At 55.0% G+C, this 41,572-nt stretch carries 39 protein-coding genes, 1 tRNA gene and 2 rRNA genes; 25 read left to right on the forward strand and 17 right to left on the reverse strand.

The window, feature by feature from the left end; translation table 11 throughout:
- The first annotated feature begins 167 nt into the window (after positions 1-167).
- The 3 genes from rrf (CWM57_RS26050) to rrf (CWM57_RS26060) all read left to right on the forward strand — a co-directional run bounded on the left by rrf (CWM57_RS26050) (position 168) and on the right by rrf (CWM57_RS26060) (position 527).
- Positions 168-283: ribosomal RNA gene (gene rrf / locus CWM57_RS26050) — 5S ribosomal RNA — on the forward strand.
- Positions 284-297: 14 nt separating this feature from the next.
- A tRNA-Thr gene (locus CWM57_RS26055) sits at positions 298-373 on the forward strand.
- Between the two features lie 38 nt (positions 374-411).
- Positions 412-527, forward strand: a 5S ribosomal RNA gene (gene rrf, locus CWM57_RS26060).
- A 438-nt stretch (positions 528-965) separates the two neighbouring features.
- On the opposite strand, the gene CWM57_RS26065 is transcribed toward rrf (CWM57_RS26060), so the two are convergent.
- The 3 genes from CWM57_RS26065 to CWM57_RS26075 form a co-directional block, all read right to left on the reverse strand.
- Positions 966-1,187, reverse strand: a complete 222-nt coding sequence (locus CWM57_RS26065; RefSeq protein WP_023298285.1) for a hypothetical protein — start codon at positions 1,185-1,187, stop codon at positions 966-968.
- Between the two features lie 277 nt (positions 1,188-1,464).
- Positions 1,465-4,575 (reverse strand): efflux RND transporter permease subunit, encoded by a 3,111-nt coding sequence (locus tag CWM57_RS26070; protein WP_008806703.1) that lies wholly within the window; start codon positions 4,573-4,575, stop codon positions 1,465-1,467.
- Between the two features lie 12 nt (positions 4,576-4,587).
- Entirely contained in the window at positions 4,588-5,727 is a 1,140-nt protein-coding gene (locus CWM57_RS26075; RefSeq protein ID WP_061153148.1) for an efflux RND transporter periplasmic adaptor subunit, read from the reverse strand.
- A gap of 378 nt (positions 5,728-6,105) precedes the next feature.
- Here CWM57_RS26075 and envR point away from each other — a divergent pair, with 378 nt between their 5' ends.
- Entirely contained in the window at positions 6,106-6,759 is a 654-nt protein-coding gene (envR, locus tag CWM57_RS26080; RefSeq protein WP_074387428.1) for an acrEF/envCD operon transcriptional regulator, read from the forward strand.
- Positions 6,760-6,843: 84 nt separating this feature from the next.
- Here the strand turns inward: envR and fis are convergent, their stop codons facing one another.
- From fis to msrP, 10 genes are all read right to left on the reverse strand, one after another.
- Positions 6,844-7,140 carry a DNA-binding transcriptional regulator Fis gene (gene fis, locus CWM57_RS26085; RefSeq protein ID WP_000462905.1) on the reverse strand — a complete coding sequence of 99 codons (297 nt, stop codon included), beginning with the start codon at positions 7,138-7,140 and terminating at the stop codon, positions 6,844-6,846.
- A 24-nt stretch (positions 7,141-7,164) separates the two neighbouring features.
- Positions 7,165-8,130, reverse strand: a complete 966-nt coding sequence (gene dusB, locus CWM57_RS26090) for a tRNA dihydrouridine synthase DusB (protein ID WP_008806700.1) — start codon at positions 8,128-8,130, stop codon at positions 7,165-7,167.
- 357 nt (positions 8,131-8,487) lie between these two features.
- A complete protein-coding gene (gene prmA / locus CWM57_RS26095; RefSeq protein WP_061153150.1) occupies positions 8,488-9,369 on the reverse strand; it encodes a 50S ribosomal protein L11 methyltransferase in 882 nt (293 codons plus the stop codon).
- An 11-nt stretch (positions 9,370-9,380) separates the two neighbouring features.
- Positions 9,381-10,832 (reverse strand): sodium/pantothenate symporter, encoded by a 1,452-nt coding sequence (panF, locus tag CWM57_RS26100; protein WP_061153151.1) that lies wholly within the window; start codon positions 10,830-10,832, stop codon positions 9,381-9,383.
- Complete coding sequence (locus CWM57_RS26105; protein WP_061153152.1) at positions 10,822-11,064, reverse strand: YhdT family protein; 243 nt, start codon at positions 11,062-11,064, stop codon at positions 10,822-10,824. The genes panF and CWM57_RS26105 overlap by 11 nt, the downstream gene beginning before the upstream one ends.
- 110 nt (positions 11,065-11,174) lie before the next feature.
- Entirely contained in the window at positions 11,175-12,524 is a 1,350-nt protein-coding gene (gene accC, locus CWM57_RS26110) for an acetyl-CoA carboxylase biotin carboxylase subunit (RefSeq protein ID WP_061153153.1), read from the reverse strand.
- Between the two features lie 10 nt (positions 12,525-12,534).
- Positions 12,535-13,002 carry an acetyl-CoA carboxylase biotin carboxyl carrier protein gene (gene accB, locus CWM57_RS26115; protein WP_008806696.1) on the reverse strand — a complete coding sequence of 156 codons (468 nt, stop codon included), beginning with the start codon at positions 13,000-13,002 and terminating at the stop codon, positions 12,535-12,537.
- Between the two features lie 22 nt (positions 13,003-13,024).
- Positions 13,025-13,477: a type II 3-dehydroquinate dehydratase gene (gene aroQ / locus CWM57_RS26125; protein WP_012540446.1), complete on the reverse strand. Its 453-nt coding sequence runs from the start codon at positions 13,475-13,477 to the stop codon at positions 13,025-13,027.
- Positions 13,478-13,709: 232 nt separating this feature from the next.
- On the reverse strand, positions 13,710-14,309 hold the full coding sequence (gene msrQ, locus CWM57_RS26130; RefSeq protein WP_061153156.1) for a protein-methionine-sulfoxide reductase heme-binding subunit MsrQ: 600 nt from the start codon (positions 14,307-14,309) through the stop codon (positions 13,710-13,712).
- The gene (gene msrP, locus CWM57_RS26135) at positions 14,309-15,310 is read right to left on the reverse strand and encodes a protein-methionine-sulfoxide reductase catalytic subunit MsrP (protein ID WP_061153157.1); all 1,002 of its coding nucleotides are present in this window, start codon (positions 15,308-15,310) and stop codon (positions 14,309-14,311) included. The genes msrQ and msrP overlap by 1 nt, the downstream gene beginning before the upstream one ends.
- Before the next feature lie 229 nt (positions 15,311-15,539).
- Between msrP and CWM57_RS26140 the strand changes: the two genes are divergently transcribed.
- From CWM57_RS26140 to tldD, 9 genes are all read left to right on the forward strand, one after another.
- Complete coding sequence (locus CWM57_RS26140) at positions 15,540-15,731, forward strand: hypothetical protein (protein ID WP_074387437.1); 192 nt, start codon at positions 15,540-15,542, stop codon at positions 15,729-15,731.
- 79 nt (positions 15,732-15,810) lie between these two features.
- The gene (gene csrD / locus CWM57_RS26145) at positions 15,811-17,751 is read left to right on the forward strand and encodes an RNase E specificity factor CsrD (RefSeq protein WP_061153158.1); all 1,941 of its coding nucleotides are present in this window, start codon (positions 15,811-15,813) and stop codon (positions 17,749-17,751) included.
- Positions 17,752-18,056: 305 nt separating this feature from the next.
- Positions 18,057-19,100, forward strand: a complete 1,044-nt coding sequence (gene mreB / locus CWM57_RS26155; protein WP_002918653.1) for a rod shape-determining protein MreB — start codon at positions 18,057-18,059, stop codon at positions 19,098-19,100.
- A 69-nt stretch (positions 19,101-19,169) separates the two neighbouring features.
- Complete coding sequence (gene mreC / locus CWM57_RS26160; protein ID WP_008806690.1) at positions 19,170-20,162, forward strand: rod shape-determining protein MreC; 993 nt, start codon at positions 19,170-19,172, stop codon at positions 20,160-20,162.
- On the forward strand, positions 20,162-20,650 hold the full coding sequence (gene mreD / locus CWM57_RS26165) for a rod shape-determining protein MreD (RefSeq protein WP_008806689.1): 489 nt from the start codon (positions 20,162-20,164) through the stop codon (positions 20,648-20,650). The genes mreC and mreD overlap by 1 nt, the downstream gene beginning before the upstream one ends.
- Positions 20,651-20,657: 7 nt before the next feature.
- Positions 20,658-21,239: a Maf family protein gene (locus CWM57_RS26170; protein ID WP_071839031.1), complete on the forward strand. Its 582-nt coding sequence runs from the start codon at positions 20,658-20,660 to the stop codon at positions 21,237-21,239.
- Between the two features lie 2 nt (positions 21,240-21,241).
- Complete coding sequence (gene rng, locus CWM57_RS26175; RefSeq protein ID WP_008806687.1) at positions 21,242-22,711, forward strand: ribonuclease G; 1,470 nt, start codon at positions 21,242-21,244, stop codon at positions 22,709-22,711.
- Positions 22,712-22,748: 37 nt separating this feature from the next.
- Positions 22,749-26,546: an AsmA2 domain-containing protein YhdP gene (yhdP, locus tag CWM57_RS26180; protein ID WP_074387430.1), complete on the forward strand. Its 3,798-nt coding sequence runs from the start codon at positions 22,749-22,751 to the stop codon at positions 26,544-26,546.
- Between the two features lie 88 nt (positions 26,547-26,634).
- Positions 26,635-28,080 (forward strand): metalloprotease TldD, encoded by a 1,446-nt coding sequence (gene tldD / locus CWM57_RS26185; RefSeq protein ID WP_008806685.1) that lies wholly within the window; start codon positions 26,635-26,637, stop codon positions 28,078-28,080.
- Positions 28,081-28,115: 35 nt separating this feature from the next.
- Here tldD and aaeR read toward each other — a convergent pair whose 3' ends face one another.
- Positions 28,116-29,045, reverse strand: a complete 930-nt coding sequence (gene aaeR / locus CWM57_RS26190; protein ID WP_074387431.1) for an HTH-type transcriptional activator AaeR — start codon at positions 29,043-29,045, stop codon at positions 28,116-28,118.
- A gap of 131 nt (positions 29,046-29,176) precedes the next feature.
- On the opposite strand from aaeR, the gene aaeX reads away from it, so the two are divergent.
- From aaeX to CWM57_RS26215, 5 genes are all read left to right on the forward strand, one after another.
- Positions 29,177-29,380: a p-hydroxybenzoic acid efflux pump operon protein AaeX gene (aaeX, locus tag CWM57_RS26195; RefSeq protein ID WP_002918640.1), complete on the forward strand. Its 204-nt coding sequence runs from the start codon at positions 29,177-29,179 to the stop codon at positions 29,378-29,380.
- Positions 29,381-29,387: 7 nt separating this feature from the next.
- Positions 29,388-30,320 (forward strand): p-hydroxybenzoic acid efflux pump subunit AaeA, encoded by a 933-nt coding sequence (gene aaeA / locus CWM57_RS26200; protein ID WP_008806683.1) that lies wholly within the window; start codon positions 29,388-29,390, stop codon positions 30,318-30,320.
- A 5-nt stretch (positions 30,321-30,325) separates the two neighbouring features.
- Positions 30,326-32,293, forward strand: a complete 1,968-nt coding sequence (aaeB, locus tag CWM57_RS26205) for a p-hydroxybenzoic acid efflux pump subunit AaeB (RefSeq protein WP_061153163.1) — start codon at positions 30,326-30,328, stop codon at positions 32,291-32,293.
- A 79-nt stretch (positions 32,294-32,372) separates the two neighbouring features.
- Positions 32,373-32,648 (forward strand): barstar family protein, encoded by a 276-nt coding sequence (locus CWM57_RS26210; protein ID WP_061153164.1) that lies wholly within the window; start codon positions 32,373-32,375, stop codon positions 32,646-32,648.
- Positions 32,649-32,904: 256 nt separating this feature from the next.
- Positions 32,905-33,927, forward strand: a complete 1,023-nt coding sequence (locus tag CWM57_RS26215) for an alpha/beta hydrolase (protein ID WP_100676581.1) — start codon at positions 32,905-32,907, stop codon at positions 33,925-33,927.
- Positions 33,928-34,038: 111 nt separating this feature from the next.
- Here CWM57_RS26215 and yhcN-B read toward each other — a convergent pair whose 3' ends face one another.
- The 3 genes from yhcN-B to argR all read right to left on the reverse strand — a co-directional run bounded on the left by yhcN-B (position 34,039) and on the right by argR (position 35,509).
- Positions 34,039-34,305: a DUF1471 family stress response protein YhcN-B gene (gene yhcN-B, locus CWM57_RS26220; protein ID WP_061153165.1), complete on the reverse strand. Its 267-nt coding sequence runs from the start codon at positions 34,303-34,305 to the stop codon at positions 34,039-34,041.
- Between the two features lie 98 nt (positions 34,306-34,403).
- The gene (yhcN, locus tag CWM57_RS26225) at positions 34,404-34,667 is read right to left on the reverse strand and encodes a peroxide/acid stress response protein YhcN (RefSeq protein ID WP_061153166.1); all 264 of its coding nucleotides are present in this window, start codon (positions 34,665-34,667) and stop codon (positions 34,404-34,406) included.
- A gap of 371 nt (positions 34,668-35,038) precedes the next feature.
- Positions 35,039-35,509: a transcriptional regulator ArgR gene (argR, locus tag CWM57_RS26230; RefSeq protein ID WP_002918625.1), complete on the reverse strand. Its 471-nt coding sequence runs from the start codon at positions 35,507-35,509 to the stop codon at positions 35,039-35,041.
- A 414-nt stretch (positions 35,510-35,923) separates the two neighbouring features.
- Between argR and mdh the strand changes: the two genes are divergently transcribed.
- The 7 genes from mdh to CWM57_RS26265 form a co-directional block, all read left to right on the forward strand.
- Entirely contained in the window at positions 35,924-36,862 is a 939-nt protein-coding gene (gene mdh, locus CWM57_RS26235) for a malate dehydrogenase (protein ID WP_061153167.1), read from the forward strand.
- Between the two features lie 131 nt (positions 36,863-36,993).
- Positions 36,994-37,623 carry a GntR family transcriptional regulator gene (locus tag CWM57_RS26240; RefSeq protein WP_100632210.1) on the forward strand — a complete coding sequence of 210 codons (630 nt, stop codon included), beginning with the start codon at positions 36,994-36,996 and terminating at the stop codon, positions 37,621-37,623.
- The gene (locus CWM57_RS26245; RefSeq protein ID WP_100632211.1) at positions 37,610-38,275 is read left to right on the forward strand and encodes a GntR family transcriptional regulator; all 666 of its coding nucleotides are present in this window, start codon (positions 37,610-37,612) and stop codon (positions 38,273-38,275) included. The genes CWM57_RS26240 and CWM57_RS26245 overlap by 14 nt, the downstream gene beginning before the upstream one ends.
- Positions 38,276-38,486: 211 nt before the next feature.
- The gene (locus CWM57_RS26250; protein WP_012967161.1) at positions 38,487-39,755 is read left to right on the forward strand and encodes an SLC13 family permease; all 1,269 of its coding nucleotides are present in this window, start codon (positions 38,487-38,489) and stop codon (positions 39,753-39,755) included.
- 32 nt (positions 39,756-39,787) lie between these two features.
- Complete coding sequence (gene ttdA / locus CWM57_RS26255; protein WP_012540456.1) at positions 39,788-40,687, forward strand: L(+)-tartrate dehydratase subunit alpha; 900 nt, start codon at positions 39,788-39,790, stop codon at positions 40,685-40,687.
- The gene (gene ttdB, locus CWM57_RS26260) at positions 40,687-41,304 is read left to right on the forward strand and encodes a L(+)-tartrate dehydratase subunit beta (protein WP_074387435.1); all 618 of its coding nucleotides are present in this window, start codon (positions 40,687-40,689) and stop codon (positions 41,302-41,304) included. Before ttdA ends, ttdB begins: the two co-directional genes overlap by 1 nt.
- A 141-nt stretch (positions 41,305-41,445) precedes the next feature.
- Positions 41,446-41,572: OadG family transporter subunit (locus CWM57_RS26265; protein ID WP_206052725.1), on the forward strand; the 127-nt coding region annotated here is incomplete at its 3' end.

Raw genomic sequence — 41,572 nt, forward strand, 5'->3', positions numbered from 1 at the left:
ATAGGCCGGGTGTGTAAGCGCAGCGATGCGTTGAGCTAACCGGTACTAATGAACCGTGAGGCTTAACCTTACAACGCCGAAGATGTTTTGGCGGATTTGAGAGAATTTTCAGCTCTGATACAGATTAGTCGATGCGTCCGGGTGACGTGTTGATAAAACAGAATTTGCCTGGCGGCGACAGCGCGGTGGTCCCACCTGACCCCATGCCGAACTCAGAAGTGAAACGCCGTAGCGCCGATGGTAGTGTGGGGTCTCCCCATGTGAGAGTAGGGAACTGCCAGGCATCAAATTTAGCGTGCTGATATGGCTCAGTTGGTAGAGCGCACCCTTGGTAAGGGTGAGGTCCCCAGTTCGACTCTGGGTATCAGCACCACTTTTTAGGTTAAAGTTCGGCACGTTGTAAAGAATTTGCCTGGCGACAATAGCGCGGCGGTCCCACCTGACCCCATGCCGAACTCAGAAGTGAAACGTCGTAGCGCCGATGGTAGTGTGGGGTCTCCCCATGTGAGAGTAGGGAATCGCCAGGCATCAAATAGAGCAAAAGGCCCAGTCGAAAGACTGAGCCTTTTGCTTTTGTTATATCTGTTGTTTGCCGATGAGCGCTCTCCGGAGTAGGGACAAATCCGCTGGGAGCGGATGTGAACGTTGCGCAGCAACGGCCCGGAGGGTAGCGGGCAGGACGCCCGCCATCATTCCCAGGCATCAAATAAAACGAAAGGCTCAGTCGGAAGACCGGGCTTTTTTGTTTTTTGCGGCCAGACGCGCCGCCAGCTCCCCCGGTGGCGCTGCGCTTACCGGGGCTACAGACCCCGTAGCCCGGAAAAGGTGCGCAGCACCGCCTCCGGGGAAAGCAGCGGTCATATCAACGTAAATGAAAGGCCCAGTCGTGTGACTGGGCCTTTTGTCTTTCTGGCGACTGAGCCGAAGGGAACGCCTCCAGGCTGAGCATTTGTGGAGCGGAGTTGCTAACGAGTCAGCGCCACGATACCTAACGTGAGACCGGCAACCGCTGCTGCCCCACCAGCGATCGCGCCAGCCGTTTCCCAGTTATCCTGTGTTGTGCCTTTTACACAGGTATTGGTATGCACCAGTCGGCCCTGCGAGTCATAGACAGGCACGCACGGGGAATCATGGGCACAGCCAGCAAGCAACGTTGCTAACAATGTCACTAATATTAATTTATTCATGGTATTACCTCTAAATAACCGTTTGCTGTCAACGTTGTTGACACATAACGGAATAGCTTATTTTACCACCGCAATGACACAGGCCTGGAAGGGGAAATAATCTCAAATTATGAGCAGTGTAAATATCGTGAAGAGAAATGAAAAATAATGAAGAGAATATGCAGGAAGGGATTTTCCAATGCGTTAGTCGGGGATAAAAAATTAATATTTCTACTAACTTGTTGTTCTGATAGATATAAAAAAAGGCGCCGCATGACGCCTTGATAATTATAGTCGATTATTCAGCGTGCCGGGTAAAGCGTCGTCTGACGACCACGAAAAACACCGGAACAAAGAAGATCGCCAGTAGTGTCGCGGTAAGCATCCCGCCCATCACGCCGGTGCCCACTGCATTCTGAGCCCCGCTACCGGCACCATGGCTAATCACCAGCGGCATGACCCCGAGGATAAAAGCCAGAGAGGTCATTAGAATAGGGCGCAGGCGCATCCGCGATGCCTCCAGCGTGGCCTCAATGATCCCTTTCCCTTCTTTCTCCATCAGATCCTTGGCGAACTCAACGATCAGGATCGCATTCTTCGCCGACAAACCGATCGTGGTTAAAAGACCGACCTGGAAGTAAACGTCATTATTCAACCCACGCAGTGTGGCGGCTAACAGTGCGCCAATGACCCCCAGCGGAACGACTAACATCACTGAGAACGGAATCGACCAGCTCTCATAGAGCGCCGCCAGGCACAGGAAGACGACGATCAGTGAGATGGCATAGAGCGCAGGCGCCTGGTTGCCGGAGAGGCGTTCCTGGTAAGACATTCCAGTCCAGTCGTAACCGATGCCGCTCGGCAGTTTACTGGCCAGTTGTTCCATCAGCGCCATGGCTTCCCCGGTACTTTTGCCTGGCGAGGCTTCACCGAGGATCTCCATGGATGGCAAACCGTTGTAACGCTCCAGGCGTGGCGAGCCATATATCCAGCGTGAAGTGACAAAGGCGGAGAACGGAACCATTTCGCCGTTGGCGCTACGAACGTACATGTTGTTAATGTCGCTCGGCAGCATACGGAAGTGGGCATCAGCCTGGACGTACACTTTCTTCACGCGGCCGCGGTCAATAAAATCATTGACGTAGTACCCCCCCAGCGCGGCGGATATCGTTTCATTGATATCGGAGAGAGATACGCCCAGCGCCTGCGCTTTTTCCTGATCGACATCCAGTTTGAACTGTGGGGTATCTTCCAGCCCATTGGGCCGTACCCGGACCAGTTGATCCGGATGCTGTTTCACCATGCCGAGCAGTTGGTTTCGCGCCTGGGTCAGGGCGGTATGGCCAAGCCCACCCTGGTCGATCAGTTCAAAGTCGAAGCCGGTGGCGGTACCCAGCTCAATAATGGCCGGCATGTTGAACGGGAAAACCATGGCGTCTTTTATCTGACTGAAGGCCACGGTGGCCCGTTTAATAATCGACTCCACGTTGTTTTCATCACCGCTACGCGCTTCCCAGGGTTTCAGGCTGACAAACGCCATGCCGGAGTTTTGCCCCTGGCCGCTGAAGCTGAAGCCGTTAACAGTAAAGACGCTTTCAACGTTGGCTTTCTCGTTATGCAGATAGTAGTCGGTTACGGTATCCAGCACCTTCTGCGTGCGCTCCTGGGTAGCGCCGGAAGGCAGCTGGATCATGGTCAGGAAGACGCCTTGATCCTCGTCGGGCAGAAAGGACGTGGGCAAACGCATGAACAACACGGCCATCCCCACGACTATCACCAGGTAGATCACCAGATAACGGCCTGTTCCACGCAGAATGCCGCTAACGCTGTTGGTATAGTGATTGACGCTCTGGTCAAAGCGGGCGTTAAACCAGCCGAAAAATCCTTTTTTCTCATGGTGTTCGGCTGAGGCTGGCTTCAACAACGTGGCGCAGAGGGCCGGCGTCAGCACCAGCGCAACCAGCACGGAGAGCGCCATGGCGGAGACAATGGTGATCGAAAATTGACGATAAATTGCGCCAGTCGAACCACCGAAGAAGGCCATCGGGACGAATACCGCAGAGAGCACCATGGCGATACCCACCAGCGCCCCCTGGATCTGCGACATCGACTTTTCTGTCGCTTCTTTTGGCGAGAGCTTCTCCTCAACCATCACACGTTCGACGTTTTCCACCACCACGATGGCGTCATCGACCAGCAGGCCTATCGCCAGCACCATGCCAAACATCGTCAGGGTGTTGATGGAGTAGCCAAACATCGACAGTACCGCAAAGGTACCCAATAGCACGACAGGAACGGCAATCGTCGGAATGAGCGTTGCGCGCATGTTCTGCAGAAACAGATACATGACAAGAAAGACGAGGATAATTGCCTCAAAGAGCGTTTTAACCACTTCGTGAATGGAGATTTTGACGAAAGGGGTCGTATCGTACGGATAGACAACCTTCATCCCCTGAGGGAAGTAGGGCTGTAGCTCGGCCAGCTTCGCTTTAATCGCGGTGGCAGTATCCAGCGCGTTGGCGCCGGTCGCGAGCTTAATGCCCAGACCAGAGGCGGGTTTACCGTTAATTCTCGCGACGACGTTGTAGTTTTCTCCCCCCAGCTCAATGCGGGCGACGTCTTTCAGATGGACCACTGAGCCATCGGCATTGACCCGCAGTGTGACCTTGCCAAACTCCTGCGGATCTTTAAGCCGGGTCTGAGCGATGATCGACGCGTTCAGTTGCTGACCTTTCAGCGCCGGCGTACCGCCCAGCTGACCCGCGGCGATCTGATCGTTCTGAACCTTCAGCGCATTGATGACGTCGACCGGCGTGAGGTTGTATTTATTCAGCAAATTGCCGTCCAGCCAGACGCGCATGGCGTACTGGGCGCCGAACAGCTGCACATCACCTACACCATTGAGGCGGCTGATAGGGTCTTTTACGTTGGAGGCGACATAGTCAGAAATATCGTCCTGGGTGGTGGCCGGGTTATCAGAGATAAAGCCGGCAACCAGCAGGAAGCTGCTGCTGGATTTTTCGACGCTAATCCCTTGCTGCTGTACTTCCTGAGGCAGCAGCGGCGTAGCCAACTGCAGTTTGTTTTGCACCTGCACCTGGGCGATATCCGGATCGGTGCCGGACTTAAAGGTGAGCGTAATGGTTACCGAGCCAGCGGAGTCGCTGGTTGACGACATATACATCAGGTTGTCGATACCGTTCATATTCTGTTCGATAACCTGAGTGACCGTATCCTGCACGGTTTGGGCATCCGCACCCGGGTAGGTGGCGGAGATCGCCACCGCAGGGGGCGCAATCGTCGGATACTGCGCTATCGGTAGCTGCAGGATGGCCAGGCCGCCGGCAATCATCATAATGATGGCCAGCACCCAGGCGAAGACCGGTCGATGGATAAAAAACTTAGACATGGCTGAGTATCCTTATTGTGCGGCCGGTGCCGCACGCTCCGCTTCCGCTTTGACGGTGACGCCTGGACGGACTTTCTGTAAGCCGCTGACAATCACTTTATCGCCCGGCTTCAGCCCGTTGGTGATGAGCCATTTATCGCCAACGGCCTGAGTCGCGACCACTTCCCGGGTTTCAACCTGGTTTTTGTCATTCACCAGCATCACGGAGGCATCGCCCCGCGGCGTGCGGGTCACTCCTTGCTGCGGCACCAGGATGGCCTGCGGATCGACACCTTCGTCTATGCGAGCGCGGACGAACATCCCCGGCAGCAGGGCATGCTGCGGGTTAGGGAAGATAGCGCGTAGCGTGATAGAGCCCGTGCTTTCATCGACAGTGACGTCAGAGAACTGCAGTGACCCTTTAAGCGGATAGGCCTGACCGTTCTCCATCACCAGCTCAACGCTTTTTGTATCACCGCCGCGCTGCAGGCTTTCCTGCTTAAGGCGCATAAAGTCATTGCTGGACTCCGTCACGTCAACATAGATAGGATCGAGCTGCTGGACGGTGGCCAGGGCATCCGACTGACCATTGGTGACCAGCGCGCCCTCGGTGACGCTCGATTTGCCGATGCGCCCACTTATGGGGGAGGTCACTTTGGTGTAGGCCAGGTTGATACGGGCGGTGTCTACGGCGGCTTTGGTGGCGATGACGTCGGCATCGGCCTGGCGGGCGGTGGCCACCGCCTGATCGTATTCCTGCTGGCTGATATATTTGGTCCCCAGCAGCGGAACATAGCGTTTCACCGTCAAATGGGCGATGGCGGCTGCGGCTTCGGCCTTGGCCTCATCGCCTTTCGCACTGTTCCAGGCAGCCTGATAGGTTGCCGGATCGATCTGATAGAGCGACTGACCTGCTTCGACATCACTTCCTTCAACAAAGTTACGCTTCAGGATGATACCGCTCACCTGGGGGCGGACTTCCGCCACGCGAAAAGCAGAGGTACGGCCTGGTAGTTCGGTGGTGACCGACAACGGTGCACTGTTCACGATATGGACCGTCACCTGCGGCGCCTGTGCATGGGGTTGCGGGTTGCCCGAATTATCGCAGCCGGTAAGCAATAAGGCCGAGATAATTAAACCGGATAAAAGTGTCACTCTGGCGTGAGTTGTCATTGCGGTTCCTTATAGATTACGTACCAAATTCGGCGGCGAATCTGTGAAAGAAAGAGGGAGTCAAAAAGCAGTTTGCCATCCTACAAATAAACGTCGCTGGATGTAAGGGATACTTATTTTTAAACGATCAGCAAGGCACGCAAAAACAAAAAAATGGTCGATCTGTTTTTGCTATTTATCTTAATTGTAAAACATAATAAACAGACATTGCTTTAATGAATGGGTTGGCTATTAATATTCATTAAGATGATTCGTTTGTTTTCCACATCAGAATTAACTTGTCTGCATTTTTGCTAAATAATATTTTGCACCAAATGTTAGATTAAGGGATCTTCAGAAAAATCTATATTGCCTGTTAATCGGGAACTGAGATCTTATATGGCGAGAAAAACCAAAGAGGAGGCGCTGCGCACGCGGCAGCTCCTGATTGAATCCGCGATCCAGCAGTTCGCCCTGCGGGGGGTGGCCAACACGACCCTGACGGATATCGCTGATGCGGCGGGGGTGACTCGCGGCGCCGTGTACTGGCATTTTGCCAGTAAGACGGCGCTGTTTAATGAGATGTGGCAGCAACAGCCACCGCTCAGGGATTTGATTCAGCAAAGCCTGGCGACAATGAATGAGAAGGAGCCCTTAAATGATTTGCGGCAGCGATTTATTGCCGGGCTACGCTATATTGCTGAGAATCCTCGCCAGCGTGCTCTGATGCAAATTCTTTATCAACGCTGTGAGTTTGCCAGCGATATGTTATCGGAAAGCGAAATTCGCCAACGTATTGGATTTAACTATTCCGTTATTGGTGGGATTCTGCAGCACTGTGTACGTAACAATATATTGCCAGCCGAAACAAATATCGACGTGATATTAATTGTTTTACATAGCGCCTTTTCCGGCTTGATTAAAAACTGGCTGCTCGATCCACAACGTTTCGATCTTTATCAGCAGGCACCTGCGCTGGTGGATAATATTATGGCGGTGGTCTGTGCTGCACGTTTATCGCAGGAGCCTGTACTGCGGGTGGTCAATCAGTAACGTGTTCTGCTGGCGCAGATAATAAAAAAGGCGCTTCCCCATGCCGAAGAGCGCCTTTTATATCAAGCAAGCAACTGACTAGTATCAGTTCATGCCGTATTTTTTCAGTTTTTTACGCAGTGTACCGCGGTTGATGCCCATCATCAGGGCTGCGCGGGTCTGGTTACCACGGGTGTATTGCATCACCATGTCCAACAGGGGCTGTTCAACTTCAGCCAGTACCAGCTCATACAGGTCATTCACATCCTGACCGTTCAGTTGAGCAAAATAGTTCTTCAGTGCCTGTTTAACCGAGTCACGCAGGGGTTTTTGAGTTACCTGATCCTGAGAGTTAACGGTAGAAACGGTCAGTACGTCAGAATTTACGCGTTGTTCGAACATAGTTCTGTCAGCTCTTTATTTCTATTACGCAAAATTTTCGAAGTATGCCTCCAACGCCTCCAGCTGTTCGCTGGCATCCTCAATGGCGTTGAATGTGCGCCGAAACTGGTCATCTGGAGCATGTTCCTGAAGATACCAGGAGACGTGTTTACGCGCGATTCGGTACCCTTTTGCCTGACCGTAAAAGTCATGCAATTCCCGAACGTGCGCACAAAGCAAGCGCTTAACCTCTGCCAGTGGCAGCGGGGGCAGCAGCTCTCCAGTGTCCAGATAATGCTGGATTTCCCGAAAGATCCAGGGTCTTCCCTGAGCTGCACGGCCTATCATCAGGGCATCAGCCCCTGTATAGTCGAGCACAGCTCTGGCTTTAAGCGGGTCAGTAATGTCACCATTCGCGATAATCGGAATGGAAACTTTCTGCTTAACTGCCCGAATACTGTCGTACTCAGCGTCTCCGTTAAACAAGCAGGCGCGGGTGCGTCCGTGAATAGTCAGAGCCTGAATGCCACACTCTTCGGCCAGTTGGGCAATCTCTACGCAGTTACGGTGTTCCGGTTCCCAACCGGTGCGAATCTTGAGTGTCACAGGAACGTCCACCGCGTTGACGACCGCCGTCAGGATTGACTTCACCTGCTCGGGGTACTGCAAGAGGGCTGAACCTGCAAGCTTGCGATTCACCTTTTTCGCCGGGCATCCCATATTGATATCTATAATCTGGGCACCACTTTCCACGTTAATCCGCGCGGCTGCAGCCATCTCTTCCGGTACGCTACCGGCGATTTGCACGGTACGAATACCGGGCTCATCGATATGCACCATCCGTAAACGGGACTTGTCACTCTCCCACACCTGTGGGTTAGAGGACATCATCTCAGAAACGGTTAAACCTGCCCCCATCTCGTAGCACAGCGTCCTGAATGGTCTGTCAGTAATGCCAGCCATGGGCGCTGCGATCAGGCGATTTCTGAGCTGGTGGTGTCCGATGCGCATGAGTTAAGAAATGACCATACTGTGACTGCAAGGCGGCGTATATTACGCATTTTTTGCACGAGATGAAAGGCCAAACTTTGAGCAATCCTCTGTTGCAGATCAATGAATCCGGGACTAGCGTAAAAGCGATGAATAAATACTTATATTAATCATTACTTTAATGGGTGATGGGTAATTTGTGTCCATTTATAAAATCATAAAACTTCTCGATTTTTCTTAGATAAACTCGCTACCTGGCGGCATAAAACGCTGTTTTTGTAGTCAAAAAAGTACGCTGTAGTGCGATCTGCCTCTCATTTCCAGGCATTATTTGGTGGCTACTGGAAACAAAAATGCGGCCCGCGGGCCGCATGGTGCTTAGTTTTTCCGGCCGGTAATCCGGCACCACTCCTCTTTCTCCACCACCGGGTCGAGGGTGAAGAGCGGGGCGTAGGCATCGCAGACGCTTTCCGCCTGGCTTGCCAGAATGCCGGAAAGACCCAGCAGACCGCCTGTAACCGGCAGCACGCTGATTAACGGGGCCAGCTCACGTAACGGGCCGGCCAGGATGTTGGCGACCACCACATCGGCTTTCATGGCTTCTGGCTGATCCTGCGGCAGATACAGTTCAAGGCGCTCTGAGACGCCATTACGCTGGGCGTTATCACGGCTGGCCTGGATGGCCTGCGGGTCGATATCAATTCCGATAGCTTTAGCGGCGCCCAGTTTCAGGGCGGCAATCGCCAGGATGCCGGAACCGCAGCCAAAATCGATAACGGTTTTGCCCTGCAGGTCAAGACCGTCGAGCCACTGCAGACACATGGCGGTAGTCGGATGGGTGCCGGTACCAAAGGCCAGTCCCGGATCAAGCATCACGTTGACCGCGTTCTCATCGGGGACATCGCGCCAACTCGGACAAATCCACAGGCGCTCACCGAAACGCATCGGGTGGAAGTTATCCATCCACTCGCGCTCCCAGTCTTTATCTTCCAGTTGCTCGATCTTATGCGCAAAGCCGGCGCCGAGGAGCGGATGCTGTTCAAGGATGGCAACCGCTTCGTTCATGTCGCTTTCTGCGTCGAACAGGCCGATAACATCGGTATCGCCCCATAAACGGGTTTCACCCGGCAGCGGCTCGAATACCGGCGTGTCGTGAGTGTCCTGGAAAGTGATGGAGACCGCTCCGGCCTCCATCAGCGCATCGCTCAGCGCTTCAGCGTTCGCGCCGGTGGTATTCAGTTTTAGTTGGATCCAAGGCATAGCAAAACTCTTTATTTATCAGTAGTCATAACAGGGGCTGGCGGGACGGGCTGGCCGAAACGGTTCCCGACGACAAAAGCCAACAAACTTAGCAGCAGCGAGGGCACGATAGGATGGAAGCCCAGGTACTGAATATGAAACGTCGCGAGCACGGCATACAGCACGCCGCCCACCAACATCGCGCTGAGCGCCCCGGCAGCGTTTGCCCGCTCCCAGTAGAGGCCCAGCACCAGCGGCCATAAGAACACCGCTTCCAGGCCGCCAAAGGCCAGCAGATTGAGCCAGATAATCATTTCCGGCGGCCGCCAGGCGGCCAGCATCATTAATATACCCAGCACTAAGGTGGCGATCGTTGAGATCCGCTTGAGCTTCTGCTCATTGCGTTTTTTTGTCGGCTGCGCGCTGAGCCACAGATCTTTAATGATCGTAGCCGATGCCTGCAGTAAATGGGCGTTCACGTTCGACATAATCGCCGCCATCGGCGCGGCTAAAAACAGTCCCGCAGCCCACGGCGGCAGCACCTGGACCATCAAGGTGGGGATCACCTGATCGGGAACGGTCAGATCCGGCAGAACGGCACGGCCAAGAGCGCCGGCGAGATGCATGCCGAACATCAGAATCGCCACGACGATCGTGCCAATAACAATCCCGCGGTGCACGGCTTTGCTGTCTTTGTAGGAGATACAGCGCACGGCGGTATGCGGCAGGCCGATAACGCCGAAGCAAACCAGCACCCAGAACGAGGTCATAAAGGTGGGGGTCAGGATATCATCCGCGCCGTGCGGCGATACCAGCTGTGGGTCGATCCGCTGCAGCGTATCTACCGCCTGATGCAGGCCACCGGCGGCATGTACCACGCCGACCAGCAGGACGATCGTGCCGATCAACATCACCATCCCCTGCATCGTATCGTTAAGTACGCTGGCGCGGAAACCACCGAAAGCGGTATACAGCGCGATGGTGATCCCAAAGATCAGCAGCCCGGTTTCGTACTTGATCCCGGCGGCGGTCTCCAGCAGGCGCGCGCCGCCGATAAACTGCACAGCGATGGCGCCGACAAAAGCGACCAGCAGGCTGACGCTGGCAATCCACACCACCGCGCGGTTTTGGTAGCGAGCTTGCAGCATGTCGTTCAGGGTGATCGCATTATAGCGGCGTGCCAGGATCGCGAATTTTTTACCGAGGATCCCAAGAGAAAGCCAGATCGTCGGTACCTGGATCATCGCTAACAGTACCCAACCCAGCCCATATTTATAGGCGGCGCCGGGGCCGCCTATAAATGAGCTGGCGCTAATATAGGTGGCGGTGAGGGTCATGGCTAAGACAAACCCCCCCATCGATCGACTGCCGAGGAAATACTCGCTAAGGAAGTTCCCGGTACTGCGTTTACGCATCGCGTAAATCGACAGTCCGAAGACGACAAACAGGTAAGCGATCAGCACCACGATAATCTCAAGCTGCATCGTTATCCTCCAGAGAGATATCACGGAAGATAAAGCGCACCATCGCCCAGCACAGCAGTATAAACAGCAGCGGCACCAGCAGGCAGGCCATTTCAAACCAATGCGGCAGGCCGGTAAAACCGATACCGACGCCCGGCAGATAGGCCGCCGCCAGCCAGGCGGCAAGATAGAGAAGGGTCAGCCACAGCGCCCAGCGCGCTTCTTTATGGGCCTGAACAAAACGTTTGTCCATTTTTTGTCCCTTGAGGATGAAGAAAGCGGGGATTGTACCGCATGGAAAAGTCGAGGGGAGAGAAAAAGAAAAAAGGCCGGATTAACCGGCCTTTTGCAGCGAATACAGGATTATTTTTCCTGCAGTCCGAGCTTTTTCTCCAGATAGTGGATGTTAGTACCACCATGCTGGAAGTTCTCGTCGCTCATAATGCGCATCTGCAGATCAACGTTGGTTTTGATGCCATCGATGATCAGCTCCTGCAGCGCATTCTTCATGCGGGCAATCGCCACGTCACGGCTTTCGCCGTAGCAGATCAGCTTACCGATCATGGAGTCATAGTACGGCGGTACGGTGTAACCGGCGTAGATATGAGACTCCCAGCGCACACCAAAACCGCCCGGCGCGTGGAAGCGGGTAATTTTACCCGGGCTCGGCAGGAAGGTGTTCGGGTCTTCGGCGTTGATACGGCATTCCACCGCATGGCCTCTGACGACCACTTCATCCTGCTTGATGGACAGCGGCTGGCCGGCTGCAATACGCAGCTGCTCTTTGATCAGGTCAACGCCAGTGATCATTTCGGTAACCGGGTGTTCTACCTGAATACGGGTGTTCATTTCAATGAAGTAGAACTCGCCGTTTTCGAACAGGAACTCGAACGTACCCGCCCCGCGGTAGCCGATATCCACACAGGCTTTCGAGCAACGCTCGCCGATGTAGCGACGCAGTTCCGGGGTGATGCCCGGCGCCGGCGCTTCTTCGACCACTTTCTGGTGACGACGCTGCATGGAGCAGTCACGCTCTGCCAGATAGATAGCGTTACCCTGACCGTCCGCCAGTACCTGGATCTCGATGTGGCGAGGATTTTCCAGGTATTTCTCCATGTAGACCATGTCGTTATTGAAAGCCGCTTTCGCTTCCGCTTTGGTCATGGAGATAGACTGCGCCAGTTCAGCGTCGCTACGCACAACGCGCATACCGCGACCGCCGCCGCCGCCGGAGGCTTTGATGATCACCGGATAACCAATGCGTTTGGCATGGGCGCGGTTAGCGTCCATATCGTCGGTCAGCGGGCCGTCAGAACCAGGAACGGTCGGGACGCCGGCTTTTTTCATCGCAGTGATCGCGGACACCTTGTCGCCCATCAGGCGGATAGTGTCGGCTTTCGGACCGATGAAGATAAAGCCGGAGCGCTCAACCTGCTCGGCAAAGTTGGCGTTCTCGGAAAGGAAACCATAACCCGGGTGAATCGCTATCGCGCCGGTGATTTCCGCCGCGCTGATGATAGCCGGGATGTTGAGATAGCTTTTTACGGACGGAGCCGGGCCAATACAGACCGTCTCGTCCGCTAACAATACGTGTTTTAGATCGCGATCCGCGGTGGAGTGCACAGCGACGGTCTTGATGCCCAGTTCTTTACAGGCACGTAGGATGCGCAATGCGATCTCGCCACGGTTAGCGATGACAATTTTATCCAGCATGTTCGCCTCGTTACTCGATAACTACCAGCGGCTCGTCGAATTCTACCGGTTGGCCGCTTTCGATCAGAATGGCTTTCACCACGCCGGCTTTGTCGGCTTCGATCTGGTTCATCATTTTCATCGCTTCGACGATGCACAGGGTGTCGCCCACGTTAACTTTCTGGCCAACTTCCACAAACGCTTTCGCGTCCGGGCTTGGCGTACGATAGAAAGTACCAACCATCGGGGAACGTACGATGTGACCACTGATTTCCGCTTTTGCCGGCGCTTCAGCTGCAGCAGCTGGTGCGGCAGCCGCGGCGGCAGGCGCCTGAGGCTGCATCATCGGCGCAGCATAAGCCTGCTGCATAACCGGATAGCTTGCGACCGGTGCAGAGCGGCTGATGCGAACAGACTCTTCGCCTTCAGAAATTTCCAGTTCGGAGATACCTGATTCTTCAACCAGCTCGATCAGTTTTTTAATCTTACGAATATCCATGAGTGGGTTCCGTACTCTTTGTTTAGTGTGATTGTGACAGGCGTTTTACCGCCGTCTGTAAAGCGTATGAATAGCCGTCCGCCCCCAGACCGCAAATGACGCCAGCGGCGACATCTGACAGGTATGAGTGCTGGCGGAAGGGTTCGCGTGCATGCACGTTGCTCAAGTGAATCTCGATAAACGGGATGTTCACGGCAAGCAAAGCGTCACGGATTGCTACGCTGGTATGCGCGAACGCGGCCGGATTAATCAGGATATAGTCCACGTTGTCTTTAGCCTGATGAATTCGGTCGATTAACGCATACTCCGCGTTGGACTGCAGGTGATCCAGGCTCACATTCAGTGCCGCCGCCTCAGATGTCAAACGGTTAACAATTTCAGCCAGCGAGAGGGTGCCATACTTATCAGGCTCGCGGGTACCGAGCATGTTAATGTTTGGACCATTCAAAAGCAAAATGTGAAACTTGTCAGCCATCGTGTGGCGATCTCCTGCCATCTTCGGGTAAAAAACAACATATACCTTCAATGCGCCCTTGTCACCTTTTCAGGGTCAGAAAACCCCGTCAGGAAAACCAAAGTCGCACATTATAACGATTTCGTAGCAATTGGCAGCTAAATACTGGTCTTATCAGGGAAGATTATCAACCGCTATCGTAAAAAGAGTCGCGGTTGATAAAAGATCTGCGGGAAACTGCACATTACCGGATTCAGCGCCACCACTGGCGGAACTTCTTATAACGCCATGCCAAAAGCACCACCGCCAGCAGGGCATAAATGATGGGCTGCGGCGAGACGATCTTCACTGACCACAGGTAGTGAATAGGCGCGAGGATCGCCACCAGATAGACGAAGTTGTGCAAAAGTTGCCAACGACGGCCCAGTTTTCGCTGCATTGCCTGCGTCGAGGTCACCGCCAGCGCCAGCAGGATCACCCAGCAGACCATGCCTAGCGTCAGATAGGGGCGATTGATAATCTCCGAGCCCAGCAGCGTCAGATTGTTAATACCCAGCTCCAGCAAGGTATAGCTGGTCAGGTGCAGCGTCGCCCAGGCAAAACACCATAGACCTAACAGGCGGCGAATGCGAATCAATAATGGCTGTTTCGCGTAGCGCGCCAGCGGGGATACCAGCAGCGTTGCCAGCAGGAACTTAAGCGCCATCCTGCCGGTAAAGTGCTGGATATCCTTGGCCGGGTCGGCGCTAAAGTAGCCCTGATGTCCGGCCCAGAACAACCAGACCAGCGGCAAAAACCCCGCCAGGTGGAGTAAGACTTTCAACCAGGCGATCTGTTTGACGGTGAAACGCACTAGAAGTTCTCCCGCAAGTTCATACCACGATACAGTGAGGCCACTTCGTCGGCATAGCCGTTAAATAACAATGTCGGCTGACGCTTCACGTCGAGCACTCCGCCTGAGCCGATGAACCGCTCGCTGGCCTGCGACCAGCGGGGATGATCGACATGGGGATTAACGTTGGCAAAGAAGCCGTATTCGTCCGGCGCCGCCAGATTCCAGGTGGTCGGCGGCTGCTCGCGCGTTAGCTCAATGCTGACGATGGATTTAATGCCTTTAAAACCGTACTTCCACGGCACGGTCAGGCGGACCGGCGCGCCGTTTTGCGGCGGCAGCGCTTTGCCATACACCCCGACAGTGAGCAGCGTCAGCGGGTGCATGGCTTCGTCAAGCCGCAACCCTTCCACGTAAGGGTAAGCGAGCCCTCCGCCGATAAAACGATCTTTCTGCCCGGGCATTTGATCCGGGGCATACAGGGTTTTGAAGGCGACATAACGCGCGTTGCTGGTGGGCTCCACCAGCGCCAACAATTTATGCAGCGGGAAGCCGACCCAGGGAACCACCATCGACCAGGCTTCCACGCAGCGCATACGATAAATACGCTCCTCCAGCGGGAAGCGTTTGGTCAGATCGTCATGATCGAGAGTCAGCGGCTTCGCCACTTCACCGCCAATGGTCAGCGTCCAGGGATCGGTGCGCAGACTACCCGCGTTCGCCGCCGGATCGGCTTTATCGAGGCCGAATTCATAAAAGTTATTGTAACCGGCGACCTTATCTTCCGGGGTGAGCGTCAGATTGGCCTGCCACTCGGCGGGTTTAGCAAAGTCCAGGGCCTTGCCTGCCGGGGCGGGCGGGCGATCATTGCCTTTAAACCAGTCCAGCAGATCGGCCTGCGCTGTAGCGGGAAGCGAAAGCGCCGTCGCGCTGATGCCCAGCATTTTCAGTACCTGGCGCCGCTTGAGCATAAAAACGGATTCGGCCGTGACGTCGGCTTCCGTCAGTTTTTTTCTTTTCATGGTGTCCTCCGTCATGCGTTTCCCTAAGCATGACGGAGACGACGATTTATCGCGAATATGTCACGAAAAATTGCAGATTAGGATCTTCTGTTGTCGTCTGGGCTGGCGCGCGCTATTCCAGGAATCATCGGAAAGTGGCACAAGACGTTTCCTTTACCGCGCTTGACCCGGCATCTTTATCAGGGCAAAGAGGGTGGAAAGCGAGTCTGCAGGTAAAAGCCGTAATAATTTGCGCCGCTGGCGCCGGTTTGTCATCCTGCGTCTAAAATTAAAGCGCTTCTGGCGCAGGCCGCAGGTGGGCAATGATTGGCAAATTTTTTCTGCCGACTATACTCGCTATCGGCATACTTTCGCCGATAATACGCATTCCATTGCCAGACTCGCCATCTTTGATAGTATGCGTCGCGCTTTAAAAGGTTAATGCTAGCGGCAAGGCGCGCGCCGGCACGGGAGCCTGATGGTTCATCGGGCAGTCATTCACTCGCGGAGTTAACACAGGGATGCGATTAACGACGAAGTTCTCAGCCTTTATCACGCTGCTAACTAGCCTGACCATCTTTGTCACGCTGATTGGCGCTTCGCTGAGTTTTTATAATGGCATTGAGAACAAGGTCGAAAACCGGGTTCAGGCGGTGGCGACCATGCTGGACAACCGGCTCATCACCACCTCTTTTGATAAGCTTGAGCCGCAGCTGGATGAGCTGATGACGCCGATCGAGATCGTGCATATCGATTTCATGCTTAACGGCAAACCACTCTACAGCCACTCCCGAACCGACAGTTATCGCCCGTTGGGCAGCCATGAGCAATTCCGTGAGATCACGGTCCCGTCACTGAAACACCCTGGTATCACTCTGCATCTGGTCTACATCGACCCGATGGTGAACTATTTCCGCTCGCTGTCGATCACGGCCCCGCTGTCGATCTCCATCGGCTTCATGGTGGTGATTATTTTCTTCGCCGTCCGCTGGATCCGCCGCCAGCTGGCTGGTCAGGAGCTGCTTGAGCTTCGTTCCACGCGTATCCTGAGCGGCGAGCGCGGGCCCCAGGTGCGCGGGTCGGTCTATGAATGGCCGGCCAGCACCAGCAGCGCGCTGGATATGCTGCTGTCGGAGCTGCAGTTTGCCAGCGATCAGCGCAGCCGTATGGATACGCTGATTCGCTCCTATGCGGCACAGGATTCTAAAACGGGTCTGAATAATCGCCTGTTCTTTGATAATCAGCTGGCCACGCTGCTGGAAGACCAGGAGAAAGTGGGCGCCTACGGCATCGTCATGATGATCCGTCTGCCGGAGTTCGATCTGCTGCGGGACAACTGGGGACGAGCGGCGGCTGAAGAGCATTACTTCACGCTTATCAACCTGCTCTCTACCTTTATTATGCGTTATCCCGGCGCGCTACTGGCGCGTTATCACCGTAGTGACTTCGCCGTACTGCTGCCGCACCGCACGTTAAAAGAGGCGGATAGTATCGCCGGGCTGTTGCTGAAGGCCATGGACGCGCTGCCGCCAACGCGCATTCTCGATCGTGACGATATGATGCACATCGGGATCTGTGCTTTCCGCAGCGGGCAATCGACAGCGCAGGTGATGGAACATGCGGAAGCGGCAACGCGCAACGCGGTGCTGCAGGGCAGCAACAGTTGGTCGGTTTATGATGACACCCTTCCGGAGAAAGGCCGCGGCAACGTGCGCTGGCGGACGCTGATCGAACAGATGCTGAGCCGCGGGGGACCGCGGTTGTACCAAAAACCTGCCGTTACCCGAGATGGGCGGGTGCATCACCGTGAACTGATGTCCCGGATGTACGACGGTAAAGAAGAGGTGATTGCGGCCGAGTATATGCCGATGGTGCTGCAGTTTGGTCTGGCGGAGGAGTATGACCGCCTGCAGGTAACGCGCCTGCTGCCATTTTTAGGCTTCTGGCCTGAAGAAAACCTGGCGTTACAACTGTCGGTGGAGTCGCTGATCCGTCCTCGTTTCCAGCGCTGGCTGCGCGATGCCCTGATGCAGTGTGAAAAATCGCAGCGTCAGCGGATTATTTTTGAACTTGCAGAGGCAGATGTTTGTCAATATATCGGCCGTCTACAGCCGGTTATGCGGTTAGTTAACGCCCTGGGTGTTCGGGTGGCGGTCGTTCAGGCGGGGTTAACCCTGGTGGGAACCAGCTGGATCAAGCAGTTGGATGCGGAGTTGATCAAACTGCATCCTGGGCTGGCGCGCAACATTGAAAAGCGCAGCGAGAACCAGCTACTGGTGCAAAGTCTGGTGGAAGCCTGCAAAGGCATGCCTATGCAAGTTTTTGCGACTGGCGTACGTAGCCGCAGCGAGTGGTTGGTGCTGTCTCAATGCGGTGTCACAGGCGGTCAGGGGGAATTTTTTGCGGCCTCACAGCTACTTGACACAAATGTGAAAAAATATTCGCAAAGATACTCGGTTTGATCTGCCGTTTAGCGTGATTTCACGTAGAATAACGCGCGCCATCGTGAAGGGGGTGTGCTTGTCTACCCGCCGGATCATCGCAATGTAAATGCCAGTGACCCTCCTTTGACAGGTTACAAATTCAGGCGTGGAGCGCTGCTGAAGATTTCAGCAATGAACGGAGTCGGAAAAATTTGTAACAAAGGAAATGAACTGCACTAATTTTCACCGCAGCAGGTGATTTTTGCGCCTTGTCGCTGCTGCGTGTGGTTGGTAAAGTAAGCGGATTTTGTTTTCCGCCCCAGCTTTCAGGATTATCCCTTAGTATGTTAAAAAAATTTCGTGGCATGTTTTCCAATGACCTGTCCATTGACCTGGGTACCGCGAATACCCTTATTTACGTAAAAGGACAAGGCATCGTATTGAATGAGCCTTCCGTGGTGGCCATTCGTCAGGATCGTGCCGGATCGCCGAAAAGCGTCGCCGCCGTAGGTCATGAAGCGAAGCAGATGCTCGGCCGTACCCCGGGTAATATTGCGGCGATTCGCCCGATGAAGGACGGCGTCATCGCTGACTTCTTCGTGACGGAAAAGATGCTGCAGCACTTTATCAAACAAGTGCACAGCAACAGCTTTATGCGCCCGAGCCCGCGCGTGCTGGTGTGCGTACCGGTTGGTGCCACTCAGGTTGAGCGTCGTGCGATCCGTGAATCCGCGCAGGGCGCTGGCGCTCGTGAAGTCTTCCTGATCGAAGAGCCGATGGCGGCAGCGATCGGCGCAGGCTTACCGGTTTCTGAAGCGACCGGTTCTATGGTTGTCGATATCGGCGGCGGTACTACTGAAGTCGCGGTTATCTCCCTGAACGGCGTGGTTTACTCTTCTTCCGTGCGTATCGGCGGCGACCGTTTCGACGAAGCCGTGATTAATTATGTGCGTCGTAACTACGGTTCCCTGATCGGTGAAGCGACCGCTGAGCGTATCAAACACGAAATCGGTTCGGCTTATCCGGGCGATGAAGTGCGTGAAATCGAAGTTCGCGGCCGTAACCTGGCGGAAGGCGTTCCACGCGGCTTCACCCTGAACTCAAACGAAATTCTTGAAGCGCTGCAGGAGCCACTGACCGGCATCGTGAGTGCGGTCATGGTTGCCCTTGAGCAGTGCCCGCCGGAACTGGCTTCTGATATCTCCGAACGCGGGATGGTTCTCACCGGCGGTGGTGCGCTGCTGCGTAACCTGGACCGTCTGTTAATGGAAGAAACCGGTATTCCAGTCGTGGTTGCTGAAGATCCGCTGACCTGCGTAGCGCGTGGCGGCGGCAAGGCGCTGGAAATGATCGACATGCACGGCGGCGACCTGTTTAGCGAAGAGTAGTCAGCCTGAAGGTCTGGGGTGGCTTAACGGCTGCCCCTGTCTTTACTGACACGAGAATACGCATAGCCTATGAAGCCAATTTTTAGCCGTGGCCCCTCGCTACAGATTCGCCTTATTCTGGCGGTGCTGGTGGCGCTTGGCGTAATTATCGCCGACAGCCGCCTGGGTACGTTCAGTCAAATCAGAACGTACATGGATACAGCCGTCAGCCCTTTCTACTTTGTCTCTAATGGTCCCCGGGAACTGCTCGACAGCGTATCGCAAACGCTGGCGACCCGCGATCAGCTCGAACTGGAAAATCGCGCGCTGCGTCAGGAGCTGTTGCTGAAAAACAGCGATCTGCTGATGCTGGGCCAGTACAAGCAGGAGAACGCGCGTCTGCGGGAACTGCTTGGCTCGCCGCTGCGCCAGGACGAACAAAAAATGGTGACGCAGGTCATCTCAACGGTTAACGATCCCTACAGCGATCAGGTCGTTATCGATAAGGGCAGCGTGAACGGCGTTTACGAAGGCCAGCCGGTTATCAGCGATAAAGGCGTGGTGGGGCAGGTGGTAGCGGTGGCGAAAATGACCAGCCGGGTGCTGCTGATCTGTGATGCCACCCATGCGCTGCCGATCCAGGTCCTGCGTAACGACATTCGCGTGATTGCCGCCGGTAACGGCTGTACCGACGATCTCCAGCTTGAACATCTGCCGGCGAATACCGATATTCGCGTCGGTGATGTGCTGGTGACCTCTGGTCTCGGCGGCCGCTTCCCGGAAGGGTATCCGGTTGGCGTGGTCTCCTCAGTGAAGCTGGACACTCAGCGTGCCTACACCGTGATTCAGGCACGTCCGACGGCCGGTCTGCAACGCTTGCGTTATCTGTTGTTGCTGTGGGGCGCCGATCGCAATGGCGCCAACCCGATGACCCCGGAAGAGGTCCATCGTGTGGCTAACGAACGCCTGATGCAGATGATGCCGCAGGTGCTGCCTGCGCCGGATGCGATGGGGCCGCAGATGCCAGCGCCAGCCACCGGGCTGACGCCATCGCAGCCGTCTCTGCCTGCAGGGGGGCAATAGTGGCAAGTTACCGTAGCCAGGGACGCTGGGTTATCTGGCTCTCGTTTCTTATCGCGCTATTGCTGCAAATTATGCCCTGGCCGGCGGACATCAGCGTTTTCCGGCCCAACTGGGTATTATTGATCCTGCTGTACTGGATCCTCGCCCTGCCGCATCGGGTGAACGTAGGGACGGGCTTCGTGATGGGGGCTATTCTTGATCTCATTAGCGGCTCGACGCTGGGCGTTCGCGCGCTGTCCTTAAGCATCATCGCCTATCTGGTCGCGCTGAAGTATCAGCTGTTCCGTAACCTGGCGCTGTGGCAACAGGCGCTGGTGGTGATGCTGTTATCCCTGGCCGTGGATATCATTGTTTTCTGGGCAGAGTTTTTAGTGATCAACGTCTCTTTCCGTCCAGAAGTATTCTGGAGTAGTGTAGTAAATGGTGTCCTCTGGCCATGGCTCTTCCTGCTGATGCGCAAAGTGCGTCAGCAATTTGCAGTGCAATAAGGTTGATATGACAACTCTGTATCTTGCTTCTGGTTCCCCGCGTCGGCAGGAACTGCTGACTCAGCTTGGTCTCACTTTCGAACGTCTGGTTCCTGGTATCGAGGAACAGCGCCAGCCGCAGGAGAGCGCCGAGCATTATGTTGTCCGCCTGGCGCGCGAAAAAGCGCAGGCCGGAGTGGCGATGGCATCGCGCGATTTACCGGTGCTGGGAGCGGATACGATTGTCATTCTTAACGGCGAAGTGCTGGAAAAACCGCGCGACGCTGAACACGCTGCCGCGATGCTGCGTCTGCTTTCCGGCCAAACGCATCAGGTAATGACGGCGGTGGCGCTGGCAGACACGCAGCAGACGCTGGACTGCCTGGTGGTCACTGAAGTGACTTTCCGGCTGCTCAGCGAGCAGGATATCGCCGATTATGTGGCCAGCGGCGAGCCTTTAGATAAAGCAGGTGCATACGGTATTCAAGGGTTGGGTGGTTGCTTCGTCAGGAAGATTAATGGCAGCTATCACGCCGTAGTCGGCTTACCGCTGGTGGAAACGTATGAGTTGCTCAGTAACTTTAACTCACTGCGTAAAGAAAAGGGATAAAGATGACGGCTGAATTATTAGTTAACGTAACGCCATCCGAAACGCGCGTCGCGTATATCGATGGCGGTATTCTGCAGGAAATCCATATTGAGCGTGAAGCGCGACGCGGAATAGTAGGCAATATCTACAAAGGTCGTGTTAGCCGAGTGCTGCCGGGAATGCAGGCGGCTTTTGTAGATATTGGTCTCGATAAGGCGGCGTTCCTCCACGCCTCCGATATCATGCCGCATACCGAATGTGTCGCCGGTGAGGAGCAAAAGCAGTTTACCGTACGCGATATTTCGGAGCTGGTGCGCCAGGGCCAGGACCTGATGGTCCAGGTGGTCAAAGATCCGCTGGGCACCAAAGGCGCGCGTCTGACCACGGATATCACCCTGCCTTCCCGTTATCTGGTGTTTATGCCAGGCGCCTCCCATGTGGGAGTATCCCAACGCATTGAAAGCGAAGCCGAGCGTGAGCGGTTGAAAAAGGTTGTCGCAGACTACTGCGACGAGCAGGGCGGATTTATCATTCGCACCGCTGCGGAAGGGGTTCACGAGCAGGAAATGGCCGCCGATGCCGCCTATCTGAAGCGCGTCTGGACTAAGGTGATGGAGCGCAAAAAGCGCAACCAGACCCGTTATCAGCTGTACGGTGAGCTGGCCCTGGCTCAGCGCGTGCTGCGTGATTTTGCCGATGCGCATCTCGACCGTATTCGCGTCGACTCTCGCCTGACCTACGAGGCGTTGCTTGAGTTCACCGCTGAATATATCCCGGAAATGACCAGCAAGCTGGAACACTACAGCGGCCGCCAGCCAATTTTCGATCTCTTTGACGTGGAGAACGAAATTCAGCGCGCGCTGGAGCGTAAGGTTGAGCTGAAGTCCGGGGGCTACCTGATCATCGATCAGACCGAGGCGATGACTACCATTGATATCAATACCGGGGCGTTTGTCGGGCACCGGAATCTTGACGATACTATCTTCAATACCAATATCGAAGCTACCCAGGCGATAGCCCGCCAGCTACGTTTGCGTAACCTCGGCGGCATTATCATCATTGATTTCATTGACATGAACAATGAAGACCATCGTCGACGGGTACTGCACTCCTTAGAGCAGGCGCTGAGTAAAGATCGGGTGAAAACCAGCATCAATGGCTTCTCGCAGCTGGGACTGGTGGAGATGACCCGCAAGCGCACGCGTGAAAGCGTGGAGCATGTGCTGTGCAACGAGTGCCCGACCTGCCACGGACGCGGAACGGTAAAGTCGGTTGAAACGGTATGCTATGAGATTATGCGTGAGATCGTCCGCGTACATCATGCTTATGATTCCGATCGCTTCCTGGTCTATGCTTCCCCTGCGGTGGCGGAAACCCTGAAAGGGGAAGAGTCGCACGCGCTGGCGGAAGTGGAAATCTTTGTCGGTAAGCAGGTCAAGGTACAAATTGAGCCGCTCTATAATCAAGAGCAGTTCGATGTGGTTATGATGTAAGACACCGCGTCATTGTGCGGCTGACAAGGAGAGAGGCGTGAGGCGACTGCCCGGGATTTTATTGCTCACCGTGGCAACATTGATTGTTATCGTCGCGCTGCTGGTGAGTGGCTTGCGTCTCGTGTTGCCGCAGCTCGACGCCTGGCGTCCGCAGCTGCTGGAGAAGATCTCCGCGCTTACCGGCACGCCGGTGGATGCCTCGCAGATCACGGCCAGCTGGCAAAATTTTGGTCCGACGTTAGATGTTCGTGATATTCAGGTCGGTCTGAAAGACGGCGGCAAAATGGCGGTGAAGCGCGTGACCCTGGCGCTGGACGTCTGGCAGAGTTTGCTGCATATGCGCTGGCAGTTCCGCGATCTTACCTTCTGGCAGCTGCAGGTTCATACCAACACCCCTATTCAGACCAATGACGGCGGCGAAAGCCTGAAAACCGACCGCATCAGCGATCTCTTTTTACGTCAGTTCGACCACTTTACCCTGCGCGACAGCCATCTGAGCTTCCTGACCATTTCCGGTCAGCGGGCGGAGCTGGCAGTCCCGCAGCTGACCTGGCTTAACGGCAGGAACCGTCACCGCGCCGAGGGGCAGCTTAGCCTCTCCAGTCTCACCGGCCAGCATGGCGTGATGCAGGTGCGGATGGATCTCCGCGATGAGGATGGCCTGCTGAATAAAGGGCGAGTCTGGCTACAGGCTGACGATATTGACGTCAAACCGTGGCTCGGCCGCTGGATGCAGGACAATATCGCTCTGAAGAGCGCCCGCTTCAGCCTTGAAGGTTGGATGACCATTGAAAAAGGCGATGTGGCCAGCGGTGACGTATGGCTGAAAAAAGGGGGCGCCAGCTGGCAGGGGGATGACGAGGTGCATCACCTGTCAGTGGATAACCTGACGGCGCATCTCTCCCATGACAAGCAGAGCTGGGGCTTCTACATTCCCGATACGCGGATCGCTATCGACGATAAACCCTGGCCAAGCGGCGCGCTGGCGATGGCCTGGATCCCGGCGCAGGACGTCGGTGGCGACGACCATCAGCGTAGCGATGAATTACGCATTCGTGCCAGCAACTTAACCCTCAGCGGCCTCAGCGGATTACAGCCTTTCGCCGATAAGCTGGCGCCTTCCCTGGGCGAGCTCTGGCGCACCACGCAGCCCAGCGGCAAAATCAACCTGCTGGCGCTCGATATTCCCCTGCAGGCGACGGAGAAAACGCGCTTTCAGGCGCAGTGGAGCGATCTGGCATGGAAGCAGTGGAAACTCCTGCCGGGAGCGGAACACTTTTCCGGCAGTCTGAATGGCAGCGTTGAGCACGGGGAACTGCGCGCCCGCATGACGCAGGCGCTGATGCCTTATACCGGTGTTTTCCGCGCCCCGCTGGAGATCGCCGCTGGCGAAGCCACCCTCAGCTGGGTGAAAAACGACAAAGGGTTTATGCTTGATGGCCGCGATATTGACGTGCAGGCGACGGGTGTCCGCGCCCGCGGCGGCTTCCGCTATCTGCAACCGCAGGGAGATGATCCCTGGCTGGGCATTCTGGCGGGCATCAGCACCAATGACGGCGGCCAGGCATGGCGCTACTTCCCGGAAAACCTGATGGGCAAGGCGCTGGTGGACTATCTCAGCGGCGCGATTAAAGCCGGACAGGCTCGCGATGCGACGCTGGTGTATGGCGGCAATCCGCATCTTTTCCCTTACCCGCACAATGAAGGGCAGTTCCAGGTTTATGTCCCGCTGAAGAATGCCACTTTTGCCTTCCAGCCGGACTGGCCGGCGCTGACCGGGCTGAACATCGATCTCAACTTTATTAATAACGGGCTGTGGATGCGGGCGGATAAAGCGATGCTCGGCAATGTCACCGCCAGCAATCTCGATGCCGCGATCCCGGACTATGCCGCTGAAAAGCTGCTGATTGATGCCGATATCAAAGGTCCGGGCAAAGAAGTGGGACCTTATTTCAACACCACGCCGCTGAAAGAGACCCTGGGAGCGGCGCTGGATTCCCTGCAGCTGGACGGGGATGTGAGCGCTCGCTTACATCTTAACATCCCTTTAGATGGCGAAATGACCACCGCGAAAGGCGATGTGCGTCTGCAGAATAACAGTCTGTTTATCAAGCCGTTAGACACCACTCTGCAAAACCTGAGCGGGAATTTCAGCTTCGTGAATGGCGATCTCAATAGCGAAACGTTGAGCGCGACCTGGTTTCATCAGCCGCTGAATCTCAATTTTTCCACCCGGGAGGGCGAAAAAGCGTTTCTGGTGGACGTCGGGATGAACGCCAACTGGCAGCCATCGCATACCGGGTTGCTGCCAAAAGCCGTCAACGAGTCGCTGAGCGGCAGCGTGCCGTGGGAGGGCAAGGTCGCTATCGAACTGCCGTACCATGGTAACGCCAGCTATAAGGTTGATATCAACGGCGACCTCAAGAATGTGAGCAGTCACTTACCTTCGCCGGTCAATAAGCCCGCTGGAGAGCCGATGCCGGTCAAAATTAACGTCGCCGGCGGTTTGAGCAGCTTCGACCTGACCGGCTCCGTCGGCGCGAAGAATCATATCAACAGCCGCTGGTTGCTGAACCATAAGCTGACGTTGGATCGGGCAATCCTTACTTCGGACAGCAAGGGGCTCTCTCCGCTGCCTGACCAGCCTGGGGTTGAACTCAATTTGCCACCGATGGATGGCGCTCAATGGCTGGCGCTCTTTCAAAACGGGGCGGCGAATGAAGTCAGCAGCACCATACTCTTTCCCCAGCGCATTGTGCTGCGTACGCCGTCGCTGGCGCTTGCCGGTCAACAGTGGAACAACGTCAGTCTGATGTCGCAGCCGGTCGCCGGCGGCTCGCAGGTCGAGGCGCAGGGGCGTGAAATCAACGCTACCCTGACGATGCGCGACAATGCGCCCTGGCTGGCGAATGTGCGTTATCTCTATTTCAACCCGACCAGCGCCAATGGCCAGACCGGTGAGAAGAACGCTGCCCCGCAGGCAGAGACGCGGCTGGATTTCCACGGCTGGCCCGATCTGCAGCTGCGCTGTGCGGAATGCTGGCTGTGGGGGCAAAAATATGGCCGTATCGACGGCGATGTGGCGATTAAGGGCGATACCTTAACGCTCTCCAATGGTCTGGTGGATACCGGGTTTGGCCGACTGACGACCGATGGCGTCTGGGTCAGCGCGCCGACCGGTGTACGTACGTCGCTGAAAGGCAAACTGCATGGCAATAAGACGGATGAGTTTGCCAGTTTCTTCGGCGTTTCCACGCCGGTGAAGGATTCGCCGTTTGACATCGACTATGATCTCCACTGGCGCGCGCCGCCCTGGTCACCCGATGTCGCATCGCTCAATGGGATCATTAAAAGCCACCTCGGCAAAGGACAGTTTACCGACCTGAGTACCGGACACGCTGGCCAGCTGCTGCGTTTGCTGAGCGTCGACGCCCTGCTGCGTAAGCTGCGTTTCGACTTTAGCGATACCTTTAGCGAGGGCTTTTACTTTGACTCGATTAACAGTACGGCGTGGATCAAGGATGGCGTGCTGCATACCGACGATACGCTGGTGGATGGCCTGGAAGCGGATATTGCCATGAAAGGTTCGGTCGATTTGGTGCGTCGCCAGCTGGATCTGCAGGCGGTGGTGGCGCCGGAGATCTCTGCGACCGTCGGCGTGGCGGCGGCTTTTGCCGTCAACCCTATCGTCGGCGCGGCGGTGTTTGCCGCCAGCAAGGTGCTGGGCCCGCTGTGGAACAAAGTCTCGATTCTGCGCTATCGCATTACCGGCCCAATTGACCAGCCGCAGATCAATGAAGTGCTGCGCCAGGCGCGCAGCAACAAAAAGCAATGATTTGACGATTGCCGGGAATTGCCGCAATCTCAATAGATCGCCTTCTGTATTTCCGCCTGTCAGGCGGCAACAAACGAGTAGCATAACGATGAGTCTGAACCTGGTAAGTGAACAATTACTGTCGGCAAATGGCCTGAATCATCAGGATCTGTTTGCCATTCTTGGTCAACTGACCGAGCGCCGCCTCGATTACGGCGATCTCTATTTTCAGTCGAGCTATCACGAATCCTGGGTTCTGGAAGACAGCATCATTAAAGATGGGTCGTACAACATTGACCAGGGCGTAGGCGTGCGCGCCGTCAGCGGCGAAAAAACGGGCTTTGCCTACGCGGACCAGATTAGCAAGCTGGCGCTGGAGCAGAGCGCCCAGGCGGCGCGGACGATTGTGCGTGATACCGGTAATGGCAAAGTGCAGACCCTGGGAGCCGTTGAGTACAGCCCTTTGTACACCAGCATCGACCCGCTGCAGAGCATGAGTCGGGAAGAGAAGCTGGATATTCTGCGCCGGGTGGACAAAGTCGCCCGGGCGGCGGACAAGCGCGTGCAGGAAGTTTCGGCCAGCCTGAGCGGCGTTTATGAACTGATTCTGGTGGCAGCTACCGACGGCACCCTCGCCGCGGACGTTCGCCCGCTGGTGCGCCTTTCGGTCAGCGTGCTGGTGGAAGAGGATGGCAAGCGTGAGCGCGGCAGCAGCGGCGGCGGTGGACGCTTTGGCTATGACTATTTCCTCGCCTCCCAGGAGGGCGACGTGCGGGCTGATGCCTGGGCGAAAGAAGCCGTGCGCATGGCGCTGGTGAACCTTTCGGCAGTCGCCGCCCCGGCGGGGATGCTGCCGGTGGTGCTCGGCGCCGGCTGGCCTGGCGTCCTGCTGCACGAAGCGGTCGGCCATGGGCTGGAAGGTGATTTCAACCGTCGCGGCACCTCGGTCTTTAGCGGCCATATGGGGGAATTAGTTGCCTCTGAGCTGTGCACCGTGGTGGATGACGGCACTATCGTCGATCGTCGTGGGTCGGTCGCCATCGATGACGAAGGCACGCCGGGGCAATATAACGTGCTGATCGAAAACGGCATCCTGAAAGGCTATATGCAGGATAAGCTCAATGCGCGTCTGATGGGCGTCGCGCCGACCGGTAACGGCCGTCGCGAGTCGTATGCCCATCTGCCGATGCCGCGTATGACCAACACCTATATGCTGGCGGGCCAGTCGACGCCGCAGGAGATTATCGAGTCGGTCGACTACGGTATCTTCGCGCCTAACTTTGGCGGCGGGCAGGTGGATATCACCTCCGGTAAGTTTGTCTTCTCTACCTCCGAGGCCTATCTGATCGAAAAAGGCAAGGTCACGAAGGCGGTGAAAGGGGCCACGCTGATCGGCTCCGGGATTGAAACCATGCAGCAGATTTCGATGGTAGGGAATGACCTGCGGCTGGATAACGGCGTTGGCGTTTGCGGCAAAGAAGGCCAGAGCGTGCCGGTGGGCGTCGGCCAGCCGACCCTGAAGGTCGATAATCTTACCGTCGGCGGTACTGCCTGATCCTGACCTGGTTCCCGGCGCCGCCGGGAACCGCTTCACCGGGCGATCCCGCGCCCGTGCATGCCCTGATAGATCTTCGCCACGTCGACAAAATATTCCGTCAGATAGTTGATACAGACCTGCACTTTCAGCGGCAGTTTATCCTTTTCCGTATACAGCGCGTAGACCGGCCGCGGATCGGACTGGTAGCTGGGCAGCAGGATCTCAAGCTCGCCGCGGTTGATCTCTTCGATCGCCCACATCAATGGTACATAAGCGATACCCACCCCGGCTGTCAGCCAGCGTATCAGCGTCATGGGATCGTTGGTCACAAAGCGCCCCTGCGGGATCAGGCGGGTTGAGATCCCTTCCGGGGCGATAATTTCAAATTCGTTATCCGGACGTACGCTATATTCCAGCCATGAATGGCTGGCGAAATCGGCCGGTTTCTCCGGATTGCCTGCCTGCGCCAGATAGCTTTTGGCGGCGCATAATACCATCGGCATTGAGCCCAGGCGGCGGGAAAAAAGGCTGGAATCCTGCAGGGCGCCCACACGGATCACCACGTCAAGGCCGTCGGCGATCAGGTCCGGGGCCGGTATGCCGGTGACCAGATTGACGGAGAGTCCGGGGTATTCTTTCAGCATTTCCGCCGTTATGCGCGCCAGAACATTTTGTGCCATAGTTGAAGAGCAACCAATGCGCAGCGTCCCGATGGGGGTGTTATTAAATGCGTATAATTGCTCATGGACATCCTGCGCTTCAAACAGCATCCTACGGCAGCCCTGGTAATAGATTTTACCTGCTTCAGTTAAACCAAGGCTGCGTGTGCTGCGGTTGAGCAGCTTTACCTGCAGCTCATCTTCCAGTTTGGCGACGGTCTGACTGATCGAAGAAACGCTCATCTGAAGCTGGCGGGCCGCCGCGGTGAATGAACCTAATTCGACCACTTTGGCGAAAACGGACATGCGTTTTAATCGTTCCATTATTCACTCTGGCTTAAAAGTGATTTAGATCACACATTGTAGATAATGCGGCAATCGTTACGTTAATATATTGTTAGCTACATAATAAACGCATCTGCTCACTACCTGTACGCTTCTTATTCAAGGTCATCATGAGTCTGTTTCCTGTCATCGTGATTTTCGGCTTATCGTTTCCGCCGATCTTCTTCGAGTTGCTTTTGTCGCTGGCCATCTTTTGGCTGGTGCATCGACTGCTGGTTCCGACCGGCATTTACGATTTTGTCTGGCACCCTGCACTGTTTAATACGGCGCTATATTGCTGCCTTTTTTATTTGATATCGCGCTTGTTCGTTTGAGGTTGATGTGAAAACACTAACAAGAAATATCCTCCGTACCGCTATTACCGTGATACTGGTCATTTTGGCTTTCGTGGCGATTTTCCGCGCCTGGGTCTATTACACCGCTTCGCCGTGGACGCGGGATGCGCGCTTTAGTGCTGACATTGTGGCGATTGCCCCTGACGTCTCCGGGCTGATTTCCCAGGTAAACGTCAAGGATAACCAACTGGTTAAGAAAGACCAGGTATTGTTCGTTATTGACCAACCTCGTTACCAAAAAGCGCTGGCGGAGGCGGAAGCCGATGTCGCTTACTACCAGACCTTAGCGCAGGAGAAGCGCGTTGAAGCGGGTCGGCGTAATAAGCTGGGCATACAGGCGATGTCGCGGGAAGAGATAGACCAGGCTAACAACGTGCTGCAAACCGTTGAGCATCAGTTGGCGAAAGCGGTAGCCAGCCGCGATCTGGCCAGGCTGGACCTCGAGCGCACAGAAATTCGCGCCCCCGCGGATGGCTGGGTGACCAACCTTAACGTCTATACCGGGGAGTTTATTACCCGTGGCTCCACGGCGGTGGCGCTGGTGAAAGAGAATACGTTTTACGTCATGGCCTATCTGGAAGAGACCAAGCTGGAAGGCGTCCGCCCTGGCTACCGTGCGGAGATTACCCCACTTGGCAGCAGCAAAACCATTAAAGGGACAGTGGACAGTATCGCTGCAGGGGTGACCAACGCCAGCAGCAGCAGCGACTCGAAAGGGATGGCCTCGGTCGACTCCAACCTTGAGTGGGTGCGTCTGGCGCAGCGTGTGCCGGTGCGTATTCGCCTCGACCAGCAGCAGGGCAATCTGTGGCCATCGGGCACCACGGCGACGGTGGTGATCACCGGTAAAGAAGACCGCGATACCAGCCGGGCCAACTTCTTCCAGAAACTGGCTATGCGCCTGCGCGAATTCGGTTAATCGCTATGGGGACATATACCATTGCTCCCCGGCATCTCCGCTTTGCCATTAAGCTTGCATGCGCGGTGGTGCTGGCGCTGTTTGTCGGTTTCCATTTTCAGCTCGAAACGCCGCGCTGGGCGGTACTGACGGCAGCGATCGTCGCCGCCGGGCCGGCTTTTGCTGCCGGCGGCGAACCTTACTCTGGCGCGATCCGCTATCGCGGGATGTTGCGCATTGCCGGGACCTTTATTGGCTGTATTGCGGCGCTGGTTATCATCATCCTGATGATCCGCGCGCCTCTGCTGATGATGCTGGTCTGCTGCCTGTGGGCCGGGTTTTGTACCTGGATTTCGTCGCTGGTTAAGGTCGAAAACTCTTATGCCTGGGGGCTGGCCGGGTACACCGCGCTGATTATCATTATTACCATCCATACCAATCCGATGCTGGCGCCGCAGTTTGCGGTCGAACGCTGTAGCGAAATTGTCATCGGTATTGTCAGCGCTATCGTCGCCGACCTGCTGTTCTCTCCACGTTCGATTAAAAAAGAGATCGACCTTGAACTGGATAACCTGCTGATTGCTCAATATAAGCTGATGCAGTTATGCGTCGCCCACGGCGAAAAAGAGGAAGTGGATCAGGCGTGGGGCGCGCTGGTGCGTCGCACTACGGCGCTGGAAGGTATGCGCAGTAATCTGATCATGGAATCCTCACGCTGGGCGAAGGCGAATCAGCGTCTGAAGGCGATCAATACCCTCTCGTTAACGCTTATCACCCAAGCGTGCGAAACCTACCTGATTCAAAACTCGCGCCCGGAAATGGTGACGGATGACTACCGCGAGCTGTTTGCTGAGCCGGTTGAGACAGTGCAGGATGTCCACCAGCAGCTGAAGCGTATGCGCCGTTTCCTGACCTGGAAAGGCGAGCATAATACACCCGTCACCATCTACAGCTGGGTGGGCGCAGCCACGCGTTACTTATTGCTCAAGCGCGGCGTGGTGGGCAACACCAAAATCAGTCGCATTGAAGATGGTGTGCTGCGCGGCGAAGCGGTGGTCAAAGTGGAGTCTGCCGAGCGCCACCATGCGATGGTGAACTTTTGGCGCACCTCTGTCTCCTGTATCCTCGGGACGTTGTTCTGGCTGTGGACGGGCTGGACCTCTGGCAGCGGCGCGATGGTGATGATTGCCGTCGTTACCGCGCTGGCGATGCGCCTGCCTAACCCCCGAATGGTGGCGATGGACTTCCTCTACGGCACCCTGGCGGCGTTACCGCTGGGTACCTTGTACTTCCTGGTGATCATGCCGGCGACGCAGCAGAGTATGCTGCTGCTCTGTATCAGCCTGGCGGCGATGGCGTTCTTTATCGGTATCGAAGTGCAGAAAAGACGTCTCGGATCGCTGGGGGCGCTGGCGAGCACCATCAACATTCTGGTGCTGGATAACCCGATGCAGTTTCAGTTCAGTCAGTTTCTTGACAGTGCGCTGGGGCAGATCGTCGGCTGTTTCCTTGCCCTGATGGTGATTCTGCTCGTCAGAGATAACTCACGGGCCAGAACCGGTCGGGTGCTGTTGAACCAGTTTGTCTCTGCGGCGGTCTCCTCACTGACAACGAACTCGGCGCGTCGCAAAGAGAATCATCTGCCCGCGCTCTATCAGCAGTTGTTTTTATTGCTCAACAAGTTCCCCGGCGATGTCGCCCGCTTCCGTCTGGCGTTGACGTTGATTATTGCCCATCAGCGCCTGCGCGATGCGCCCGTGCCGGTGAACGACGATCTGTCGGCCTTCCATCGACAGCTGCGACGTACCGCAGATCATGTGATCTCCGCCGGGAGTGATGATAAGCGTCGGCGCTACTTTACCCAGCTGCTGGCTGAGCTTGATGTCTATCAGGAGAAGTTGCGGGTCTGGGAAGCTTCACCGCAGGTGACCGAGCCCGTGCGGCGGCTGGTTGAGATGTTGCACAAGTACCAGCATGTTTTGACCAGTAGTTAACCCCTACACCGACGCCCAGGCGTCGGTTTTTTTATCGCTATACTTAACGGCGACAGGAAGAGAAGCGGGAGGGGCTGCCATGACCACCTATACGTTTGATTTTGACGAAATCGCCGAACAACAGGATTTCTACCGGGAGTTTTCTCGAACCTTTGAGCTGGCTCAGGATAAGGTCAACAACCTGGATTCACTGTGGGATGCGGTGACTGGTGGGCTGCTGCCATTGCCGCTGGATATTGAGTTTATTCATTTAAATGACATGCAGCGTCGGCGCTTCGGCGCACTGATTTTATTATTTGATGAAGCAGAGGAAGAGCTGGAGGGGGAGTTGCGCTTTAACGCCCGTCATGGCTAAAACGTTCATCTTTTAAACCGGGAAACACGGCTTTGATGTTCAGGATGACGTCATCGGTATCCTGCCAGCCACTAATGTTGTGCTGTCGTTCGTGACCAGAGTTGAGCGATAAATGGCTGTTTTCATCAAAAAAGTAGATGAATTTAATACAAAAAGTGCATTATTCATGGTGATTTTTCGGGGATACACTGCCTGAAACGCGAACTCATTTTATATTTGACCTGCTTTTGGCAGGTATTATCCAGGGCCAAATACCATGAAAACCCTTCCTTTGTTCTTCACCAGCAGCCTGATGCTGGGCACCATGTCGGTGACAGCCTATTCTGCGGAACTCCCAGGTTATGCTGATGGTGCGCAGGTTATTCACGTGGACCAGACTCGTGGCCGTATCGACACATTCAATGGCGTGGTTTACAGCCAGGTTAAAAACGCGGTCTCTGTGCGTCAGATGCATATGTCTTTGCTGGTGCCGCGCAATCACGATCTAAAGCCCGCCATTGTCTACTTCCCTGGTGGCGGCTTTACCAGCGCGGCATGGGATAAATTTATCGAAATGCGCATGGCGCTGGCGGAAGCCGGATTTGTCGTCGCCGCGGCGGAATACCGCACGGTGCCAGACACGTTTCCGGCGCCGGTTGTCGATGGTAAAGCGGCTATCCGCTACTTGCGCGCCCACGCGGCGGAATATGGCATTGACCCTAAACGTATCGGCGTGCTGGGTGATTCTGCCGGCGGCTATATGGCGCAGATGATGGCGCTGACGCACGGCGAGAAAGTCTGGGAGCAGGGTGATTTTCTCGACCAGCCCTCCGATGTCCAGGCTGCAGTGACGTTGTATGGCATCTCTAATCTATTGAATATTGGTGAAGGCTTTCCACCAGAGGTTCAGCACGTGCACGCCTCGCCGGCCGTGACGGAAGCGCTCCTGGTTCATGGCAGCGCCTTTCGCAACTGGCCAGGCGCCGCTATCGACAGCGACCGGCAAAAAGCGCTCAATGCCAGCCCGATGGGGCATATCTCCCGTAACGAACCGCCAATGCTAATTATGCATGGCAGTGCCGACACCCTGGTTTCACCTGTTCAAAGCGCGCAGTTATATAAGGCATTAAAAGCGGAAGGTAATAAGGCAGACTATGTACTGGTCGAAGGCGCGGAACATGGCGACGATAGCTGGTATCAGAAGCCGGTTATCGATCGCGTGGTCAACTGGTTTAAAGCGACGCTCGGCGCGCCGGTTCACACTGCCAACGGGACGAAAGATAAGGACGCCAATTTGTAAATCGCTGTTCCGCTGTGGAAGCGGAACGCATTGTTCGGACGGGTCTGGCGATGAACCAAAAAAAAGCCCCCGGCAGGCGGGGGCAAGTCGTCGAAATAAGACGACGAGGGTTTATTTGTACAGCTCAGCGGTGGCGTGCCAGCTATCGCCGGTACGTGCTTCAATAATACGGTAGCTGCTGGCGCCTTCTTTCTCGGCTTTAGCGGCCAGTTCATGACGCATGTCCATTGGCGCACTGCCAACCTGGGATACTGAGATGGTGCCCATGGACTGCAGATTTTGTGCTTGCTCAGCGTTGACTTGCTGAACGGCCGCGCTTGCGCCGAAAGAGAGAACGGAAGCCAGGCCAAGGGATGCGATGATCATTGCGCGTTTCATAATCTTTACTCCAGTCTTTGTTTTGCCACGGCGGGGGATGTATGCACCCGGGCCGCGGTAGAGAATCTGTGTCGGGTTAGTCGTAGACGATCTAAAACTTATTTATAAAGCTCTGCGGTGGCGTGCCAGTGGTCGCCAGTGCGGGCTTCGATAATGCGATAAGAAGAAGCCCCTTCTTCCTGCGCTTTCTTGTTCAGCAGTTCATGCATATCCATCGGGGAAGAGGCTACCGCGCCGACGGAAACTGTGCCGATGGCCTCGCGGCCCTGGGCTTGCTCGCTGTTGATAACGTCAGCGGCAAAAGCGCCAAACGACACGAAGGACAGGATGCTGAGTGCTGCTACAGTGGTTTTGATTTTCATGATGTTCACCTCGTCGAATCTTTTTGTTGAGGGTCTTTGTTTCGTGACCCTCATCACAAAACCAAGTATACACTAATCACCAAAAATATTAATACCATGCTAATTGTTTTGCGCGTTAATAGTTACAATGGATTGCGCTTTTTATAACCTATAAGAATTAAAAATGACAACTTATCTGCAATGATAAGATTTATTTCTAATAAAATCATAAAGGTATACGAATTTGATCTTTCGTGCGTTTTAGGCGTTTCCCTTAAGTAAAAGAACGTATAGACGCGTTAAATCACACAAAATGTTAAATAATTGTTGGGTTGAAGGGCGTAAGAGAAAGAAAGGGGAGTCGCCCTCTGACGATTGCCAGAGGGGAATACTCAGAGTTCCTGTTCGAACAGGACCAGGATGGCGTCGTGCAGATCTTTCACCGTAAAGCCGCGCGCAGGGGTGGTGAAGATGGTGTCATCCCCGGCGATGCTGCCGAGAATACCTTCCGCCTTGCCCAGCGAGTCGAGAAGACGGGCAATCAGCTGCGCCGCGCCGGGGCTGGTGTGAATCACCACGACGGCATCGTTATAGTCGATATCCAGCACCAAATTTTTCAGCGGGCTGGAGGTGGTCGGCACGCCAAGCTCAGCAGGCAGGCAATAAACCATTTCCATTTTGGCGTTACGGGTACGAACCGCGCCAAATTTGGTGAGCATGCGGGAAACCTTCGATTGGTTGATATTCTCGAAGCCTTCTTCCTGCAGCGCCTGGACGATCTCTCCCTGCGAGCTGAATTTCTCTTCTTTAAGCAGCGCTTTAAACGCTTTAACCAGTTCTTCTTGTTTTGCCGAACTTCGCATAAGTCACCCAGATTATGGTGGTAAAAACAACATCATTATGCATAATCGTGAATTTTTATGCAAATAATCCGCAGCGGGATAGGTCAATAATGTTATGAAGGGGGCATATTTTAGCAAAAAAACCATATAAGGAACATGTTCACATCACAACGCTTAAAGCCATGTAAAAGTAAATGAAATGTTATTGAGTTGGTGTTGTTTTGCTCAACTGGCTGGGTGTATTGTAACCAACAGTCGATCCGGTACTTCGCTTTGCTGGATGGTCAGTCAGGAAGCATAAAGTGCGCCGCTGTTCTATTGCTACGCACAATAATGCATTCTTCAGCCATAATCATTGTAATTGTTCATCTTGTGAATTAAGGTCCAGGCGACGGAATAACGAAAGACTAAATTAACCATAATAAGGAGTTTAGGATGAAAGTTGCAGTCCTTGGCGCCGCCGGTGGTATCGGCCAGGCGCTTGCCCTACTACTTAAGACCCAACTGCCTTCAGGTTCAGAGCTCTCGTTGTACGACATCGCTCCGGTTACGCCGGGCGTGGCGGTAGATCTAAGTCATATCCCCACAGATGTAAAAATTAAAGGATTTTCCGGTGAAGATGCTACCCCGGCGCTGGAAGGCGCTGATGTGGTGCTGATCTCCGCGGGCGTAGCGCGTAAGCCCGGCATGGATCGTTCCGACCTGTTTAATGTGAATGCCGGCATCGTCAAGAACCTGGTGCAGCAGATTGCCAAAACCTGCCCGCAGGCCTGCATCGGTGTTATCACCAACCCGGTGAACACCACCGTGGCTATCGCCGCCGAAGTGCTGAAAAAAGCCGGCGTGTACGATAAAAACAAGCTGTTCGGCGTCACCACGCTGGACATTATCCGCTCCAATACCTTTGTCGCTGAGCTGAAAGGTAAATCGGCAACTGAGGTGGAAGTTCCGGTCATTGGTGGTCACTCCGGCGTCACCATTCTGCCATTATTGTCGCAGATCCCGGGCGTCAGCTTCAGCGAGCAGGAAGTGGCCGATCTGACTAAACGCATTCAAAACGCCGGTACCGAAGTCGTGGAAGCGAAAGCGGGCGGCGGGTCGGCGACATTGTCGATGGGTCAGGCGGCTGCGCGCTTTGGTCTCTCTCTGGTTCGCGCGATGCAGGGCGAAAAAGGTGTGGTGGAGTGCGCCTACGTGGAAGGCGACGGCCACTATGCGCGTTTCTTCTCCCAGCCACTGCTGCTGGGGAAAAATGGCGTGGAAGAGCGTCAGTCTATCGGCAAACTCAGCGCCTTTGAGCAGCAGGCGCTGGAAGGTATGCTGGATACCCTGAAGAAAGATATCGCGCTCGGCGAAGACTTCGTCAACAAGTAACCTCGCACGTGCAAAAAAGCCGGAACCGTTGTTCCGGCTTTTTATTGCCTCACTTTTCGCCCCAATGCGCCAGCGGTCGGGCAAATCTGCTAAAATCCCCCGCGTTTTAAGCCACTAGCCATGAGGACAGCGTGAAAAAGATCGAAAGAAAACAGACCCGGGACCAAATCGCGCAGATGATTCGTTATCAGATCCTCTCCGGCGCTATGAAACCCGGTGAGGAACTGACCCAGGAGAACATCGCGGAACAGTTGGGACTTTCACGTATGCCGGTTAGGGAAGCGCTACAGTCCCTTGAACAGGAAGGATTTCTGGTGCGCTTGCCTAACCGACATATGCAGGTCTCCACGCTGGCCGTCGAGGATGTGAGCCATATTTTTCGCGTTATCGCGGTGATGGCTGCGGAACTGTTTGCCCTCGTGCCGGCAAATCAGGGGGAATTACTTCGCGCACGCGCGCAGGCGCTGGCGCGTGCTGGCGATAACGCTGGTGAACTGGCGTTTCATCAGTTGCTGATTTCCTATCTTGATAACCGCTATCTGGCAAAGGCGTATCAGCAATTTTTGGATGGTTATATTTCCTATGTCATTCTGTACCTGAAAGAGGATGGCCAGGAGTCGGCGCTGATCCTGAGCGAACTGGCGAGCGCTATTGGCCGTGGTGAAGGCGAAAAAATTGCTCAGGCAACACAGCGTTATTTCCTTATGCTTGCGGAGATAATGCGTCAACATATGAAGGATTGGGAAAGTGCAGAAGCCTAAATTAGGGAAAATTAAGCTTCTTTCTGCGAAGGAGCAGGTTGCGGCGGTTTTGCGTAAAGCGATCCTTTCGCGGGATTTAGTGGAAGGGCAGGAAATTACCCTTGAAGGGATTGCCAGAATGGTTGGCGTCTCCAGCATGCCGGTACGTGAAGCGTTTCAAATTTTAGCCGCCGATGGCCTGATTCAAGTGCGGCCGAATAAAGGTGCGGTGGTGCTGGGGATTAATGAGCAGACTATCCGTGAGCATTACGAAATTCGCGCCGTACTGGAAAGTGAAGCGGTGGCGAAAGCTTCTCGTCCAGGGACAGATATTTCACGCATCGCTCAGGTTCATTATGCCGCAGAGAAGGCGTTGGCAGACAATAATTCTGCTGAATATTCCGACCTGAATCAGGCCTTCCACATGGAGATCTGGAACGCGGCGGGAAATGAAAAAATGAAGATGCTGCTCTGCAACATGTGGAACGGACTGTCGATGGGGCACAAGGTGACTGAAGAAGAGTACGCCGTCATTTCCATCCGTGAACATAAAGCGATCTTACAAGCGCTTGAGCAGCATAACGAAGCGCTGGCCCGCCAGCGAATGCATGAACATATTATCCGCTCAATGGAGAATATGCTCACCCGATACCTGCCCGATCCTGATCCCTGACCGGATCGATCGCCAGCGAATGGCTGGCGTTTATTATATTTATCAACGTTATTAATTCCTTCACGTGACGATCTGCGCAGGATCTTGATGCAGATCTCATTGCGCGATCATTCCACAAAAACGCATTGACTTACTTTTTACATGGGCATAATTTCTCCCTCGTCAATATTGGATACAATATCATATATCATTGATAGGAAAAATTATAAGTATGGAACCGATTACCATCACCCTATGTTTGCTGGTGTTCGCTATCGTCATGTTCGTGTGGGAGAAGGTGCCGCTGGCAGTGACTTCCATGGTGGTTTGCGTGGCGTTAGTGGTTACTGGCGTATTGGATCTGAAGCAGGCCTTTGCCGGTTTTATCGACAGCAATGTCATTCTTTTCGTCGCCATGTTTATCGTTGGCGGGGCGTTATTTGAGACCGGGATGGCCAATAAAGTCGGTGGGGTGATCACTCACTTCGCCAAAACGGAGAAACAGCTGATCTTCACCATTATGGTAGTCGTCGGCGTAATGTCAGGTTTTCTCTCCAATACCGGTACGGCAGCCGTATTAATCCCGGTCGTCATTGGCGTGGCCGCCAAATCGGGATTTTCCCGCTCGCGTCTGCTGATGCCGCTGGTGTTTGCTGCCGCGCTGGGCGGCAACCTGTCGCTGATTGGCGCCCCGGGCAACCTGATCGCGCAATCGGCCTTGCAGAACATCGGCAGCGGCTTCGGTTTCTTTGAGTATGCGAAAGTGGGTCTACCGATGCTGGTCTGCGGCATCCTCTATTTCCTGACCATCGGCTATAAGTTTTTGCCTAATAATCCAAACAGCGGGGAAGTGGGCAGCGTCGGTGAACAGCGGGATTACAGCCACGTTCCACGCTGGAAGCAGATCCTGTCCCTGGTGGTGTTGATCGCCACGATCCTCGGCATGATTTTCGAAAAACAGACCGGCATTAGCCTGGCGGTGGCCGGCTGTATCGGTGCCCTGGTGCTGGTGGTTACCGGGGTGCTGACGGAAAAGCAAGCTTACAAGGCCATTGATTCACAGACTATTTTTATCTTCGGCGGCACCCTGGCGCTGGCAAAGGCGCTGGAAATGACCGGGGCGGGCAAGCTGGTGGCTGACCAGGTTATTGGCCTGCTGGGCAACAACTCCTCACCGTTTATGCTGCTGGTGGTGGTCTTTGCCCTCTCCGTGGTGATGACCAACTTTATGTCCAATACCGCCACCGTCGCGCTGTTGGTGCCGGTGAGCCTGTCGATTGCCGCCGGTATGGGCGCCGATCCGCGTGCGGTGCTGATGGCGACCGTTATTGGCAGCTCCTGCGCCTATGCGACGCCGATCGGTATGCCCGCCAATATGATGGTGCTGTCGGCCGGGGGCTATAAGTTCGTCGATTACGCCAAATCCGGCATCCCTCTGATTATCGTTTCCACCATTGTCAGCCTGATCCTGCTGCCAATCCTTTTCCCTTTTCATCCGTAATTTACGGACGCTGTTCTGACTAAGGAGCCTTTATGAGCAAGAGTGAACAGATATCCCGCATGACCGACATCATGGCCAGATTTGTGGGATATACCGGCAAAGTATTGCCTGATGACGTCACAGCAAAACTAAAAGAGTTGCATAAGAAAGAGACCAGCCAATTGGCGGACGTCATCTTTACCACCATGATTGAAAACCAGCGTCTGGCGAAAGAGCTGGATCGTCCCTCCTGCCAGGATACCGGCGTGATCCAGTTTCTGGTGGAGTGCGGCGCCAACTTCCCGCTGATCGGCGAACTGGAAGCACTGCTGCGCGAATCGGTGATCAAAGCCACCGTCGACTCCCCGCTGCGCCATAACAGCGTCGAGACCTTTGATGAATACAACACCGGTAAAAACGTCGGCAAAGGGACGCCCACCGTTTTCTGGGAGATCGTCCCGGATTCCGACCAGTGCAGCATCTACACCTATATGGCGGGCGGCGGCTGCTCGCTGCCGGGTAAAGCGATGGTGCTGATGCCGGGCGCTGGTTACGAAGGCGTAACCCGTTTCGTGCTGGATGTGATGACCAGCTATGGCCTGAACGCCTGTCCGCCATTGCTGGTTGGCGTTGGGGTGGCAACATCAGTGGAAACCGCGGCGCTGCTGTCGAAGAAAGCGCTGATGCGCCCGATTGGCTCGCACAATGATAACGAACGCGCGGCATCGCTGGAAAAAATGCTCGAAGACGGCATCAACAAAATCGGCCTTGGCCCGCAGGGGATGTCCGGCAATACCTCCGTGATGGGCGTCAATATCGAAAATACCGCACGCCATCCTTCCACCATTGGCGTGGCGGTCAACGTCGGCTGCTGGTCGCACCGCAAAGGACATATCGTTTTCGATAAAGACCTGAACTACACCATTACGTCTCACACAGGAGTGGCTTTCTGATGACTAAAAAAATACTCACTACGCCCATTAAAGATGAAGATTTAGCTGATATTAAAGCGGGCGATATTATTTATCTCAATGGCCATATTGTGACCTGTCGCGATGTTGCCCATCGCCGTTTAATTGAGGGCGGTCGTGAATTACCGGTCAACGTTGCTGGCGGCGCGATATTACACGCCGGGCCAATTGTGCGGCCGATTAAAGGTTCGGAAGATAAATTTGAAATGGTCTCCGTTGGGCCGACGACCAGTATGCGCATGGAGAAGTTTGAAAAAGAGTTTATTGCCAGAACTGGCGTGAAATTAATTGTCGGCAAAGGCGGTATGGGTAAGGGGACCGAAGAGGGCTGCGCCGAGCATAAAGCCTTGCACTGCGTGTTTCCGGCCGGCTGCGCGGTTGTCGCCGCGGTCTGCGTCGAAGAAATCGAAGATGCGCAGTGGCGTGATTTAGGGATGCCGGAAACTTTATGGGTCTGTCGGGTGAAAGAGTTCGGGCCGTTAATTGTCTCAATCGATACCCACGGCAATAACCTGTTTGAGCAGAATAAAGTGATCTTTAATCAGCGCAAAGACATTGTCGCCGATGAAATCTGCAAACATGTGAGCTTCATTAAATAACCCCGATTGAATATATAGCGCAGTAATGGCAGCGGTAGCTGACCGTTAAACAGAGGCTTCTGACCAGGCGGTCCGGGGAAATCCACTCGGCTAACGCGGTCTGCCGTTAGCCATTATTGCGCCCCTCCCAAAGGCTATTTTATGACTGACAATGCCGTCCTCCTGGGCGAAGGCTTCACCCTGATGTTTCTCGGCATGGGCTTTGTGCTGGTGTTCCTGCTGCTGCTCATCTTTGCCATTCAGGGAATGTCCCTCGCCGTGAACCGTC

The sequence above is a fragment of the Klebsiella sp. G-Nf4 genome (assembly GCF_002810615.1).
Taxonomy (GTDB): domain Bacteria; phylum Pseudomonadota; class Gammaproteobacteria; order Enterobacterales; family Enterobacteriaceae; genus Klebsiella; species Klebsiella variicola.

Excerpts from the sequence above, each read along its gene's own strand:
- CWM57_RS26065 (WP_023298285.1), bottom strand. The coding sequence starts at position 1,187 with ATGAATAAATTAATATTAGTGACATTGTTAGCAACGTTGCTTGCTGGC.
- CWM57_RS26070 (WP_008806703.1), bottom strand. The coding sequence starts at position 4,575 with ATGTCTAAGTTTTTTATCCATCGACCGGTCTTCGCCTGGGTGCTGGCC.
- CWM57_RS26075 (WP_061153148.1), bottom strand. The coding sequence starts at position 5,727 with ATGACAACTCACGCCAGAGTGACACTTTTATCCGGTTTAATTATCTCG.
- envR (WP_074387428.1), top strand. The coding sequence starts at position 6,106 with ATGGCGAGAAAAACCAAAGAGGAGGCGCTGCGCACGCGGCAGCTCCTG.
- fis (WP_000462905.1), bottom strand. The coding sequence starts at position 7,140 with ATGTTCGAACAACGCGTAAATTCTGACGTACTGACCGTTTCTACCGTT.
- dusB (WP_008806700.1), bottom strand. The coding sequence starts at position 8,130 with ATGCGCATCGGACACCACCAGCTCAGAAATCGCCTGATCGCAGCGCCC.
- prmA (WP_061153150.1), bottom strand. The coding sequence starts at position 9,369 with ATGCCTTGGATCCAACTAAAACTGAATACCACCGGCGCGAACGCTGAA.
- panF (WP_061153151.1), bottom strand. The coding sequence starts at position 10,832 with ATGCAGCTTGAGATTATCGTGGTGCTGATCGCTTACCTGTTTGTCGTC.
- CWM57_RS26105 (WP_061153152.1), bottom strand. The coding sequence starts at position 11,064 with ATGGACAAACGTTTTGTTCAGGCCCATAAAGAAGCGCGCTGGGCGCTG.
- accC (WP_061153153.1), bottom strand. The coding sequence starts at position 12,524 with ATGCTGGATAAAATTGTCATCGCTAACCGTGGCGAGATCGCATTGCGC.
- accB (WP_008806696.1), bottom strand. The coding sequence starts at position 13,002 with ATGGATATTCGTAAGATTAAAAAACTGATCGAGCTGGTTGAAGAATCA.
- aroQ (WP_012540446.1), bottom strand. The coding sequence starts at position 13,477 with ATGGCTGACAAGTTTCACATTTTGCTTTTGAATGGTCCAAACATTAAC.
- msrP (WP_061153157.1), bottom strand. The coding sequence starts at position 15,310 with ATGAAAAGAAAAAAACTGACGGAAGCCGACGTCACGGCCGAATCCGTT.
- csrD (WP_061153158.1), top strand. The coding sequence starts at position 15,811 with ATGCGATTAACGACGAAGTTCTCAGCCTTTATCACGCTGCTAACTAGC.
- mreB (WP_002918653.1), top strand. The coding sequence starts at position 18,057 with ATGTTAAAAAAATTTCGTGGCATGTTTTCCAATGACCTGTCCATTGAC.
- mreC (WP_008806690.1), top strand. The coding sequence starts at position 19,170 with ATGAAGCCAATTTTTAGCCGTGGCCCCTCGCTACAGATTCGCCTTATT.
- CWM57_RS26170 (WP_071839031.1), top strand. The coding sequence starts at position 20,658 with ATGACAACTCTGTATCTTGCTTCTGGTTCCCCGCGTCGGCAGGAACTG.
- rng (WP_008806687.1), top strand. The coding sequence starts at position 21,242 with ATGACGGCTGAATTATTAGTTAACGTAACGCCATCCGAAACGCGCGTC.
- tldD (WP_008806685.1), top strand. The coding sequence starts at position 26,635 with ATGAGTCTGAACCTGGTAAGTGAACAATTACTGTCGGCAAATGGCCTG.
- aaeR (WP_074387431.1), bottom strand. The coding sequence starts at position 29,045 with ATGGAACGATTAAAACGCATGTCCGTTTTCGCCAAAGTGGTCGAATTA.
- aaeX (WP_002918640.1), top strand. The coding sequence starts at position 29,177 with ATGAGTCTGTTTCCTGTCATCGTGATTTTCGGCTTATCGTTTCCGCCG.
- aaeB (WP_061153163.1), top strand. The coding sequence starts at position 30,326 with ATGGGGACATATACCATTGCTCCCCGGCATCTCCGCTTTGCCATTAAG.
- CWM57_RS26210 (WP_061153164.1), top strand. The coding sequence starts at position 32,373 with ATGACCACCTATACGTTTGATTTTGACGAAATCGCCGAACAACAGGAT.
- CWM57_RS26215 (WP_100676581.1), top strand. The coding sequence starts at position 32,905 with ATGAAAACCCTTCCTTTGTTCTTCACCAGCAGCCTGATGCTGGGCACC.
- yhcN-B (WP_061153165.1), bottom strand. The coding sequence starts at position 34,305 with ATGAAACGCGCAATGATCATCGCATCCCTTGGCCTGGCTTCCGTTCTC.
- yhcN (WP_061153166.1), bottom strand. The coding sequence starts at position 34,667 with ATGAAAATCAAAACCACTGTAGCAGCACTCAGCATCCTGTCCTTCGTG.
- argR (WP_002918625.1), bottom strand. The coding sequence starts at position 35,509 with ATGCGAAGTTCGGCAAAACAAGAAGAACTGGTTAAAGCGTTTAAAGCG.
- mdh (WP_061153167.1), top strand. The coding sequence starts at position 35,924 with ATGAAAGTTGCAGTCCTTGGCGCCGCCGGTGGTATCGGCCAGGCGCTT.
- CWM57_RS26250 (WP_012967161.1), top strand. The coding sequence starts at position 38,487 with ATGGAACCGATTACCATCACCCTATGTTTGCTGGTGTTCGCTATCGTC.
- ttdA (WP_012540456.1), top strand. The coding sequence starts at position 39,788 with ATGAGCAAGAGTGAACAGATATCCCGCATGACCGACATCATGGCCAGA.
- ttdB (WP_074387435.1), top strand. The coding sequence starts at position 40,687 with ATGACTAAAAAAATACTCACTACGCCCATTAAAGATGAAGATTTAGCT.